General features: G+C 73.2%; 50 protein-coding genes, 2 tRNA genes and 2 pseudogenes. 44 read left to right on the top strand and 10 right to left on the bottom strand.

From position 1 onward, the window contains the following. Positions 1 to 11: 11 nt before the first annotated feature. Together rpmA and obgE are read left to right on the top strand one after the other, a co-directional pair. Positions 12 to 266, top strand: coding sequence for a 50S ribosomal protein L27 (gene rpmA, locus JNW98_RS02095; RefSeq protein ID WP_004950923.1), 255 nt, complete (start codon positions 12 to 14; stop codon positions 264 to 266). A 128-nt stretch (positions 267 to 394) separates the two neighbouring features. Further along, the gene (gene obgE / locus JNW98_RS02090) at positions 395 to 1,834 is read left to right on the top strand and encodes a GTPase ObgE (RefSeq protein ID WP_223766298.1); all 1,440 of its coding nucleotides are present in this window, start codon (positions 395 to 397) and stop codon (positions 1,832 to 1,834) included. A 199-nt stretch (positions 1,835 to 2,033) separates the two neighbouring features. On the opposite strand, the gene JNW98_RS02085 is transcribed toward obgE, so the two are convergent. Then, positions 2,034 to 4,082, bottom strand: coding sequence for a hypothetical protein (locus tag JNW98_RS02085; RefSeq protein WP_263420303.1), 2,049 nt, complete (start codon positions 4,080 to 4,082; stop codon positions 2,034 to 2,036). 355 nt (positions 4,083 to 4,437) lie between these two features. On the opposite strand from JNW98_RS02085, the gene proB reads away from it, so the two are divergent. From proB to JNW98_RS02060, 5 genes are all read left to right on the top strand, one after another. Continuing rightward, complete coding sequence (gene proB, locus JNW98_RS02080) at positions 4,438 to 5,562, top strand: glutamate 5-kinase (protein WP_223766306.1); 1,125 nt, start codon at positions 4,438 to 4,440, stop codon at positions 5,560 to 5,562. 246 nt (positions 5,563 to 5,808) lie between these two features. Beyond that, positions 5,809 to 6,309, top strand: coding sequence for a DUF8830 family protein (locus JNW98_RS02075; protein ID WP_223766296.1), 501 nt, complete (start codon positions 5,809 to 5,811; stop codon positions 6,307 to 6,309). A 90-nt stretch (positions 6,310 to 6,399) separates the two neighbouring features. After that, on the top strand, positions 6,400 to 7,695 hold the full coding sequence (locus tag JNW98_RS02070; RefSeq protein WP_223766295.1) for a glutamate-5-semialdehyde dehydrogenase: 1,296 nt from the start codon (positions 6,400 to 6,402) through the stop codon (positions 7,693 to 7,695). A gap of 123 nt (positions 7,696 to 7,818) precedes the next feature. Continuing rightward, a complete protein-coding gene (locus tag JNW98_RS02065) occupies positions 7,819 to 8,427 on the top strand; it encodes an SCO2584 family spore wall biosynthesis protein (protein WP_223766294.1) in 609 nt (202 codons plus the stop codon). 165 nt (positions 8,428 to 8,592) lie between these two features. Then, complete coding sequence (locus JNW98_RS02060; RefSeq protein WP_223766293.1) at positions 8,593 to 9,690, top strand: SCO2583 family membrane protein; 1,098 nt, start codon at positions 8,593 to 8,595, stop codon at positions 9,688 to 9,690. Positions 9,691 to 9,700: 10 nt separating this feature from the next. Here JNW98_RS02060 and JNW98_RS02055 read toward each other — a convergent pair whose 3' ends face one another. Then, the gene (locus tag JNW98_RS02055) at positions 9,701 to 10,861 is read right to left on the bottom strand and encodes a M48 family metallopeptidase (RefSeq protein WP_223766292.1); all 1,161 of its coding nucleotides are present in this window, start codon (positions 10,859 to 10,861) and stop codon (positions 9,701 to 9,703) included. A 92-nt stretch (positions 10,862 to 10,953) separates the two neighbouring features. On the opposite strand from JNW98_RS02055, the gene JNW98_RS02050 reads away from it, so the two are divergent. The 7 genes from JNW98_RS02050 (at position 10,954) to JNW98_RS02020 (ending at position 15,384) form a co-directional block, all read left to right on the top strand. Next, positions 10,954 to 11,133 (top strand): hypothetical protein, encoded by a 180-nt coding sequence (locus JNW98_RS02050; protein WP_223766291.1) that lies wholly within the window; start codon positions 10,954 to 10,956, stop codon positions 11,131 to 11,133. A 98-nt stretch (positions 11,134 to 11,231) separates the two neighbouring features. Beyond that, complete coding sequence (locus JNW98_RS02045) at positions 11,232 to 11,393, top strand: hypothetical protein (RefSeq protein WP_223766290.1); 162 nt, start codon at positions 11,232 to 11,234, stop codon at positions 11,391 to 11,393. 62 nt (positions 11,394 to 11,455) lie between these two features. After that, the gene (gene nadD / locus JNW98_RS02040) at positions 11,456 to 12,067 is read left to right on the top strand and encodes a nicotinate-nucleotide adenylyltransferase (RefSeq protein WP_223766289.1); all 612 of its coding nucleotides are present in this window, start codon (positions 11,456 to 11,458) and stop codon (positions 12,065 to 12,067) included. 78 nt (positions 12,068 to 12,145) lie between these two features. Next, positions 12,146 to 13,987: a LytR C-terminal domain-containing protein gene (locus JNW98_RS02035; protein ID WP_223766288.1), complete on the top strand. Its 1,842-nt coding sequence runs from the start codon at positions 12,146 to 12,148 to the stop codon at positions 13,985 to 13,987. Between the two features lie 95 nt (positions 13,988 to 14,082). Then, complete coding sequence (gene rsfS, locus JNW98_RS02030; RefSeq protein ID WP_223766287.1) at positions 14,083 to 14,523, top strand: ribosome silencing factor; 441 nt, start codon at positions 14,083 to 14,085, stop codon at positions 14,521 to 14,523. After that, entirely contained in the window at positions 14,520 to 15,176 is a 657-nt protein-coding gene (locus tag JNW98_RS02025; protein WP_223766305.1) for a histidine phosphatase family protein, read from the top strand. The genes rsfS and JNW98_RS02025 overlap by 4 nt, the downstream gene beginning before the upstream one ends. Positions 15,177 to 15,311: 135 nt before the next feature. Further along, positions 15,312 to 15,384 (top strand) — tRNA-Ala (locus JNW98_RS02020). Positions 15,385 to 15,493: 109 nt separating this feature from the next. Here JNW98_RS02020 and JNW98_RS02015 read toward each other — a convergent pair. Further along, a complete protein-coding gene (locus tag JNW98_RS02015) occupies positions 15,494 to 16,522 on the bottom strand; it encodes a helix-turn-helix transcriptional regulator (protein WP_223766304.1) in 1,029 nt (342 codons plus the stop codon). Between the two features lie 93 nt (positions 16,523 to 16,615). Between JNW98_RS02015 and JNW98_RS02010 the strand changes: the two genes are divergently transcribed. The 10 genes and pseudogenes from JNW98_RS02010 to JNW98_RS01965 form a co-directional block, all read left to right on the top strand. Further along, positions 16,616 to 18,106 (top strand): MFS transporter, encoded by a 1,491-nt coding sequence (locus tag JNW98_RS02010; protein WP_223766286.1) that lies wholly within the window; start codon positions 16,616 to 16,618, stop codon positions 18,104 to 18,106. A 68-nt stretch (positions 18,107 to 18,174) separates the two neighbouring features. Further along, a complete protein-coding gene (locus JNW98_RS02005) occupies positions 18,175 to 18,372 on the top strand; it encodes a hypothetical protein (RefSeq protein ID WP_223766285.1) in 198 nt (65 codons plus the stop codon). 4 nt (positions 18,373 to 18,376) lie between these two features. Beyond that, positions 18,377 to 18,610, top strand: a complete 234-nt coding sequence (locus JNW98_RS02000) for a hypothetical protein (protein WP_223766284.1) — start codon at positions 18,377 to 18,379, stop codon at positions 18,608 to 18,610. A gap of 191 nt (positions 18,611 to 18,801) precedes the next feature. Then, a tRNA-Ala gene (locus tag JNW98_RS01995) sits at positions 18,802 to 18,874 on the top strand. Positions 18,875 to 19,117: 243 nt separating this feature from the next. Next, on the top strand, positions 19,118 to 21,103 hold the full coding sequence (locus tag JNW98_RS01990) for a S53 family peptidase (protein ID WP_223766283.1): 1,986 nt from the start codon (positions 19,118 to 19,120) through the stop codon (positions 21,101 to 21,103). 301 nt (positions 21,104 to 21,404) lie between these two features. Then, positions 21,405 to 24,281 carry a leucine--tRNA ligase gene (gene leuS / locus JNW98_RS01985; protein ID WP_223766282.1) on the top strand — a complete coding sequence of 959 codons (2,877 nt, stop codon included), beginning with the start codon at positions 21,405 to 21,407 and terminating at the stop codon, positions 24,279 to 24,281. Positions 24,282 to 24,483: 202 nt separating this feature from the next. Beyond that, entirely contained in the window at positions 24,484 to 25,245 is a 762-nt protein-coding gene (locus tag JNW98_RS01980; RefSeq protein ID WP_223766281.1) for a hypothetical protein, read from the top strand. A 96-nt stretch (positions 25,246 to 25,341) separates the two neighbouring features. Further along, positions 25,342 to 26,187 (top strand): DegV family protein, encoded by an 846-nt coding sequence (locus JNW98_RS01975; protein WP_223766280.1) that lies wholly within the window; start codon positions 25,342 to 25,344, stop codon positions 26,185 to 26,187. 376 nt (positions 26,188 to 26,563) lie between these two features. Further along, positions 26,564 to 27,703 (top strand): ComEA family DNA-binding protein, encoded by a 1,140-nt coding sequence (locus JNW98_RS01970; protein WP_223766279.1) that lies wholly within the window; start codon positions 26,564 to 26,566, stop codon positions 27,701 to 27,703. 845 nt (positions 27,704 to 28,548) lie between these two features. After that, a pseudogene (locus JNW98_RS01965) lies at positions 28,549 to 30,774 on the top strand (ComEC/Rec2 family competence protein); the annotation flags it as partial. A 46-nt stretch (positions 30,775 to 30,820) separates the two neighbouring features. Here the strand turns inward: JNW98_RS01965 and JNW98_RS01960 are convergent. After that, on the bottom strand, positions 30,821 to 31,048 hold the full coding sequence (locus JNW98_RS01960) for a hypothetical protein (protein ID WP_223766303.1): 228 nt from the start codon (positions 31,046 to 31,048) through the stop codon (positions 30,821 to 30,823). 128 nt (positions 31,049 to 31,176) lie between these two features. On the opposite strand from JNW98_RS01960, the gene holA reads away from it, so the two are divergent. After that, complete coding sequence (gene holA, locus JNW98_RS01955) at positions 31,177 to 32,229, top strand: DNA polymerase III subunit delta (protein ID WP_308015447.1); 1,053 nt, start codon at positions 31,177 to 31,179, stop codon at positions 32,227 to 32,229. 231 nt (positions 32,230 to 32,460) lie between these two features. On the opposite strand, the gene rpsT is transcribed toward holA, so the two are convergent. Next, on the bottom strand, positions 32,461 to 32,727 hold the full coding sequence (rpsT, locus tag JNW98_RS01950; protein ID WP_223766278.1) for a 30S ribosomal protein S20: 267 nt from the start codon (positions 32,725 to 32,727) through the stop codon (positions 32,461 to 32,463). A gap of 204 nt (positions 32,728 to 32,931) precedes the next feature. On the opposite strand from rpsT, the gene lepA reads away from it, so the two are divergent. From lepA to JNW98_RS01930, 4 genes are all read left to right on the top strand, one after another. Further along, on the top strand, positions 32,932 to 34,797 hold the full coding sequence (gene lepA, locus JNW98_RS01945; RefSeq protein WP_223766277.1) for a translation elongation factor 4: 1,866 nt from the start codon (positions 32,932 to 32,934) through the stop codon (positions 34,795 to 34,797). Positions 34,798 to 35,059: 262 nt separating this feature from the next. Then, on the top strand, positions 35,060 to 36,949 hold the full coding sequence (locus JNW98_RS01940) for an AMP-dependent synthetase/ligase (RefSeq protein ID WP_223766276.1): 1,890 nt from the start codon (positions 35,060 to 35,062) through the stop codon (positions 36,947 to 36,949). A gap of 60 nt (positions 36,950 to 37,009) precedes the next feature. Further along, a complete protein-coding gene (hemW, locus tag JNW98_RS01935) occupies positions 37,010 to 38,242 on the top strand; it encodes a radical SAM family heme chaperone HemW (protein ID WP_223766275.1) in 1,233 nt (410 codons plus the stop codon). 83 nt (positions 38,243 to 38,325) lie between these two features. Then, entirely contained in the window at positions 38,326 to 38,910 is a 585-nt protein-coding gene (locus JNW98_RS01930) for a Uma2 family endonuclease (protein WP_372459140.1), read from the top strand. Here the strand turns inward: JNW98_RS01930 and JNW98_RS01925 are convergent. Further along, positions 38,907 to 39,737 carry a DUF3097 domain-containing protein gene (locus tag JNW98_RS01925; protein ID WP_223766274.1) on the bottom strand — a complete coding sequence of 277 codons (831 nt, stop codon included), beginning with the start codon at positions 39,735 to 39,737 and terminating at the stop codon, positions 38,907 to 38,909. The two genes, JNW98_RS01930 and JNW98_RS01925, sit on opposite strands and share 4 nt — an antisense overlap. Positions 39,738 to 39,770: 33 nt before the next feature. Beyond that, positions 39,771 to 40,523, bottom strand: a complete 753-nt coding sequence (locus JNW98_RS01920) for an MBL fold metallo-hydrolase (RefSeq protein WP_223766273.1) — start codon at positions 40,521 to 40,523, stop codon at positions 39,771 to 39,773. A 219-nt stretch (positions 40,524 to 40,742) separates the two neighbouring features. Between JNW98_RS01920 and hrcA the strand changes: the two genes are divergently transcribed. The 9 genes from hrcA (at position 40,743) to JNW98_RS01875 (ending at position 47,836) form a co-directional block, all read left to right on the top strand. Further along, positions 40,743 to 41,759, top strand: a complete 1,017-nt coding sequence (gene hrcA, locus JNW98_RS01915) for a heat-inducible transcriptional repressor HrcA (protein ID WP_223766272.1) — start codon at positions 40,743 to 40,745, stop codon at positions 41,757 to 41,759. Then, the gene (dnaJ, locus tag JNW98_RS01910) at positions 41,760 to 42,896 is read left to right on the top strand and encodes a molecular chaperone DnaJ (RefSeq protein ID WP_223766271.1); all 1,137 of its coding nucleotides are present in this window, start codon (positions 41,760 to 41,762) and stop codon (positions 42,894 to 42,896) included. 117 nt (positions 42,897 to 43,013) lie between these two features. Next, positions 43,014 to 44,126 (top strand): nitronate monooxygenase, encoded by a 1,113-nt coding sequence (locus JNW98_RS01905; RefSeq protein WP_223766270.1) that lies wholly within the window; start codon positions 43,014 to 43,016, stop codon positions 44,124 to 44,126. Continuing rightward, positions 44,123 to 44,872, top strand: coding sequence for a 16S rRNA (uracil(1498)-N(3))-methyltransferase (locus tag JNW98_RS01900; protein ID WP_223766269.1), 750 nt, complete (start codon positions 44,123 to 44,125; stop codon positions 44,870 to 44,872). The genes JNW98_RS01905 and JNW98_RS01900 overlap by 4 nt, the downstream gene beginning before the upstream one ends. Then, positions 44,863 to 45,381 (top strand): hypothetical protein, encoded by a 519-nt coding sequence (locus tag JNW98_RS01895; protein ID WP_223766268.1) that lies wholly within the window; start codon positions 44,863 to 44,865, stop codon positions 45,379 to 45,381. Before JNW98_RS01900 ends, JNW98_RS01895 begins: the two co-directional genes overlap by 10 nt. Positions 45,382 to 45,384: 3 nt before the next feature. After that, positions 45,385 to 45,600: a bacteriocin immunity protein gene (locus JNW98_RS01890; protein WP_223766267.1), complete on the top strand. Its 216-nt coding sequence runs from the start codon at positions 45,385 to 45,387 to the stop codon at positions 45,598 to 45,600. Positions 45,601 to 45,868: 268 nt separating this feature from the next. Then, a complete protein-coding gene (locus tag JNW98_RS01885) occupies positions 45,869 to 46,462 on the top strand; it encodes an NAD(P)H-dependent oxidoreductase (RefSeq protein ID WP_223766266.1) in 594 nt (197 codons plus the stop codon). A gap of 79 nt (positions 46,463 to 46,541) precedes the next feature. After that, positions 46,542 to 46,901, top strand: coding sequence for a histidine triad nucleotide-binding protein (locus JNW98_RS01880; protein WP_223766265.1), 360 nt, complete (start codon positions 46,542 to 46,544; stop codon positions 46,899 to 46,901). Between the two features lie 23 nt (positions 46,902 to 46,924). Beyond that, positions 46,925 to 47,836 (top strand): ribonuclease Z, encoded by a 912-nt coding sequence (locus tag JNW98_RS01875; RefSeq protein WP_223766264.1) that lies wholly within the window; start codon positions 46,925 to 46,927, stop codon positions 47,834 to 47,836. A 9-nt stretch (positions 47,837 to 47,845) separates the two neighbouring features. Here JNW98_RS01875 and JNW98_RS01870 read toward each other — a convergent pair whose 3' ends face one another. Both JNW98_RS01870 and JNW98_RS01865 read right to left on the bottom strand, forming a co-directional pair. Beyond that, positions 47,846 to 48,607, bottom strand: coding sequence for an HAD family acid phosphatase (locus JNW98_RS01870; protein ID WP_223766300.1), 762 nt, complete (start codon positions 48,605 to 48,607; stop codon positions 47,846 to 47,848). Between the two features lie 209 nt (positions 48,608 to 48,816). Beyond that, a complete protein-coding gene (locus JNW98_RS01865) occupies positions 48,817 to 50,139 on the bottom strand; it encodes a 6-phospho-beta-glucosidase (RefSeq protein ID WP_223766263.1) in 1,323 nt (440 codons plus the stop codon). Between the two features lie 203 nt (positions 50,140 to 50,342). Between JNW98_RS01865 and JNW98_RS01860 the strand changes: the two genes are divergently transcribed. The 5 genes from JNW98_RS01860 to JNW98_RS01840 all read left to right on the top strand — a co-directional run bounded on the left by JNW98_RS01860 (position 50,343) and on the right by JNW98_RS01840 (position 54,935). After that, positions 50,343 to 51,446, top strand: coding sequence for a PfkB family carbohydrate kinase (locus JNW98_RS01860; RefSeq protein WP_223766262.1), 1,104 nt, complete (start codon positions 50,343 to 50,345; stop codon positions 51,444 to 51,446). A gap of 145 nt (positions 51,447 to 51,591) precedes the next feature. Then, the gene (locus tag JNW98_RS01855) at positions 51,592 to 52,599 is read left to right on the top strand and encodes a PhoH family protein (RefSeq protein WP_223766261.1); all 1,008 of its coding nucleotides are present in this window, start codon (positions 51,592 to 51,594) and stop codon (positions 52,597 to 52,599) included. Positions 52,600 to 52,612: 13 nt separating this feature from the next. Further along, on the top strand, positions 52,613 to 53,110 hold the full coding sequence (gene ybeY / locus JNW98_RS01850; protein WP_223766260.1) for an rRNA maturation RNase YbeY: 498 nt from the start codon (positions 52,613 to 52,615) through the stop codon (positions 53,108 to 53,110). Next, on the top strand, positions 53,107 to 54,402 hold the full coding sequence (locus tag JNW98_RS01845) for a hemolysin family protein (protein WP_223766259.1): 1,296 nt from the start codon (positions 53,107 to 53,109) through the stop codon (positions 54,400 to 54,402). Before ybeY ends, JNW98_RS01845 begins: the two co-directional genes overlap by 4 nt. 122 nt (positions 54,403 to 54,524) lie before the next feature. Beyond that, a complete protein-coding gene (locus JNW98_RS01840; RefSeq protein WP_223766258.1) occupies positions 54,525 to 54,935 on the top strand; it encodes an SRPBCC family protein in 411 nt (136 codons plus the stop codon). A gap of 102 nt (positions 54,936 to 55,037) precedes the next feature. Here the strand turns inward: JNW98_RS01840 and JNW98_RS01835 are convergent, their stop codons facing one another. Beyond that, on the bottom strand, positions 55,038 to 56,468 hold the full coding sequence (locus JNW98_RS01835; RefSeq protein ID WP_223766257.1) for an MFS transporter: 1,431 nt from the start codon (positions 56,466 to 56,468) through the stop codon (positions 55,038 to 55,040). Between the two features lie 95 nt (positions 56,469 to 56,563). On the opposite strand from JNW98_RS01835, the pseudogene JNW98_RS01830 reads away from it, so the two are divergent. Next, positions 56,564 to 57,446 (top strand): annotated as a pseudogene (locus JNW98_RS01830) (helix-turn-helix transcriptional regulator). Positions 57,447 to 57,494 lie beyond the last annotated feature (48 nt).

The raw sequence follows: 57,494 nt of genomic DNA, 5'->3' as shown, positions 1-57,494 counted from the left end.
ACTGAGGAGACATGGCACACAAGAAGGGCGCATCGTCCACCCGGAACGGTCGCGACTCCAACGCTCAGCGGCTCGGCGTCAAGCGCTTCGGCGGTCAGGTCGTCAGCGCCGGTGAGATCCTGGTCCGCCAGCGCGGCACCCACTTCCACCCGGGTGCCGGTGTCGGTCGCGGTGGCGACGACACGCTGTTCGCGCTGAACGCCGGTGCGGTGCAGTTCGGCACCCACCGTGGCCGCAAGGTCGTCAACATCGTTCCGGTCGCCTGATCTCCCGATCACGGCTTCCGTAGAGCGATACAGCGAGGGCGGACCTCCCTTCCCCTGCGGGGAAGCGGGTCCGCCCTCGCTGCGTTACAACAGACAAACCCCCACCTACGTATCGGAGGCAACCCGCTATGACCACCTTCGTGGACCGCGTCGAGCTGCATGTCGCCGCGGGTAACGGAGGCCATGGCTGCGCCTCCGTGCACCGTGAGAAGTTCAAGCCGCTCGGCGGCCCGGACGGCGGCAACGGCGGTCGCGGCGGCGACGTGATCCTGGTCGTCGACCAGTCCGTCACCACCCTCCTGGACTACCACCACAGCCCGCACCGCAAGGCCACCAACGGCAAGCCGGGCGAGGGCGGCAACCGCTCCGGCAAGGACGGTCAGGACCTGGTCCTGCCGGTGCCGGACGGCACCGTCGTGCTCGACAAGCGCGGGAACGTCCTCGCGGACCTCGTCGGCCAGGGCACCACCTACATCGCCGCCCAGGGCGGCCGCGGCGGCCTCGGCAACGCCGCGCTGGCCTCGGCCCGCCGCAAGGCGCCCGGCTTCGCGCTGCTCGGCGTGCCCGGCGACGTCCAGGACATCGTCCTGGAGCTGAAGACCGTCGCCGACGTGGCGCTCGTCGGCTACCCGAGCGCCGGCAAGTCCTCGCTGATCTCGGTGCTCTCCGCCGCGAAGCCCAAGATCGCCGACTACCCGTTCACCACGCTCGTCCCGAACCTCGGCGTCGTGACGGCCGGCTCGACCGTCTACACCATCGCCGACGTCCCCGGCCTGATCCCCGGCGCCAGCCAGGGCAAGGGGCTCGGCCTGGAGTTCCTGCGGCACGTCGAGCGCTGCTCCGTGCTGGTGCACGTGCTGGACACGGCGACGCTGGAGTCCGAGCGCGACCCGCTGAGCGACCTCGACGTGATCGAGGAGGAGCTCAAGGAGTACGGCGGGCTGGAGAACCGGCCGCGGATCGTCGTCCTCAACAAGGTCGACATCCCCGACGGCCAGGACCTCGCCGACATGATCCGGCCCGACCTGGAGGCCCGCGGCCTGCGCGTCTTCGAGGTGTCGGCCGTCTCCCGGCAGGGCCTGAAGGAGCTCTCCTTCGCCCTCGCCGGCATCGTCGCCGAGGCGCGCGCCGCCAAGCCGAAGGAGGAGGCGACCCGTATCGTCATCCGGCCCAAGGCCGTGGACGACGCGGGCTTCACCGTCACGCTGGAGGACGACGGCATCTACCGGGTGCGCGGTGAGAAGCCGGAGCGCTGGGTGCGGCAGACCGACTTCAACAACGACGAGGCCGTCGGCTACCTGGCCGACCGCCTCAACCGCCTCGGTGTCGAGGACGAGCTGATGAAGGCCGGGGCCCGCGCGGGCGACGGCGTCGCCATCGGGGCCGAGGAGGACGCGGTCGTCTTCGACTGGGAGCCGACGATGGCCGCCGGTGCGGAGATGCTCGGTCGGCGTGGTGAGGACCACCGGCTCGAGGCGCCGCGGCCCGCGGCGCAGCGGCGCCGGGATCGGCAGGCCGAGCGGGACGAGGCGGAGCAGGAGTATCAGGGGTTCGATCCGTTCGCGTAACGGTCCGGTGATCGGGCGGGTGCCCGGGGTTTTTCGCCCCGGACCCGCCCTTTCTCCGTTTCTGCGGGGAGTGCCCCGCGCCCCCTGAAACCGCGCTCCGCGCGGACAAGGGGTCTGGAGCGCAGCCCCCAGGAAACGGCGAAAGGGCGGGACCGGGGCATCACACCCCAGTCCCGCCCTCACGTACGTGAGAACCGCGTCAGCGGCCCTGTGCCGGGCTGAACCAGTCGTTCCCGCCCCCAGGGGCGGGAGCCGCCTCCTCGCCCGGGAGAAGGGCGCCGGCGCCCTCCCGCTGGCCGGGAATCTCGGACGCGGCCGCACGGGCGGCGACGCGCGCCGCGCGCTCGTCGGCCTCGTGGGCCAGGTCCAGGGCCGCCTGGTTGAAGCGGACGAGGGACGGCGGGTCGGACGGGCCGAGGAGCTGGACCTTGAGCTGGGCGCGGGCCTCGGCGAGGCGGTCCAGGCGCGGGTCGCGGACCGCGGCGAGCAGCGCGTGGACGCCGGAGCCGTCGGGCGTCAGGATGGTGGCCGCGGTGACGGTCGGGAAGTTCGCGAGGAACTCCTCCTCGCTCATCCCGCTGGTGTTGGCCACCGCGTACGGCTTCTCGCTGATCAGGTAGTCGGAGACGACGCTGGAGACGTCGCTGATCAGCACGTCGGCCTGGTTGAAGCAGCTGAACAGCGCCGGCCGCGGGCCGGTGACGATCTGGTGCTCCCACTCGGGCAGCGAGGCCCAGTACGCCGCCTCCCAGGCGGCCGTGGCGGCCTCGACCGCCGCGGACCGGCCCGGCTCGGGGGCGGTCTGGACGAGCATCCGCTCGGCCTCGTCCACGCTGGGGCGGAAGGTGCTGGTGGTGAGCGCCTGGAGCTCGGCGGTCATCCGCTCCAGCTCGGCGGCGGCCTCCGGGCCGGGGCGCGGGCCCTCGCGGCGCTCGTTGGCCTCGCGGATCATGTCCTTGATGCGGCGGTTCGCCTCACCCGCGCGCGGGTCGACGGAGCCGGTCATCGGGTGCGGCTTGTAGAGCAGCCGGACGGCGGGGTCGGCGAGCAGCTCGCGGACGATGTTCTCGCCGGCCAGCATGACCGAGGTGTTGCCCGGGTTGCCGTCCCAGCCCTCCCAGGTGGGGGCGTACAGGACGGTGGTGAACGGGCGGGTCGGTGCGCCCGCGTACGGCCGGATCGGGGCCAGCTGCGGACGGCCGACCTCGACGACGTCCCGGTCGTCGACGCCGATGTCGGCGAGCTGGTAGCGCTCGCGCGCGGCCGGACCGGCGACCCAGATCTCGTCGTACGCCTTGGAGTACGGGTTGCAGCTGGAGAGCTTGTCGCTCTCGCCGTGGTTGATGAAGGCGTGCTTGATCGACGGCATGCGCAGGACCTGCGAGGTCTTGCCGGAGTTCGACGGGTGCAGCAGCACCTTCAGGGTCGACTGCTCCAGGGCCATCAGGTGGTGGACCTTGGGGATGCAGACGATCGGGATGTCCGTGGCGTCGATCTTCTTCACCATGAAGCGCTCGCGCAGCACGATGATCGGCTTGCCGTCGAGCTGGGCGAGCGTGGAGAGCCACATGTTCGCCTGGTAGGCGGAGCTGGTGCCGCCGGAGAAGTACATGCCGACGGTCGGGCGGTACTCGGCCAGCCAGCGGTCGAGCCACTCTATGGCCTGCTCGTCGGTGGCGATCCGCTTGGCCGGGCGCAGCCAGCTCGCCAGGTACAGCAGTCCGCCGGCGGCCAGGACCAGGGCCAGGCCGACACCGGCCATGGCGCCGGCGGCCTTGCCGGTGCCCACGGTGACCAGCAGGCCGACCGTCGCCGGGACGGCGAAGCGGACCAGCCGGCGGCCGTGCTGGCGGGCCAGGATGCGCGGCGGGGCGGCGGTCAGGTGCAGACCCGACGCGTCGATGTTGCGCGTCACGAACGGCAGGGTGCGCGAGCGGCGGACCAGGATCGCGACGGCCTGGCAGCCGAGGTGGGCCGCGTAGAAGAGGACGACGCCGACGAAGACCGGCGCGTAGTCGCGCAGCGAGCCGTCGTCGTGCAGCCGCAGCAGCCCCAGCATGATCACCATGTCGCGCAGCAGCTGCCGCACCATGACGTCGAACCGGACCTTGCCGAGCAGGGCGAGCAGACCGGGGTCGCGGTGCTGCAGATAGAGATCGAGCGCGAGGCCCGCCGCCGAGGTGGCGATCAAGAGCGGCACGTTGGGCAGCAGCGCGCCCACGAGCTGGAGTACGAAAGACACCAGCATCGTGAGTAGCGCCGCGGCCTGTACGGCTCGGCGGGGGACTGTTCCGGCAGGCACTGGGCGGGCTCCTGGCAGGAGAACTGAAGGATCGGGATGGACCGGGTCGGACACGTCATGGGACAACGGTCGGGACAACGGCCGCAACCGACCGTATGACGGCCGCTGGGCCAGGAGCAATCTTCGGTCACGGCAACCGTCACAAAATAGGGTCGAACGACCACAATCGTCAGGCGGTAGATTGGCCGCTTCCGGCAGGAGACGGCAGGGCCGGCGGGCGAGAGCAGAGGTGCGGAGCACAGTGCGGGCAGGGACGGCGGACGGGACGGCGAGCGGTACGGAGACCGGGACGGACGGAGGGATCCGGCCGGAGGTCACCGGCGCCCGCAGGATCGTGGTCAAGGTGGGCTCGTCCTCTCTCACCACCGCGGGAGGGGGACTGGACGCCGACCGGGTTGACGCGCTCGTCGACGTCCTGGCCCGGATTCTGGGCGACACCGCGGCCGGCAAGGAGATCGTCCTCGTCTCGTCCGGTGCCATCGCGGCCGGCCTGGCGCCGCTGGGCCTCGACCGGCGGCCGAAGGACCTGGCCCGCCAGCAGGCCGCCGCCAGCGTCGGCCAGGGGCTGCTGGTCGCCCGCTACACCGCGTCCTTCGCCCGCTACGGCCGCCGCGTCGGGCAGGTCCTGCTGACCACCGACGACACCAGCCGGCGCGCGCACTACCGCAACGCCCGCCGGACGCTGGACCAGCTGCTGGCCATGGGCGCGGTCCCGGTCGTCAACGAGAACGACACGGTGGCCACGGACGAGATCCGGTTCGGCGACAACGACCGGCTCGCCGCGCTCGTCGCCCACCTCGTCCGCGCCGACCTGCTCGTCCTCCTCTCGGACGTGGACGGCCTCTACGACGGCGACCCCAGCACCCCGGGCACCTCGCGGATCGCCGAGGTCACCGGCCCCGCCGACCTCGAAGGCGTCTCCATCGGCAGCGCCGGCAAGGCCGGCGTCGGCACCGGCGGCATGGTGACCAAGGTCGAGGCCGCCCGGATCGCCGCCGCCGCGGGCATCCCGGTCGTCCTCACCTCCGCCAGCCGCGCCGCCGACGCCCTCCTCGGCCGGCCCACCGGCACCCTCTTCCACCGCACCGGCCGCCGCTCCGCCGACCGGCTGCTCTGGCTGGCGCACGCCTCCACCCCGCGCGGCGCGCTCACGCTCGACGACGGCGCGGTGCGCGCGGTCGTCCAGGGCACCGGGTCGCTGCTGCCGGCGGGCATCGCGGCCGTCGAGGGCGAGTTCAGCGCGGGCGACCCGGTCGAGCTGCGGGACGGCGCGGGCCGCGCGGTGGCCCGCGGGCTGGTCGCGTACGACGCGGGGGAGATCCCGCAGCTCCTCGGCCGCTCCACCCGGGACCTGGCCCGCGAGCTCGGGCCCGAGTACGAGCGCGAGGTCGTGCACCGGGACGATCTGGTCGTCCTCCACTCCTGACCGATGGGGGTGGGACCGGAGGCGGCGGGAAAAGGTACGGCATCCGGGCGCGGGCCGAGGCCCGTCCCGAGGTAAGTCCAGCCTTTCTTCCGGCCTTTCCGGAAAACCACCCCGCGGCCGTCCCCGGGCTGGTCAACTTTTAAGGCCGGGTCCGGGCCCGGACGGGGAAACCGGCACGCGGGAGAACCAGCACGACACGGCTCCGCCGCAGACGCGCACGGGGCCGGCCAGACAGGGAGGCCGCCGGTGAGACGAGGGCGCCCAGGGGCCCCGCCCCGAGGCGGGGGATCGGTCTCCCGCATCCCGCGGGCCGCGGGGGAGGAGCCCGTCCTGACCAGCGTCGGGGCGCACGGCACGGGGGAGGACGCCGGCACGGGCCGATCGGACGGCTCCGGCGGCCCCGGCGGGTCCCGGCTGTGGCACGTCACCCTCAGCGTCTCGGGGGCCGAGGCGCCGCTCGGCGAGGTCCGGCGGGCGCTGGAGCAGCTCGCCCACGACCACCCCTTCCTCCTCACCAGCCGCTACGCCAACGACCACGCCGAGATCCGGTACTGGGAGGAGGCCCGCGACCTGCACGACGCGGCCGCCGTCGCCCTGCGGCTCTGGGGCGAGCACCGCTCGACGGCCCGGCTGCCGCCGTGGGAGATCGTCGGTCTGGAGGTCATCGACCGCGAGACGTACCACCAGCGGGTGGCGGAGGGCTGCGGCCCGCTGCCGGCCGCGCCGGTGGGGGTGCACCCGTTCTGAGCGGTGGCGGGCCCGGGGCGTCCCGCGGCTCCGTCCGAGGGGTGAGCGGTCCGCGCACGACCGGCCCGGCCGCAACTAAGCTGCGTCCCCATGAGCAGCGACACCCCCACCTCCAGCGACCTCCCCGAGTCCCCCGTGCTCCGCGCCGCGGCCCGCGCCCGTACCGCCGCCGCCGAGCTCGCGCCGCTGCCACGCGCGGCCAAGGACGCGGCGCTGCTCGCCGTCGCCGACGCGCTGGAGGCGCGGACCGCCGACATCGTGGCCGCCAACGCCGAGGACGTCGCCCGGGCGCGCGCCGCCGGCACCGCCGAGGGCGTCGTCGACCGGCTGACGCTCACCCCCGAGCGGGTCCTGGCCATCGCCGCGGACGTGCGCAGCGTGGCGGGCCTGCCCGACCCGGTCGGCGAGGTGGTGCGCGGCTCCACCCTGCCCAACGGCATCGACCTGCGGCAGGTCCGGGTGCCGCTCGGCGTCGTCGGGATCGTCTACGAGGCGCGGCCGAACGTGACGGTGGACGCCGCCGCGCTCTGCCTGAAGTCCGGCAACGCGGTCCTGCTGCGCGGGTCCTCCTCGGCGTACGCGTCGAACACCGCCCTGGTGTCCGTCGTCCGCGACGCGGTGGCGGGCGCGGGGCTGCCGGCGGACGCCGTGCAGCTGGTGCCGGGGGAGAGCCGGGAGTCCGTGAAGGAGCTGATGCGCGCCCGCGGCCTGGTCGACGTGCTGATCCCGCGCGGCGGCGCCTCGCTGATCCGGACCGTCGTCGAGGAGTCCACGATCCCGGTGATCGAGACGGGCACCGGCAACTGCCACGTGTACGTGGACGCCGACGCCGACCTCGACACGGCGGTCCGGGTGCTCGTCAACTCCAAGGCGCACCGCGTCAGCGTCTGCAACGCCGCCGAGACCCTCCTCGTCCACCGGGACATCGCCGAGCGCCTGCTGCCCGCCGCGCTGGACGCCCTGGCGGAGGCCGGCGTGACGGTGCACGCCGACGAGCGGGTGCGGGCGCTGGCCGGCGGGACGAAGGCGACCGTGGTGCCCGCCACGGAGGAGGACTGGGCGACCGAGTACCTCTCCTACGACATCGCGGCCGCGGTGGTGGACTCGCTGGACGACGCCGTGCGGCACATCCGGCGGTGGTCCTCCGGACACACGGAGGCGATCGTCACCACCTCGCAGCAGGCGGCCCGCCGGTTCACCCAACTGGTGGACTCCACGACGGTCGCGGTGAACGCGTCGACGCGGTTCACCGACGGCGGCCAGTTCGGCTTCGGCGCGGAGATCGGGATCTCCACCCAGAAGCTGCACGCGCGCGGACCGATGGGGCTGCCCGAGCTGACCTCGACCAAGTACATCGTCACGGGCGACGGGCACATCAGGGGCTGACCTGCGGCGGGGCGGTACGGGGTAGGGCTGTGGGGTCGGAGGCGGCCCCCGCGCCGCCCCCCCGGTGGCCCTAATTCCCGTACCGCCCGCGCGGATTGACCGCTTCGGGTCTACGCTGGGGGCGTGCCGGACGACGTGGGGGGCAAGCCGTTCCCGGACGGCGAGGAGCCCGACAACCACCGCTGCGGAGGCGAGGACGAGTTCGCCGCGGTGGTCTTCGACGAGGAGTTCGTGCGGGCCGCCGTGGTGCACGAGCCCAGCGCGGCCGAGCGCGTGCTCGCCGCCCGGGCCCGCTCGGGCGGCGGACCGGGCGAGGACGACGGGTACGAGGGGTACGACGCGTACGAGCGGCGCACCGACGGCCGCACCCGCCGCCGTACGGGCGGGCCGGGCGCCTGGCGGACGCTCACCCACGACCTGGACCCGGACGACGCCTACGGGCCCTACGGCCGCTACGGCGGCCGGCGGCGGCCCTACCGGGGGCGGCCGCGCTGGTACCGGCCGGTGGCCTGGGTGCTCTGCGTGCTGCTGGGCATCGGCGCGGTGGCCCTGGCGTTCGCGGCGGTCTACCGCGGGGCGTCCTCCGGCGAGCGCCGCGATCCCGCGCCGCCGCCCACCACGACCGGCGTGGACGCGCCGCCGCGGCAGGGGGCCCTGCCGCACGCCGCGCCGCCCGACGGCGCGGCGGATCCGGGCGTTCCGGTGGCCTCGGCGGCTCCCCGGCGCGGCTGATGGCGGGCGTGCGCCCGTCACCCTCCGTGATCATGGCCGAGGTGACCTGCGGCGATCTTCCGGCCTCGCGAGGCGTGGGCCGGGGCGGCGGCCGTGAGGGCCTTCGCCGGAAGTTGTCGTGTACCAGCGCGTTTACGGACCGGCCCGGCGACCTACCCTTGAGGTATGGAAGGGCCTGGAGACCCGCCTGAGGGGACGCCCGAGGGTGCCCCGGGAGGTGGTGACGAAGAGTACCGGTCGGTCGTCTTCGACGAATCGTTCGTCCGGGCTGCCCGTCTCCAGGAGTCCTCGGCCCGGGAGCGGCTGGGCGACCACGCCCCCGCCGTGCGCACCCGGCACGCCTGGGCCCGGCTCGGCGCCTCCCGCCAGCTGCTGCTCCTCGTCCTGCTGATCGCCCTGGCCTTCGGCACGGCCGTGTACATGGGCCTGCGCCACCCCTACAAGGAGCCCCGGCCGCCGTCCGCCGAGCCGCTGCAGACCACCGTGATACCGCTCGCCCCGCGCGGGACGGTGCCCGGCGGGCCCGCGGACCGGCTCTTCGCCGGCAGCCCGGCCCAGCGGTTCGGGGAGGGCGCGGACGGCGTCACGCTGCCCGACGCGCGGCGCACCCAGAACTTCTCCGAGGGGCTGGTGATGGCCGCCCTCGCGACCGCCAAGGAGTACACGGTCAGGTCCGCGCTGGACCGGGCGGTGCTGGGCGGCGGCGACGGACGGGCCGTGCGCGTGCTGCTCGCGCCCTCGCAGCTGGACCAGTACGACCGCAGCTTCGAGCACCCCGCGGCCGACGGGCAGCACGCGATCACCGGCTGGCTGGTCCGCTTCGACCCCGCCCAGGTGGCCCTGGACGACGCTCCCGTCCGGGTCGAGGGCGCCTTCTCCCTCACGGAGGTCTCCCCGGCCGCGCTGGAGGTCTCCGCCGACCACACCTTCGTCTACGCGGTCCGTCCGGCGGCGGTGAAGGACGGGAAGGCGGACGCGTCCCTGTTCACCGTCCGCCGGATCCTCCGCTTCCGCTTCGACCGCGACGATCTCCAGGACCACCACCTCCAGGTGCTGCAGAGCACCGTCCAGGCGGGCCCGGAGTCCTGCGGCGCGGACGACGCGGCGTACCTGCGGCCCCTGCTCGCCGGCCGGACGGCGGACAACAGCCGGCAGCCGGCCACCGACCCGTACGCGACGGGCCGGCCGGCGGGCGGGCTCTGCGGCGTGCTGGCGCCGGGTCCCATGGTCCCGGCGGGCGGACCGGCCCCGCCGGGGCGCTGAGCCGCCGCCGTCAGCCCTTCGGTCCCCCGTCGCGCGGCTCGTCCCGAGGCTCGTCCCGGGGCTCGTCCCGCGGGCCGTCCGCCGGCGGACCGTCCTTCGGCCGGCCGGCGCCGGAGCGCCCGGTGAAGGTGTCCCGCAGCCGGCTGCCCAGGTCGTTGGCCCCGCCCGCGATGTCCCGCACCAGTCCCATCAGCGGGTCCTTGCTGTTCCGCACGGACTCCGCGTAGTGGCTGGCCGACTCGCGGAAGGAGTCGGACACGGAGGCGTCCTTGTCCTCCGCGCGCCGCGGGTAGTGCCCGTCCATCAGGCGCTGGAAGTCCCGGCTCTCCGCCCAGCGCTTGAGCTCGGCCGCCCGCACGGTGGCGAACGGGTGGCTGCGCGGCAGCACGTTCATGATCTTCAGGACGGAGTCCCGGAGGTCGCCGCCCGCCTCGTACTCCGCGGCCTGGGCGAGGAAGGCGTCCACGTTCATCTCGTGCAGGTGGTTGCCGCCCGCCAGCTTCATCAGGCCGCGCAGCGACGCCTGGAGGTCCTGGCCCACCAGCAGCCCGGCCCGGTCCGCCGACAGCTCCGACTTGCGGAACCACTCGCGCAGCGCCGTCACGATCGCCGTGACCGCTATGCCGCCCAGCGGGATCCAGGCGATCTTCACCGCGAAGTTCGTCAGGAAGAGCAGGATCGTCCGGTAGACCGAGTGGCCCGACAGCGCGTGGCCCACCTCGTGGCCCACGACCGCCCGCATCTCCTCCTCGTCCAGCAGCTCGACCAGGCCCGTCGTCACCACGATGACCGGCTCGTCCAGGCCGACGCACATGGCGTTGGGCTGCGGGTCCTGCGTGACGTACATCGGCGGGACCTTGGGCAGGTCCAGGATGGAGCAGGCGTCCAGGAGCATCGTGTGCAGGTGCGGGAACTGCCGGTCGCTCACCCGCACCGAGTCGGACAGGAACAGCAGCCGCAGGCTGCGCTCCGGCAACAGGCCGCTCAGGGCCTTGAAGACGGTGTCGAAACCGCTCAGCTTGCGCAGCGCGACCAGGGCGGAGCGGTCCGCGGGGTGCTCGTACGCCCGCGAGGAGATGTCCGGAAAGCGCCTGCGGCCGCGGCCCGGCACCCGGTCCTCCCCGTCCCCCTCCGCGCGGCCGGAGCCGTTCGCGGCGTTGCTGTCACTCATGGCGACCCCCTCAACTGGGCTCGATCGTGGCCCGTCCCCCGGCTGACGGACCCCACCCTAGGCGCTGCCGCCGACAGGGCTACCGTGGAGGCATGTCCGCACTCCAGGGTTTCACCCACCTCGCGGCGTCCCCGGCGTTCACCGGGCCGCTGGCCGTCTCCGCCCACGACACGGGCCCCGGGCCGGTGCTGCGCACGGTCGTCATCGTCGCCCTGATCGGCGTGCCGCTCACCGCGTGGCTACTGCTCCGCGGGTACCGCAACAAGGGCTGACCGCCCGACAGGCGGAGTCGGCGTGAGCGCGGCGACCGCCTCCGCATACGATGTGGCGGAAGTCTCCCAACGATCGCCTCCGAGAGGTCCTGCCGACCATGTCCCTCACCTCAGCCCACTCGGCCCTGGTCACGTTCGCGTCCGAGAGCGAGCACGTCGACACCCACGAGAGCCTCAGCCCCTACGTCACCGGCGGGGCCGCGCTCTTCATCCTGCTGCTCCTGCTCTACGTGACCACCCGCTTCAACCGGGACCGCTGACCGGCCGGGGAGCGCCTCCCCGCGGGGCCGGCGCGTCGCCGTGCCCAGTAGGGTCTGCACGCATGGAAGAGCAGACAGAGCCCGCGAAGCGGCGGCTCGGCGTCATGGGCGGGACGTTCGATCCCGTCCACCACGGCCACCTGGTCGCCGCGAGTGAGGTCGCCTCGCAGTTCCATCTGGACGAGGTGGTGTTCGTCCCGACCGGCGAGCCCTGGCAGAAGAGCCACAAGGCGGTGTCCCCGGCCGAGGACCGCTACCTGATGACGGTCATCGCCACGGCGTCCAACCCGCAGTTCTCGGTGAGCAGGATCGACATCGACCGCGGGGGACCGACGTACACCGTCGACACGCTCCGGGACCTGCGCGCCCTCAACGACGACGCGGACCTGTTCTTCATCACCGGCGCGGACGCGCTCGCGCAGATCCTCACCTGGCACAACACGGACGAGTTGTTCTCGCTCGCCCACTTCATCGGCGTCACCCGCCCCGGGCACATACTGGCCAACCCGGGGCTGCCGGACGACCGGGTCTCGTTCGTCGAGGTCCCGGCCCTCGCGATCTCCTCGTCCGACTGCCGCGCGCGCGTGGCCGAGGGCGAGCCCGTCTGGTATCTGGTGCCCGACGGTGTCGTGCGCTACATCGCCAAGCGCAAGCTGTACCGTCACGACGGCTGACATCCGGCCGACCGGCTCCAGCGCCATCGAGGGGCACCGTTGAACGACCGCCAGGACCCGTACGCGCACGATCCCCACGTGCCCGATCCCCACGCCCGGGATCCGTACGGGCAGCAGCCTCAGGTGTACGGCTACGACGCCTACGGCAGCCCGGTCCACAGCCCCGACGACCCGCGGATGGCGTACGACGCCTACGGCCGGCCGCTCGCGGGGCTCGACGCCTCGGCGCAGGGGCAGGTGAGCGGGCAGGACTACTGGCAGGGGGCCGGGCAGGGGTACGGCGGGTACGGCGGCTATGACCCGTACGCCGTTGGCGGGCAGGGTGTCGGTGTACAGGGCGTCGGTGGGCAAGGCATCGGCATGCAGGGTGTCGGTGGGCAAGGCGTCGGCATGCAGGGCGTCGGCGGGCAGGGCGGGTGCCAGCAGGCGCAGGAGTACCCCTCGTACCAGGAGCAGCATCAGCAGCAGGGGTACGTGCAAGTACAGCCCCAGCCGCAGCCCCCGTCTCCGTCCTCTGACCGGAACGCCGGGCAGGAGCGCCCCCAGGAGCGGGTCCCCCGGCAGGCGCACCGCGCCGCCGGACGCCCGGAGACCCCCGGCGGCTCCCCCGGCGGCGCGGAGGGCGCGGCTCCGGCTGGAGTGGTCCCCGAGCCGCGGCAGGCGCCCGACGACGACCCGGCGTACCACACAGAGCAGTTCTCCTTCGTCGAGGCGCCGGACGAGGACGCCGAGGACGTCATCGACTGGCTGAAGTTCAGCGAGAGCCGCACCGAGCGCCGGGACGAGCGCAGGCGGCGCGGCCGCAACCGCTACGTCGCGCTCGCCGTGGCGTTCGTGCTGGTCCTGGGCGGGGTGCTCGGCTACCTCTTCCTGTCGGGCGGCGACGGGGACGGGGGCACCGCGGCCGGCACCGGGCAGAAGCGCGACGTCATCGTCGTCCACCTGCGGCAGACCAGGGGCGGCGGGAGCTCGACGGCCCTGCTCGTCGACAACGCGACGACGAAGAAGGCCACCGCCGTCCTGCTGCCCAACTCGCTCGCCGTCGCCAAGGAGGGCGGCGGGGCCACGACCCTCGGCAAGTCCGTGCAGGAGGCGGGCACCGGGGGCACCCGCGACGCCCTCAACACCCTGCTCGGCTCGCGCATCAAGGGCAGCTGGCGGCTGGACACCCCGTACCTGGAGAACCTCGTCCAGCTGGTCGGCGGCGTGACGGTGGACGTGGACGCCGACGTGCCCGGCGCCAAGCCGGGCGACGACCCGCTGGTGCGCCGGGGCGGCGGCCAGAGCCTCAACGGACAGGCGGCCGTCGCCTACGCCACCCACCGGGTCCCGGGCGAGGCCCCGGAGCGGCAGCTCGGCCGGTTCGGGCAGGTCATGCAGGCCGTCCTGAAGAAGATGTCCACCGACCCCAAGGCCGCGACGACCACGGTCGAGGCGCTGGCGCAGATCCCCGACCCGTCGCTCTCCGTTCCGCAGCTCGGCGCCTCCCTGGCCCAGCTGGCGGCGCGCGCCAAGGCGGGCGCGTACCGCACCACCGTGCTGCCCGTCCGGCAGGACGGCACCCTCGGCGGCGAGGAGGCGGACGGCGTGGTCAAGGAGGTGCTCGGCGGTGCCGTGGGCAGCGCGGGCGCCGGGACGACCCCGCGGGTCAGCGTGAAGAACGCCACAGGCGGCACGGCCGGCGCCGGCGCGGCCCGGGTCGCCCTCGTCAACGGCGGCTACACCTACCTCGACGCCGGCACGGCCGCCGCGGCGGGCGCCTCCGCCGTCTACTACGCGGACGACAGGCGGGCGGCGGACGCCAAGGAGGTCGCCAAGACGCTGGGGCTGCCGGCGGGGGCGGTACGGAAGGGGAGCGGCTCGGACGTCGCGGCCAACGCGGACGTGACCGTGGTGCTGGGGAGGAACTATAAGGGCTGACGCCGGCGCGGAGAGCGGCGGAAAAGCCCGGGAGGGGCCGTGGCGGGTCGTGAGACCCTTGAGGGCGAACCCACTCTCTACCGAAAGCATGGCCAGTGACCGCCACGGACCGCTCCGAGAAGCTCATCCAGGCCGCCGCGCAGGCTGCCGCCGACAAGCTCGCGCACGACATCGTCGCGTATGACGTCAGCGACGTGCTGTCGATCACCGACGCCTTCCTGCTGGCCTCGGCCCCCAACGACCGCCAGGTCAAGTCGATCGTCGACGAGATCGAGGAGCGACTGCTCAAGGAGCTGGGCGCCAAGCCGGTCCGGCGCGAGGGCGACCGCGACGCGCGCTGGGTGCTGCTCGACTACGTGGACATCGTCGTGCATGTCCAGCACAGCGAGGAGCGCGTCTTCTACGCCCTGGAGCGGCTGTGGAAGGACTGCCCGGAGATGGAGCTGCCCGCCGACGCGGTGGCCACCCGGGGCAAGGCCGACGAGCACGCCCGTGCCCAGGAGGCCGCCGACGGGCGGGACGGTGAGCTGAGCTGAACGGCAGCAGGGGAGGCGGCCGGGGCCGCCGCATCGTCCTGTGGCGGCACGGCCAGACGGCCTGGAACGTGGAGCGCCGCTTCCAGGGCACCACGGACATCGAGCTGACGGAGACCGGCGTCGCCCAGGCGCGCCGGGCGGCCCGGCTGCTGGCGGCGATGAAGCCGGACGCCGTCGTCGCCTCCGACCTCCGGCGGGCCGCCGACACCGCCGCCGAGCTGGCGGCGCTCACCGGCCTGGAGGTCACCCACGACCCCGGGCTGCGCGAGACGTACGCCGGGGCCTGGCAGGGCCTTACGCACGAGGAGATCATCGAGCGGCACGGCGAGCAGTACGCGGCGTGGAAGCGCGGGGAGCCCGTGCGGCGCGGCGGCGGTGAGCTGGAGACCGAGGTCGCCGAGCGGGCGGCTCCCGTCGTCCTGGCCCACGCCGACCGGCTGCCCGACGGCGGCACACTCGTCGTCGTCAGCCACGGCGGCACCATCCGCACCACCATCGGGCGGCTGCTCGGGCTGGAGTCCGGCTCCTGGGAGGCGCTGGGCGGGCTCACCAACTGCTGCTGGTCCGTCCTGGGCGAGGGCGCGCGCGGCTGGCGGCTGCTGGAGCACAACGCGGGCACCCTGCCGGAGCCCGTCCTCGGCGACGACGACTGAGCCTTCCCGGAGGGCCGTCTCCGGGGGTGCGGGCCCGCCACCGGGCCCGATTTCCCATTCGGGCAGGTGGCAGGCTAAAGTTCTTCTTGTTCGCGGGGAACGCGGGGGAAAGCCTCCGGGGAAACCGAGAACAGCGGGGCTATAGCTCAGTTGGTAGAGCGCCTGCATGGCATGCAGGAGGTCAGGAGTTCAATTCTCCTTAGCTCCACAGAAAAGGGATCCCGTCCGGTCGGAATGACCGGGCGGGGTCTTCGCTTTTGCCGGCGGGTGCCGGACGGGGAAGGCCGGCCGGACGGCCGGGTCCCGCCCGCCCCCGGTCAGTCCGCGGAGGAAGGCGGACGCGCCGCCGACCGCCGAGGCCCCGCGGCGTTGTCCCTCACTCGCCGGCACCAGTCGGCCCAGGTCCAGGGGACCCGCTGCGGCTCCTTCTCCGCCAGCCGCTCCCGTACCTCCGACAGCCTCATCCCGTGCTCCGGGCAGCCGACCAGCGGGTCCTCCAGAGCGGCCAGCGTGGTCAGGAGGCGGCCGGTCTCCTCGTCGTCGGGGGTGTAGACGACGACGCGCGTCTCGGGGCTGTCGGCCAGTGCGAGCGAGGTGGAGACCAGCCGCAGCTCGCCCACCGAGGCGTGCCACATGACCTTGGTGCGGCGGCCCGGCGGGATGACGTCCCCGGCCTCCCACAGCCGCCGGAACTCCTCGCTGGACGTGATGAGCAGGTGCAGGAACTCCTCCCACGCCGGATCGCCGACGTGCCGTCCGTAGGCCCCGCGGAACGTGGCCACCAGCAATGGCAGTTCCTCCTCCCGGTCGACGAACGGGCTGCAGCACTCGGGCCGGGCGAAGAGCTGCCAGAGGGCGTTGGCCTTCCAGTCCGCCGTCAGGTACACCAGCGGGAAGAGAGCGCGGTAGGAGGCGTTCGTGGCCAGCACGTCGTAGCGGGCGTTGTAGACGACGGCCGGGTTCGGGCCGAGGGCCTCGACGATCGCCAGCACCGCCGGGTCGACCGCGTCCGCGTCGGCCACCCGCCGCGGCGAGTACGGGACTTCGGCCAGCTGGTAGAGGTGCTCGCGCTCGTTCTCGTCCAGGCGCAGCGTCCGGGCGATGGCGTCCAGCACCTGCACGCTGGCGTTGATCGGGCGGCCCTGCTCCAGCCAGGTGTACCAGGTGATGCCGACTCCGGAGAGCTGCGCCACCTCCTCGCGCCGGAGGCCGGGGGTGCGCCGGCGCAGGCCCTCGGGGATGCCCACGTCGGTCGGTCTCACCCTGGCCCGCCGACCGCGCAGGAAGGCGGCCAGCTCCGTTCGCCTGCGTCCGTTCAGCGTCGCCATCGTCGTCACGTCCCCCATGGTCATCCCGGCGCGGGGATGCCGCCAGGTGCTGCTGGTAATAGGTGAGAGGGGCTCTCGCCACCCGTACCCGGTCGGACACAGCCTGTGGGCATGTCCACGATCCCGTCCCCCCGGACGACATCCGTTCCCGGTCCCAGTGAAGCGGGCCCCACTGACAACGGCCCCGGCCCGGGCCGCTCCGGCAGATCCGCGCGGCCGGGCTGGTTGCTGCTGATCGTGCTGGTCGGCCAGTTCATGGCGATCCTCGACTCGTTCGTGGTCAACGTCGCCACCGCGACCATCCGGAGCGAACTGCACGCGTCCGGTTCCGGGCTGCAACTGATCGTGGCCGGCTACACGATCAGCTACGCGGTCCTGCTGATCACCGGCGCCCGGCTCGGTGCCCGCCACGGCCACCGGCGGGTCTTCCTCGCCGGACTCGCCCTGTTCACCCTGGCCTCGCTGCTCTGCGGGCTGGCCGACGGCGCCGGCGGGCTGATCGCCTTCCGCTTCGTCCAGGGCGCCGGTGCGGCCGTGATGCTGCCGCAGGTGCTGAGCCTGATCCAGCGCACCTACGACGGTCCCGCGCGGGCGCGGGCGCTCGGTCTCTTCTCGGCCGTGATCGCCTCCGGCGCCGCGATCGGGATGATCGTCGGCGGGCTGCTGATCGACGCGGACCTGTTCGGCTGGACCTGGCGGCCGGTCTTCCTGGTCAACGTGCCGATCGGGCTGCTGCTCCTCCTCTTGGGCATCCGGTTGATGCCCCGCGACGAGCCGCGCGCCGGGGAGCGCGCGCGGGGGCTCGACCTGCCGGGCCTGGTGCTCCTCGCGGCGGCGGTCATGTGCTTCACGGTGCCGATGGTGCTGGGCGAGGAGCAGGACTGGCCGCTGTGGACCTGGCTGTCGTTCGCGCTCTGCGCCCTGCTCGCGGCGGTCTTCGCCGGGTACGAGGCGCGGCTGGCCCGCCGCGGCGGGGCGCCGCTGATCGCCCCCGTGGTGCTGCGGGCGCCCGGGGTGCCGCGGGCGGTGGCGCGGCTCGGGCTCACCATGGCGATGAACGCCGGCGTCCTCCTGTCGCTCTCCCTGCACCTGCAGAGCGGGCTGGGCTTCGGGCCGCTGCGCACCGGGCTGACCTTCCTGCCCACGGCGGTGGCCTTCGGCGCCGTCGGCCTCAACTGGCGGAGGCTTCCCGAGCGTTGGCACGGCGCCCTGCCCACGGTCGGCCTGTTGCTGGCGGCGGTCTCCTTCGCGGGCACCGGGCTCGTCCTGCGGGACGGCGGTGACGGCGGGGCCGGCGGCCTGTGGCTGTACGCGGTGCTGCTGGGCGGTGGGGGCGGGCTCGGCCTCGCCTTCAGCCCGACGCTCGGCCGTACGCTGGCCGGGGTGCGGCCGGAGCACGCGGCGGACGCCAGCGGGCTGCTGACCACGACGAGCCAGCTCGGTCTGCTCACCGGGGTGGCCGTGTACGGCGCCGTCTACCTCGCCGAGGCGGGGGGCGGGGCTGGGGCCTCCTCGGCGCACGGGGTGTGGATCACCTCGCTGGCCCTGGCGGGGACGGCGGTGGCCGCGGTGGGGACGGCCTTCCCGCACCGGGGGCGCTGACCTGGCGCCCGTCCCGTGGCAGAATCGGACGGCCGGGCGCGGACGGGGTGAAGGGGAGGGAAACTGACATGCCGGTGTGCGTGTTCGCGACGACCGACGCCCTTCCTGGTCTTCCCGGATCTCCCGGCCTTCCCGAATCTCCCGGTCTTCCCGGAGTGACCGCCCTCCAGTGCCCGGCTTGTGGATCCGCCCAGGTGGCCCAGGTGCTCGGCGACAACGGCGGTGTTTCGTACGTCTGCACGGCCTGCGGCCACAGCTGGAGCTGAGTGAATGGGTGCACACAGCCGGAAATGCGACTGGTGCGGCAGCGGGACGCCCATCGTTCGCGACATGGAACCGGTCAACGCCGACTACCAGTACTGGTGTGTCGAATGCGCGCGGGCGCTGATCATAAAAGGCGACCCCATCGAGACCTACCGCGAACTGGAGGGTGAACCGATCTACGGGCGGCTGCTCGACGAGCACTGCGCTCTGAAGCGGTTCTATTCGTTCGCTACCGCGTAAGGGCTCGATGTGATCGCCTGAGAGTCCGACGCGGCTGCGGGAAGATCGGAACCGGCGGGCAAATCGGGCGAAACCGGTCACCGGAACCACCGATTTGGCAGATGGCAGGGGGGTCCGTGTAATGTAGTCGATGTCGCCAGGGGGAACCGGCCGGAAACGGCGGGAAAGCCCGGGTGACGACAACAGAACAAGGGGCTATAGCTCAGTTGGTAGAGCGCCTGCATGGCATGCAGGAGGTCAGGAGTTCAATTCTCCTTAGCTCCACAGGAGATGAGCGGGTCGTCCGAAAGGGCGGCCCGCTTTTCGTTGTGTGCCCACCCCGTCGTGATCGTGCGCTTCTCGCATGCCGCTTCTTGCATGTCCATGACCGTTCCTTGCCCGCTTGTTGGCGAACGCATGTCCCCTGCATGAACCGTTCGCCGAAAGAGTGACGTTCCGTGCGCGCGCCGCTTCCGACGCGGCCGTCACGCACGACCACACGCGACTCATCGCATCGCAGGGGGTTTTATGAGATCTCGCCGTTCTCGCCGGGCCCGCCGTTCCGGAGCACGCGCGGCCCTGGCCCTGGCCGCCGCGCTGCCCCTGGTGGCCGGGGCGCTGGCGCTCGGCGCGCCCGCCGCCGGTGCCGACAGCGGACCGCCCGCCCGTCAGTCCCTGGCCGGCACCAAGCCCGCCTGGGCCACGGCCGCGGCCGACCGGGGCACCACACCGGCGAAGAAGGCCGTCACCGCCCGCGTCTACCTCGCCGGCCGGGACGCCAAGGGGCTCGCCGCCTACGCCCGGGCCGTCTCCGACCCCCGGTCCGCCGCCTACGGCAAGTACCTGACGGCCCGCCAGGCGAAGGATCGTTTCGGCCCGACCAAGGGGCAGATAACCGAGGTCACCGGATGGCTGAAGTCCGCGGGCCTCAAGGTGACCGGCACCAACGAGCACTACGTCACCGTCACCGGTGACGCGGCGGCGGTGCGGAAGGCGTTCGGCACCTCGCTGCACGACTACGCCAAGGACGGCCGGACGTACCACGCGCCGTCCTCGACCGCCTCCGTCCCCGCCTCCCTGCACGGCGCGGTCCTCACCGTCGTCGGCCTCGACGACGCCCCGCGGCGCGCCCACCGGGACGAGACGCTGCCCGGACCGAGCGCCGCCTTCGCCAACTCCGGTCCGTTCTCGACGTACTACGGCTCGAACGTGAACAAGAGCCTGCCGTCGGCCTACGGCGGCCACGCCCCGTACGCGATCAAGGGCTACACCGGCAAGCAACTGCGGGCCGCGTACGGCGCCAAGAGCTTCACCGGCAAGGGCGTCACGGTCGCGATCACCGACGCGTACGCCTCGCCGACGATCGCCAAGGACATCGAGACGTACGCGAAGCGCAACGGCGACAAGCCGTACCGCAAGGGCCAGTTCTCCCAGGTGCTGCCCGCCGACTGGAAGCACGGCTCGCCCGAGGAGTGCGACGCGGCCGGCTGGTACGGCGAGGAGACCCTCGACATCGAGGCCGTGCACGCGGTGGCCCCCGAGTCGGACATCGTCTACGTGGCCGGCGCCTCCTGCCAGGACGACGACCTGATCGACTCGCTGCACAAGATCGTCGACAACCGGCTGGCCGACATCGTCTCCAACTCCTGGAGCGACATCGAGACCCACGAGACGCCGGACATCGCCGCCGCCTACGACCACGTCTTCCAGCAGGGCGCCGTGGAGGGCATCGGCTTCTACTTCTCGTCCGGCGACGACGGCGACAACAGCCACAAGCACGGCGAGAAGACGGTCGACACCCCGGCCAACTCGCCGTGGGTGACCTCTGTGGGCGGCACCTCGCTGGCCGTCGGCAAGGGCGACCGCTATCTGTGGGAGACCGGCTGGGGCACTCACAAGGCGCCGCTGTCGAAGGACGGGCGGACCTGGAGCGGCTTCCCGGGTGAGTTCACCGGCGGGGCCGGCGGCGGCACCAGCAAGCTCTTCGAGCAGCCCTTCTACCAGCGCGGCGTGGTCCCCGACGCGCTCGCCAAGGCGGGCGGCGCGGCCAAGCCGATGCGCGTCGGGCCGGACATCGCGGCGGTCGCCGACTCGACCACCGGCTTCCTGGTCGGCCAGACGCAGACCTTCCCGGACAAGTCCGTGAAGTACGGCGAGTACCGCATCGGCGGCACCTCGCTCGCCGCCCCGGTGATCGCCGGCGTGCAGGCGCTCGCCCAGCAGGCCCGGCACGGCGTGCCGATCGGCTTCGCCAACCCGGGCATCTACGACCGCTACGGCACCGCCGCGTACCACGACGTCACCGACCACCCGCTGGGCCGGGGCCGGGGCATCGGCAACGTCCGCGTCGACTTCGTCAACGGCGTCGACGCCAAGGGCGGCACCACCGTGTCGCTGCGGAGCATGGGCGACGACGGGTCACTCTCGGCGACGGTCGGCTACGACGACGTGACCGGCGTGGGCTCGCCGGGGCGCGACTACGTCACGTCGTACGTGCCGGGGCACCGGCGCTAGGGGGAGGCCGGGCGCCGTCGCCTCGGCGGGAGCGCCCGGCCGCTTGACGGCCGCCGAGGCCCGCCGCACCGGCCTCCGGGCTCTGTGCGGGCCTCGGGGCCCCTGCGGTAACCTGACTCCATGCGTGCCGTACGCCTCCTGCTTAGCGAGCCGCGCTGATCAATCCCGACCGATAAGGGTCGGCATCGGCGCGGCGTCCCCTCCTGTGCGAGGGGATTTTTCGTTTCCGGATCCGGTGGAGGATCCGGGGACCGTAGCGCGACCGCAGGCAGAGACGACGATCGATGGAGCTTTGAGGACGATGAGCGAGACCACTACCGCCGCCGAGGTGGCTGCCCCGCACCGCTACACGGCCGCGCTGGCCGCCGACATCGAGGCACGCTGGCAGGACTTCTGGGACGCGAACGGGACGTACGAGGCGCCCAACCCGGACGGCGAGCTGGCCGGGGACGCCGAGGTCGTGGCGCGCCCCCGCAAGTTCATCATGGACATGTTCCCGTACCCGTCGGGCGCGGGCCTGCACGTCGGTCACCCGCTGGGCTACATCGCCACCGACGTCACCGCCCGGTACCACCGGATGACCGGCCACAACGTCCTGCACACCCTGGGCTTCGACGCCTTCGGCCTGCCCGCCGAGCAGTACGCGGTGCAGACCGGCACCCACCCGCGGGTGTCGACCGAGGCCAACATGGAGAACATGAAGGCGCAGCTGCGCCGGCTGGGCCTGGGCCACGACAAGCGGCGGTCGTTCGCGACGATCGACCCCGAGTACTACAAGTGGACGCAGTGGATCTTCCTGCAGATCTTCAACTCGTGGTTCGACGAGGACGCGAAGAAGGCCCGGCCGATCGCGGAGCTGGTGGCGCAGTTCGAGAGCGGGGAGCGCGCGCTGACGGACGGGCGCTCGTGGAGTGAGCTGAGCGCCGCCGAGCGCGCCGACGTTCTGGGCGAGTACCGCCTGGCGTACGCCTCCGACGCGCCCGTCAACTGGTGCCCGGGCCTGGGCACCGTGCTGGCCAACGAGGAGGTCACCGCCGACGGCCGCTCCGAGCGCGGCAACTTCCCCGTCTTCAAGTCCAAGCTGCGCCAGTGGAACATGCGGATCACCGCCTACGGCGACCGGCTGCTGGACGACCTGGACGCGCTGGACTGGCCCGAGGCCATCAAGCTGCAGCAGCGGAACTGGATCGGCCGCAGCGAGGGCGCCCACGTCGACTTCGCGATCGACGGCCGCCCGGGGGCGAAGGCCACCGTCTTCACCACCCGCCACGACACCCTGTTCGGCGCCACCTACCTGGTGCTGGCCCCCGAGCACCCGCTGGTCACCGAGGACTCCGTCGTTCCGGCGAGCTGGCCCGAGGGCACCCACGCGGACTGGACCGGCGGGCACGCCACCCCGGCCGAGGCCGTCGCCGCGTACCGCAAGGAGGCCGCCGCCAAGTCGGACGTCGAGCGGCAGGCCGACGCCAAGGAGAAGACCGGCGTCTTCACCGGTGCGTACGCGGTCAACCCGGCGACCGGCGACCGGATCCCGGTCTTCGTCGCCGACTACGTCCTGATGGGCTACGGCACCGGCGCCATCATGGCCGTCCCCGCGCACGACAGCCGCGACTTCGCGTTCGCCCGCGCCTTCGACCTGCCGATGCGCTGCGTCGTGCGGCCGTCGGACGACCGGGGCACCGACCCGGCGGAGTGGGCGGACTCGTTCGACTCCAAGGAAGCCGAGATCATCAACTCGGCCGGTCCCGAGATCTCCCTGGACGGGCTGGTCGTCCCCGAGGCCAAGACCCGCATGGCCGCCTGGCTGACCGAGCGCGGCATCGGCGAGGGCACCGTCAACTTCCGGCTGCGCGACTGGCTGTTCAGCCGCCAGCGCTACTGGGGCGAGCCCTTCCCGATCGTCTACGACGAGGACGGCGTCGCCCACGCGCTGCCCGAGTCGATGCTGCCGCTGGAGCTGCCCGAGGTCGAGGACTACGCGCCGCGCACCTTCGAGCCGGACGACGCGGACACCGAGCCGGAGACCCCGCTGTCCCGCAACGCCGACTGGGTCAACGTCGAACTGGACCTGGGCGACGGCGTCAAGCGCTACCGCCGCGAGACCAACACCATGCCCAACTGGGCCGGTTCCTGCTGGTACGAGCTGCGCTACCTGGACCCGCACAACAGCGAGCGGCTGGTCTCGCCCGAGGCCGAGCGCTACTGGATGGGCCCGCGCGAGGACAAGCCGCACGGCGGCGTCGACCTGTACGTCGGCGGCGCGGAGCACGCGGTGCTGCACCTGCTGTACGCGCGCTTCTGGTCCAAGGTGCTGTTCGACCTGGGGCACGTCTCCTCGGCCGAGCCGTTCCACAAGCTGTACAACCAGGGCATGATCCAGGCGTACGTCTACCGCGACGCGCGCGGCATCGCGGTGCCCGCCGCCGAGGTCGAGGAGCGCGACGGCGCGTACTGGTACCAGGGCGAGAAGGTCTCCCGGCTGCTGGGCAAGATGGGCAAGTCCCTCAAGAACGCCGTCACGCCGGACGAGATCTGCTCCGAGTACGGCGCCGACACCCTGCGCCTGTACGAGATGGCGATGGGCCCCCTGGACGTCTCCCGCCCCTGGGACACCCGCGCCGTCATCGGCCAGTACCGGCTGCTGCAGCGCCTGTGGCGGAACGTGGTCGACGAGAACACCGGCGAGGTCACCGTCGTCGACGCCGAGCCGGACGAGGCGACGCTGCGCGTCCTGCACAAGACGATCGACGGTGTCGGCCAGGACATGGCCAACCTGCGTTTCAACACCGCCATCGCCAAGATCACCGAGCTGAACAACCACGTCACGAAGCTGGCCGAGGTGCCGCGTTCGGTGGCGGAGCGGCTGGTGCTGCTGGTGGCGCCGCTGGCCCCGCACATCGCCGAGGAGCTGTGGCGCCGGCTGGGCCGCGACGGTTCGGTGGTGCACCAGGACTTCCCGGTCGCCGACCCGGCCTACCTGGTCGACGAGGCCGTGATCTGCGTCGTGCAGATCAAGGGCAAGGTCAAGGCGCGGCTGGAGGTCGCCCCGTCCATCTCCGAGGAGGAGCTGGAGCGGGTGGCGCTGGCCGACCCGGCCGTGGTCGCGGCGCTGGGCGGGGCGGGGGTCCGCAAGGTCATCGTGCGGGCGCCGAAGCTGGTGAACATCGTTCCGGCGTAGCCGCTCGGCCCCGGTGTGGGTCTTGTCAGGGGTTTCCCCTACGGGCAGGTTGGGGGTTCCACGGGAACCCACGGCCTGCCCGTGCCGTTTACCGTGGAGAGGTGCCTCAAGAACCCGTGAACCGGCCGGGGGACGCCGCCGGGCGGCCCGTCCGCCGGCCTGCCGACCGGTCGTCCGTACCCGAGCCCGCCGAGGAGCGCCCATGGAAGCCGCGGCCGTGATCATCGCCCTGATCTTCGCGGTCCTCGTCGCCCTCGCCGTGGTCGCGACGGTCCGCACCGTGAAGGCCGTCAAGCGCGGCGTGGACCGGACGGTGACCCAGGCCCGGCGCACGGTGGAGGACACCCGCCTCAAGGCCCGGCAGTACACCGTGCCGGGCGCCGCGGGCGAGGTGGCCCAGCTGCGCCTCTCCCTGCGGACGACCATGCGGGCCACGCAGGAGGCGCTCCGCCTGCGCGCGCCCGACGACCCGTCGCTCTCCGAGTCCCTCGCCCTCTTCGAGCGCCTGAGCGCCCACGGCCACGAGCTGGACGACGACCTCCGGCGGCTGGAGACCGAGCCCAGCCGGAGCCGGGTCGACGCCGCCCTCCCCGAGATGCGCGAGCGCACCGAGCGCATCCGCGAGGCGGCGGACTCGCTGCGCTGGGCCGCCCAGGACCGCGCGCGCCGGTTCTCGGACGACGATCTGGCGGACCTCAGCGAGCAGATCCGCATGGAGGCGGGGGCGCTGCGGCATTGGGCGCCGGTGGACGCCGAGGAGGCTGAGGGGGCCGCCGGTACGGCGGTGGGGGCGGTGCCGCCGGACGCGCCTTCGGCCCCGGTTTCGGCCTCGGCCCCCTCTTCGGCCCCGTCTTCGGACCCCGAGCCCGAGCGGCCGGCGATAGCGGGACGGGACAGGTGGCGGAAGGACGCCCGCCCCTGGGAGAAGTGGCAGAAGAACGGACACCCCGAGAGCACGAGCTGACCCCGGGCCGACCCGAGGACCGCCTCCGCGATCCGAAACGATCACCATTCCGGCCCGGGCTGCTTGCCCCGCCGTCGTACGGGTAACCTCCGGTTCATGTCCCGCCATGTCGCGATCGTCACCGATTCCACGGCCTACCTGCCCCAGCGGGCGATGGAGCGGCACGGCATCACGTCCGTGCCGCTGACGGTGGTCCTGGGCGACACGGCCCTCGAAGAGGGCACCGAGATCTCCGCCCGCTCGGTCGCCCACGCCCTGCAGAAACGCCGGCCGGTGACGACGTCCCGGCCCACTCCCGAGGTCTTCGCGGCGGCCTACCGGGCGGCGGCCGAATCCGGCGCCGAGGGTGTGGTCTCCCTCCACCTGTCCGCCGAGATCTCCGGCACCTACGACGCCGCGCTGCTCGCGGCGCGGGAGGCACCCGTCCCCGTCCGGGTCGTCGACACCGGCATGGTGGCGATGGCCCTCGGCTTCTGCGCCCTGGCCGCCGCCGACACGGCCGCGGCCGGCGGCACACTCGACGAGGCGGTGGCCGCCGCCGAGAAGCGGGCGGCGGGCACGGCCGCCTTCTTCTACGTCGACACCCTCGACTACCTGCGCCGAGGAGGCCGCATCGGCACGGCCCAGGCCCTGCTCGGCTCCGCGCTGGCCGTCAAGCCCCTGCTCCAGCTCGTCGACGGCCGCATCGACCTACGAGAAAAGGTCCGCACAGCCTCCCGGGCCGTGGCCCGCCTGGAGGAAATCGCCCTCACCCACGCCGGCTCCACCCCCGTGGACATCGCCGTCCACCACCTGGCCGCCCCGGACCGGGCCGATCAGCTGGCGGAGCGTCTTCGCGAACGGGTGCCGGGGTTGGGGGAGTTGCATGTGAGCGAGGTGGGGGCGGTGATCGGGGCGCATACGGGGCCGGGGTTGCTGGGGGTGGTGGTGTCGGCGCGGTAGGGGGTGGTCGGTCCCGCAGTTGTGATGGCGGTGGTCCGGGGAGGCTATGCGGCGGCCGGGTGGCGGCTTGCGGAGGGCTGGGCGCAGCCGTGCTTTGACGAAACGCGCAGTTGCACGACAGGGCGCCGGGGGCGCCCTTCAGCCCGTCCGGCGTTTGAGGACGAAGCGGCGCAGCCGCTGATCGGGGGCACGGGGGCGGAGCCCCCGAAGAAACGGTGAAAGGGCGGGGCTGGGGCAACCTCCCTCACCCACCACCTACCGCAACCATCACCACCACCCACCGATCGAGTGACGAAGTTATCCACAACGCCGGCTCTGTCCACGGGATTTACTCAAGATCAGCAAGCCGCACCGCACCCCCCTACCGTCAACTCCCATGACCACGACGGCAGCATTCGAAGCAGCCACACCCCACCCGGAAGCCGCCCCCGCCCCCGCCCCCGCCCCCGCCCCCGCCCCCGCCCCCGCCCCCGCCCCCGCCCCCGCTCCCACCCCCGACACCGCCCTCCGCGACCGCGCCTCCGCGCTGATGAACGCCGCACCACCCACCCACCCCACAGCACCAAGACCCGCCCGAGACCGCTCCCCCCGCCCCGACCGCCCGCCGGGCCGCCCGTCCCGCCGCCCTCGCGGAAGCTGCCGAGCAGGATCCGGCCCGGGCCGCGGCACGCACACCGGAACGACGGAACGGCCGCGGACGGAGACGAACCGCACCACCCTCCCCAACCCCCGCCCGGCGGAGGCGAACCCCGCCCCCCTCCCATGCACCACCCGCTGGCGCCTCGCACTCCAGGAACGACTGCCCCTCTGGTTCCAACTCCGCTGCGGCATCGAAACCAGAACCCTCGCCGCCCTCGCACTCGTCCTCGTCGCCGCCGGCCTCTTCGCCGCCTTCCACTTCTGGACGGGAAGACCACGAACCGTCCCGGCCCCCGTCCGCGAGACCCCCGTGGCGGCGCCCCTGCCGTCAGCCCGCTCCCGGCCGGGCGCACCGCCACCCGCCCCAGCGGCAGCCGTACCGGCCACACCGGCCGGCGCGGCGGCCCCGAGCACCGGGGGAGTGGTGGTCGACGTCTCGGGCAAGGTACGGCACCCCGGCATCCAGCGACTGCCCCTCGGCTCCCGCGTCGTGGACGCGCTGGAAGCGGCGGGCGGCGCGAGCCCCGGCGTCGACATGGCCGGGCTCAACCGCGCCCGCGTCCTCGCGGACGGCGAGCAGATCGTCGTCGGAGCACCCCCGGGCACCGGCCCGACGCCCCCCAATCCACCGCCCACCGCCCCCGGTTCGAGCCCGACGGGCACCGGCCTCCGAACAGGCGCGAACGGCCCACTGAGCCTCAACGCGGCAACGGTGGACCAACTGGACGCGCTACCGGGCGTGGGCCCGGTCCTGGCCCAGCACATCGTCGACTACCGCACCGAGCACGGCGGCTTCCGCTCGGTGTCCGACCTCCGCCAGGTCAACGGCATCGGAGCCCGCCGCTTCAGCGACCTCCGCCCCTTGGTGCAGCCATGAGGAGAACCCGCCGACTCCCCGGAACGGACCCGCCGACCCCACCACCGCCCCGGCCCGAGCCCCCGCCCCCCGACTCCACCGTCCCCGCCGATCCCGCCGACCTCCGGCTGATGGTGCCGGCACTCGCCACCTGGGCCGGAGCCGCCGCCGCTCTGACGGCGGACGCGACCACGGTCACCGCGCTGTGCGCGGCAGCCCTGCTCCTCGCCGCCGTGGCCGCCGCCATCGCGGTGAAATACAGAAGAGAAACCACCCCTCCCTCTCACCCCACCGGCAGACCCCACCCGAAGACCGCACACCCGGGCCGGCCGACCGCCACACCCGCCTTCCGCCCACAGCCCGACGGACCGGGGCGGCGGACGGAACCGGCCCACCACGGCGAGCACGCGCACGTCGACGGATCGACGCCGCCCGACGGCTCGACGTGCCGGAACGGGACTTCACACCTTCCCTCAGCGACACACCTGAAAGGGGCCGCCCCTGAAGCCCACCCGACGCACCCCGCTCGCCTGACGGCCGAGGGCGGAACAGCACCCGCTGACCGACTCGCGCCTCCTTGCCGGGCGGTCACCACCGAGGGTCCGGCGCGCGCACCCAGACCCCTGCGCCCAAGAGGGAGCAGGTACCCGCACAGGAGCACGCCCCCTGAAGAGGGCACGCGCCCGCGCGGGACCGGACGCCTCGACGGCAGCGCGAGCCTCGATGCCGAGGCGAGCCCCAACAGCACCGCGCGCCCGGACGACGCGGCACGTCACCTCCTTCCCGCGCGACCGCGGACGCGGCACCGGCCGCGCCACGCCGCGCACCGATGGGTCGCCGCCGTCGCCGCGGCCACCGCCGCCGCGCTGCTCTGCGGTGCCGTCGGCGCCGTGGCCGGCGCGCTGCGGGCCGCGGACGGTCGGCGGGGGCCGGTGCCGGGGCTGGCGGCGGAGTACGCGGAGGCGACGCTGGACGTCACGGTGACCAAGGACCCCCGGCCGGTCCGGCCGCGCGTGCGCGGAGCGGCGCGGGCCACCCCGGCCGTCACCGTCGAGGGGGAGGCGACCAGGGTGGTGGTCACCCGGCGGGGCACCGCGACGGCGACCGCAGTCCGGACGCCCGTCCTGCTCCTCGCCCCGCCGGACTGGCTGAGCGTCCTGCCGTCCACCCGCCTCCGGGTGACCGGGCGCCTGGCGCCGCCCACGTTCGACGGCGACCGGATCGCGGCCGTCGTCCGCGTCCGGCCCGGGCCGCCGCGGGTGACCGGCCGGCCGACCGGGGTCCAGGAAGCCGCCGCACGGCTCCGCGCGGGCCTGCGCGAGGCCACCGACGGGCTCGCACCGGACGCGCGGGCCCTGCTGCCGGGCCTGGTCGTCGGGGACACGTCCCGCATCACGCCCGACCTCGACGACGCGTTCCACGCCACGGACCTCACTCATTTGCTGGCCGTTTCAGGAAGCAACCTGACGATCTTGCTCGCTCTCCTGATCGGCCCCGCGCACCTCGCGGCGCGGGCCGAACGCCGGGGGCTGGCAGGGCGGCTGGGCATCCCCCTGCGGGTGACGGCGGTGGCGGGCGGGCTGCTCGTGCTGGGGTTCGTCGTGGTGTGCCGGCCGGAGCCGAGCGTGCTCCGGGCCGCCGCCTGCGGCCTGGTCGCCCTGCTCGCCCTCGCCACGGGCCGCCGCCGCGCCCTGCTGCCCGCCCTCGCGGCGGCGATCCTGGTGCTGGTCCTGTACGACCCCTGGCTGGCGCGGAGTTACGGGTTCCTGCTGTCCGTCCTGGCGACGGGCGCCCTGCTGACGGTCGCCCCGCGCTGGAGCGCGGCGCTGCGCCGGCGCGGGGTGCCGGCCAGGTTCGCGGAAGCCCTCGCGGCGACCGCCGCGGCCCAGGCGGCCTGCGCGCCGGTGATCGTGCTGCTGTCGTCCCGGGTGAGTCTGGTCGGCATCCCCTGCAACCTGCTCGCCGAGCTCGCGGTCGCCCCGGCCACGGTTCTGGGCTTCGCGGCCCTGGCCACCGCTCCGTTCGCCCCTCCCGTGGCACACGCCCTCGCCTGGCTCGCGGGGTGGCCCGCCTCCTGGACCGCCGCCGTCGCCCGGACCGGAGCCGCTCTCCCCGGCGCCGAGTCGGCCTGGCCGGGCGGCCGGCCAGGCGCGGCGCTGATGGCCGCGGCGCTCCTCGCGGCCGGGTACGCGGTCCGCCGGTCCGCCCGGAACCCCGGACGGCACACGCCCCGGCGCAGGCGCCGAAGGCGGTGGTGCGGCGCGCTCTGCGCGCTCCTCCTCGTCGTGGCGATCCTGCGGCCGGCCCCGCTGACCCGGGTCGTCACCGGCTGGCCGCCGCCCGGCTGGCGGTTCGCGGCCTGTGACGTCGGGCAGGGCGACGCCCTGGTGCTCGCGGCGGGCGACGGCGCGGCCGTCGTCGTGGACGCCGGGCCCGAGCCGCGGGCCGTCGACCGCTGCCTGCGCGCGCTGGGGGTACGGACCGTGCCGCTCCTCCTGCTGACGCACTACCACGCCGACCACGTGGACGGGCTGTCCGGCGTGCTGCGCGGCCGGACGGTGGGGACGATCGAGAGCACGCCGTTCGAGGAGCCGCCGGGGCAGGCCGCGTTCGTCCGCCGCGAGGCGCGCCGCGCGGGCGTCCCGGTCGTCGCGGCGGCGCCCGGCGAGCGCGGCCGTCTCGGCCCGCTGTCCTGGGAGGTGCTGTGGCCGCCGCCCCCGGGCGAGGCGGCCGAGGCGGAGAGCGGTCCCAACGACGCCAGCGTCACCCTGCTCGTCCACGCGGCGGAGCTGACCCTCCTGCTCCTCGGCGACCTCGAGCCACCCGCCCAGCACGCCCTCCTGGAACGGCATCCCGAGCTGCCCCCGGTGGACGTGCTGAAGGTCGCCCACCACGGCTCGGCCCACCAGGACGCCGAGTTGACGCACCGGGTGCGGCCCCGGCTGGCCGTCGTCTCCGCGGGGGCGGACAACCCCTACGGGCATCCCGCGCCGCGGACGCTCACCGCTCTGCGGGCGGAGGGCGCCGTGGTGCTGCGGACGGACCGCGACGGGCCGGTGGCGGTGACGGGCCGGGCCGAAGCCGTCCTGGCCGGCCCGGAGCCGGGGGACCGGCCCCCGGAGCGGGGGAGCGGACGGTTCAGTCCGCCTCGACCCAGCCCTCGTACTCCTCGGCGAGCGCGCGCAGCGCGGCGGGGTCCAGGACGCCGTCCGGGTCCTCCAGCACGACCAGCCACTGCGCGTCCTCCGCGTCGTCCTCTCCGGCCAGCGCCTCGCGGACGATCTGCGGCAGGCCGTCCACCGGGAGTTCGGCGGCGGCCCGCTCGGCCGCCTCCTCGGCGGCCTCCCGGTCCGGGAGTACCAGCAGGAAGCGGGACGGATGGTCGACAGGGGAAGAAGGACGGTCGACAGAGGAAGGGGGAACGCTGCTCACCCGATCATTGTGCGCGATACCCGCACCACCGCGGACGCGATGCCCGCACCACCGCGGACGCGATGCCCGCACCACCGCGGAGGGGAGTGTCCGACCCGCGTGGGATGCTGGACGCGATGGCCAGGAACACCGCGGGCAAAGCCGCGAACGACGACCTGCTCGCCCCCGTCACGCTCGCCGTGGGGCAGGAAGAGCTCCTCCTCGACCGCGCGGTGCAGGAGGTGGTGGCCGCGGCCCGCGCCGCCGACGCGGACACCGACGTCCGCGACCTCGCGCCGGACGCGCTCCAGCCCGGCACCCTCGCCGAGCTGACCAGCCCGTCGCTGTTCGCGGAGCGCAAGGTGGTGATCGTGCGCAACGCCCAGGACCTCTCGGCGGACACGATCAAGGACGTCAAGGGCTACCTGGGCGCCCCCGCAGAGGAGATCACCCTCGTCCTGCTGCACGCCGGCGGTGCGAAGGGCAAGGGACTGCTCGACGCCGCCCGGAAGGCGGGGGCCCGCGAGGTCGCCTGCCCCAAGATGACCAAGCCGGCCGACCGGCTGGCGTTCGTCCGCCAGGAGTTCCGGTCCACGCGCCGGTCCGTGACGCCGGAGGCCTGCCAGGCGCTCGTCGACGCCATCGGCAGCGACCTGCGCGAGCTGGCCAGCGCCTGCGCCCAGCTCGTCGCCGACGTCGAGGGCACCATCGACGAGGCGGTCGTCGCCCGCTACTACACCGGCCGGGCCGAGGCGTCCAGCTTCACCGTCGCCGACCGGGCCGTGGAGGGCCGGGCCGCCGAGGCCCTGGAGGCGCTGCGCTGGGCCATGGCCACCGGCGTCGCCCCGGTGCTGATCACCAGCGCCCTCGCCCAGGGTGTGCGGTCCATCGGCAAGCTCGCCTCGGCGCCGCGCGGCGCCCGCCCGGGCGACCTGGCCCGTGAGCTCGGCATGCCGCCGTGGAAGATCGACCGGGTGCGGCAGCAGATGCGCGGCTGGTCCGCGGACGGCGTCGCGGCCGCGCTGCGCGCCGTCGCCGAGGCGGACGCCGGGGTCAAGGGCGGCGGCGACGATCCGGAGTACGCCCTGGAGAAGGCCGTGGTCGCGGTGGCCCGAGCGGCCCGCAGCCGTTCCTGAGGCGTACCGGGAGCCTACGGCGGACCCCCGGGTACCCGGGTACGCCGAAGGCCCCGGTCCGTCCTGGGGAAGGACGGAACCGGGGCCTTTGGTTTCGTTCAGGCGAGCCGTCAGGCTCATGCCGCGCCCGCGTGGCGAACGACCGAGCGCGGCGGGGTGCCGTTCCGGAGCGGTAGAGGGGCCGCTGGTTCCGGTACCGGCAGGGGCCGGGGCTCACGCCCCGGAGAGGCTTCAGGCCTGGAGGGCGGCAACCTGCTTGGCCAGCGCCGACTTCTTGTTGGCGGCGGCGTTCTTGTGCAGGACACCCTTGCTGGCGGCCTTGTCGAGCTTCTTGCCGGCCAGCGCGACGGCGGCGGTGGCCTTGGCGGCGTCACCGGCGACGATGGCCTCGCGGGCCTGGCGGACAGCGGTCTTGACCGAGGACTTGACGGCCTTGTTGCGGAGGCGCGCCTTCTCGTTGGTCTTGTTCCGCTTGATCTGGGACTTGATGTTCGCCACGAAAGAGCCTTTTCAGGTTCGTTGGATTTCGAAGTGCGCTCCGCGCGTGAGAGGGGCGCGAAGCACAGTGGACCAGGCTACCAGCCCGCCCCGGGCCGTCCCAAACCGGACGGCGGCCGCCGCTCATGGGACGATGGAGGGGTCGTATACCCGACTCCCGCCGAGACTGGCGTGCAAACGCCGAAGTCACCGAATGGATCCTGCGTGCCCGCGACCCCTACCAACGTGCCCGAGCCGAGCCGTACCGACCCGGCTCTGATCCGTAACTTCTGCATCATCGCGCACATCGACCACGGCAAGTCGACGCTCGCCGACCGGATGCTTCAGCTGACCGGCGTGGTCGACTCGCGGCAGATGCGCGCGCAGTACCTCGACCGGATGGACATCGAGCGCGAGCGCGGCATCACGATCAAGTCGCAGGCGGTCCGTCTCCCCTGGGCGCCCTCCGAGGACGAGTCGAAGACGACGCACATCCTCAACATGATCGACACCCCGGGTCACGTCGACTTCACCTACGAGGTCTCCCGCTCCCTCGCCGCGTGCGAAGGCTGCATCCTCCTGGTGGACGCCGCCCAGGGCATCGAGGCCCAGACCCTCGCCAACCTCTACCTGGCGATGGAGAACGACCTCACGATCATCCCGGTCCTCAACAAGATCGACCTGCCGGCCGCACAGCCCGAGAAGTTCGCCGCCGAGCTGGCCAACCTCGTCGGCTGCGACCCGTCCGACGTCCTCAAGGTCTCCGCCAAGACCGGCGTCGGCGTGCCCGAGCTGCTGGACCGCGTCGTCCGCGACGTCCCGGCCCCGGTCGGCGTCAAGGACGCCCCGGCCCGCGCGATGATCTTCGACTCGGTCTACGACGCCTACCGGGGCGTGGTGACCTACGTGAAGGTCGTCGACGGCACGCTGCGCAAGCGCGAGCGGATCAAGATGATGTCGACCGGCGCCCAGCACGAGCTGCTGGAGATCGGCACCAACTCGCCGGAGATGCTCCCGGCCGACGGCCTGTCCGTCGGTGAGGTGGGCTACCTGATCACCGGTGTGAAGGACGTCCGCCAGTCGAAGGTCGGCGACACGATCACCCAGTACCAGAACGGGGCCACCCAGGCGCTGGGCGGGTACAAGGATCCCAAGCCGATGGTGTTCTCCGGCCTCTACCCGCTGGACGGCTCGGACTACCCGGAGCTGCGCGAGGCCCTCGACAAGCTCCAGCTCAACGACGCCGCGCTGGTCTACGAGCCGGAGACCTCGGCCGCCCTCGGCTTCGGCTTCCGCGTCGGCTTCCTGGGCCTGCTGCACCTGGAGGTCATCCGTGAGCGCCTGGAGCGCGAGTTCGGTCTCGACCTGATCGCCACCGCGCCGAACGTGGTCTACAACGTCCTCATGGAGGACGGGACCGAGCACGAGGTGACCAACCCGAGCGAGTTCCCGACCGGCAAGATCTCCGAGGTGCACGAGCCGGTCGTCCGGGCCACCATCCTGGCGCCCAGCGAGTTCATCGGCGCGATCATGGAGCTCTGCCAGACCCGCCGCGGTGTCCTGCTGGGCATGGACTACCTCTCCGAGGACCGCGTCGAGATCCGCTACACGCTGCCCCTCGCCGAGGTCGTCTTCGACTTCTTCGACCAGCTCAAGTCCAAGACCCGCGGCTACGCCTCGCTGGACTACGAGCCCACCGGCGAGCAGATCTCCGACCTCGTCAAGGTCGACATCCTGCTGCACGGCGACAAGGTCGACGCGTTCTCCGCGATCACGCACAAGGACAAGGCGTACGCCTACGGCGTCCGGCTCGTCGCCAAGCTGCGCGAGCTCATCCCGCGGCAGAACTTCGAGGTGCCGATCCAGGCCGCGATCGGCTCCCGCGTCATCGCCCGTGAGACCGTCCGCGCCATCCGCAAGGACGTGCTCGCGAAGTGCTACGGCGGTGACATCTCCCGTAAGCGGAAGCTCCTGGAGAAGCAGAAGGAGGGCAAGAAGCGCATGAAGATGGTCGGCAGTGTGGAAGTTCCGCAGGACGCCTTCATCGCGGTGCTCTCCTCCGACGAGAGCGGCGAGAAGGGCAAGAAGTAGCGGTCCGGCCCTCTCGCGCGCCGTCGGCGCACGGACGCCCGCTCCCGTCAGGGGGCGGGCGTTCTGTTCCGCTCCACAAAGGCCCCGCTGCCGCCGATGGCCATCCCGACCGGTACGTGTATGGCGCACCGGTCACTTTCGGTCACAGCTTCAACAAGCCTTTCCGGGCCTCTTACATGACGGCCCCGGCGCCTCTAGTCTGATCACTGCTTGAAGGTTACTCGCGAGTCACCCAGCAACGAGGCGGGCCCCGGAGGATGCCGTGACCGACACCAGGACTTTGCTCGAGAACCGGCCGCCCTCCGTGGCGACGCTCTTCCTCGAACGCGTCGCCGCCACTCCCGACGCCGAGGCCTACCGGCATCCCGTGGCGCCCCCCTCCGGCCGCGGCCCGTCCGCCTGGGCCTCGCTCACCTGGAAGCAGGCGGCGGACCGGGTCTTCGCGATCTCCGCCGGGCTGATCGACCTCGGCGTCGCCCCCGAGGAACGGGTCGCCCTCGCCTCCAACACCCGCGTCGAGTGGATCCTCGCCGACCTGGGCATCCTCTGCTCCGGCGCCGCCACCACCCCGCTCTACCCGAGCACCAACGCCGAGGAGTCGGCGTTCATGCTCGCCGACTCCGAGAGCAAGGTGCTCATCGCGGAGGACGCCGCCCAGCTCGCCAAGGCCCGCGCGCAGCGCGACGGCCTCCCCGGCCTGGCCCACGTCGTGGTGATCGACGAGGCGGACGCGGTGGCCGCCGAGGGGGACCCGGACGGCTGGGTGCTCTCCCTCGCCGAGCTCGAACGCCGCGGCGCCGCCCGGCTGAAGGAGACGCCGGACCTGGTCCGCGACCGGGTCGCCGCGATCCGCTCCGAGCAGCTCGCCACCCTCATCTACACCTCCGGCACCACCGGCCGCCCCAAGGGCGTCCGCCTGCGCCAGGACAGCTGGTCGTACATGGCCCGCGCCATCGAGGCCACCGGTCTGGTCCGCCCCGACGACGTCCAGTACCTCTGGCTCCCGCTCGCCCACGTCTTCGGCAAGGTGCTCACGGCCGGGCACATCGGCATCGGCCACGTCACGGCCGTCGACGGCCGGGCCGACAAGATCATCGAGAACCTGCCGGTCGTCCGGCCGACCTACATGGCGGCCGTGCCCCGCGTCTTCGAGAAGGTCTACAACGGTGTCGTCGCCAAGGCCCGGGAGGGCGGCGGGGCCAAGTACAAGATCTTCCAGTGGGCCGCCGACGTGGCCCGCGAGTACGCCAAGACCTCCCAGGACAACTACCGCCGCACCGGCAGCCGCTCCGTCCCCTTCGCCCTCGCCGCCCGCCACAAGGCCGCCGACGTCCTCGTCTACGCCAAGATCCGGGAGGCGTTCGGCGGCCGGCTGCGCGCCTGCATCTCCGGCGCGTCCGCCCTCGCCCCCGACATCGGCCTCTTCTTCTCCGGCGCCGGCATCCACATCCTGGAGGGCTACGGCCTCACCGAGACCAGCGCCGCCAACTTCGTCAACCCCGGCGAGGCGTACCGCACCGGCACCGTCGGCAAGCCGCTGCCCGGCACCGAGGTCCGGATAGCGGACGACGGCGAGGTCCTGCTGCGCGGCCCCGGGATCATGGAGGGCTACCACGGCCTGCCCGAGCGCACGGCGGAGGTCCTCGAACCGGACGGCTGGTTCCACACCGGCGACATCGGCGAGCTGTCGCCCGACGGCTTCCTGCGCATCACCGACCGCAAGAAGGACCTGATCAAGACCTCGGGCGGCAAGTACGTCGCCCCCGCCGAGGTCGAGGGCCGCTTCAAGGGCATCTGCCCGTTCGTCTCCAACATCCTCGTCCACGGCGCCGACCGGAACTACTGCACCGCCCTCATCGCCCTGGACGAGCCCTCCCTCCTCAAGTGGGCGGCCGACCACGGCCTCGGCGGCCGGACCTACGCCGAGGTGGTCGCCGCGCCGCAGACCGAGGAGATGGTCGGGGAGTACGTGCGGCGGCTCAACGAGGGCCTCCAGCGCTGGCAGACGATCAAGAAGTTCCGGCTGCTGCCGCGCGACCTGGACGTGGAGCACGGGGAGCTCACGCCCAGCCTCAAGCTCAAGCGGCCCGTCGTGGAGCGCGAGTACAAGAACCTGATCGAGGAGATGTACGAGGGCACCCGGGAGCGCTGACCAAGAGCGCTTCCCGGCGACGCGGTCCGGCGTCCGGCGGCCATGCCGGACAATGGACCCATGCCTTCCGTACTGCCCGATGGTGAGCCCATGCCCGAGGACGGGGCACTGCCCCGCCACGCCCTCGCGGACGCCGGGCAGCGGCCCCTCGGGTTCTACCTGCACGTCCCGTACTGCGCCACGCGCTGCGGCTACTGCGACTTCAATACCTACACCGCGAGCGAGCTGCGCGGCTCGGGCGGCGCCCTGGCCTCCCGCGACAACTACGCCGACACCGTCGCCGACGAGATCCGGCTCGCCCGGAAGGTGCTCGGCGACGACCCGCGCCCGGTCGAGACCGTCTTCGTCGGCGGCGGCACGCCCACCCTGCTGCCCGCCGCCGACCTGGGCCGGATGCTCGCCGCCATCCGCGACGAGTTCGGGCTCGCCCCCGGCGCCGAGGTCACCACGGAGGCCAACCCGGAGTCCGTCGACCCCCGCTACCTGGAAGAACTGCGCGCCGCCGGCTTCAACCGGGTCTCCTTCGGCATGCAGAGCGCCCGGCAGCACGTCCTGAAGATCCTCGACCGCACCCACACCCCCGGCCGCCCCGAGGCCTGCGTCGCCGAGGCCCGCGCCGCCGGCTTCGACCACGTCAACCTCGACCTGATCTACGGCACCCCCGGCGAGAGCGACGACGACTGGCGCGCCTCGCTGGACGCCGCCATCGCCGCCGGCCCGGACCACGTCTCGGCCTACGCCCTGATCGTCGAGGAGGGCACCCAGCTGGCCCGCCGCATCCGCCGCGGCGAGGTCCCCATGACCGACGACGACGTCCACGCCGACCGCTACCTGATCGCCGAGGACCGGCTCACCGCCGCCGGCTACCACTGGTACGAGGTCTCCAACTGGGCCACCACCGAGGCCGGCCGCTGCCGCCACAACGAGCTCTACTGGCGCGGCGCCGACTGGTGGGGCGCGGGCCCCGGCGCGCACTCCCACGTCGGCGGCGTGCGCTGGTGGAACGTCAAGCACCCCGGCGCCTACGCGCAGGCGCTCACCGAGGGCCGCTCCCCGGGCGCCGGCCGTGAGGTCCTGCCCGACGAGGACCGCCGCGTCGAGCGCATCCTGCTCGAACTCCGGCTGGTGGACGGCTGCCCGCTGTCCCTGCTGAAGCCCGCGGGCGCGCGGGCGGCGGAGAAGGCCCTGGCCGACGGCCTGCTCCAGCGCGCGCCGTACGAGGCCGGGCGCGCCGTGCTGACGCTGCGCGGGCGGCTGCTGGCGGACGCGGTGGTGCGGGACCTGGTGGACTGATTACCTGATCGGGTGAACTGACGCGTATTCCCCCCGCCTGCGCCTAGCCTCTCCCTAGGCTGTCGCCGAAACCAGGAGCGGCGATGCGGAGGACCACGGAGATGATGGCTGTGGACGAACGACTGATCGCGCTCATTGACGAGCACCCCGAGGTCTTCGAGGGGTACAAGATCGAGTTGTTGCGGGGGGACATCGTGATGATGGCGGGGCCCGACTGGGTTCACAACAAGATCGTCCTCTGGACACAGCGGCAGTTCTCGCTCGACCGGTGGGAACCGCTCCAGACCCAGGACATCGCCATCCCCGGCGAGGACAGCGAACCGCAGCCGGATCTGCTGGTGATGGAGCAAGGCGCGTTCGAGGGTCCCGGCCGGCTGGTTCCCGCCGCGGCCGCCACGCTGCTCGTGGAGGTCGTCTCCAAGACCAGCGCCCTCCGTGACTACCACCAGAAGCGCTCGATGTACGCGGCCGGCCGCGTCCCCGCCTACCTGATCATCGATCCGTTCGCCGCCAAGTGCGTGCTCTTGACCGAGCCCTTCGGCACCGGGGAACAGGCCGACTACCGGACGGAACGCACCAGCAAGTTCGGCGAACCCGTGCCGCTCGACCTGATGGACGTCACCCTGGACACGTCCGACTTCCGCACCCTCCCCGGCACCCCCCGCTAACTCCCCGCCGTCACGAAGTCGATCAGCTCCTCCACCCGCCCCAGCAACTCCGGCTCCAGGTCCTTGTACGACCGCACCCGCGACAGGATCCCCTGCCACGCCGCCCCCGTGTTCTCCGGCCAGCCGAGCGCCCGGCAGACTCCCGTCTTCCAGTCCTGCCCGCGCGGCACCCGCGGCCACGCCGGGATCCCCACGGACGACGGCTTCACGGCCTCCCACACGTCCACGTACGGATGCCCGACGACGAGGACGTGCTCGCCCGTCACCTCCGCCGCGATGCGGGACTCCTTCGAACCCGGTACCAGGTGGTCCACGAGGACGCCCAGCCGCGCGTCCGGTCCGGGGCCGAAGTCGCGGACGATCGAGGGGAGGTCGTCGACGCCCTCCAGGTACTCGACGACCACGCCCTCGATGCGCAGGTCGTCGCCCCAGACCCGCTCCACGAGCTCCGCGTCGTGCCGCCCCTCGACGTAGATGCGGCCGGCCCGCGCGACGCGCGCCCGGGCGCCGGGGACGGCGAGCGAGCCGGAGGCGGTACGGGCCGGGCCGGCCGGTGTGCGCGGCGCCGTGGAGGGACGGACGAGGGTGACGACGCGGCCCTCCAGCAGGAAGCCGCGCGGTTCCAGCGGGAAGACGCGGTGCTTGCCGAAGCGGTCCTCCAGGGTCACGGTCGGCCCCTGCGCGGTCTTCTCGCAGCGGACCACCGCCCCGCAGAAGCCGGTCGTGACCTCCTCCACCACCAGGTCCGGATCGGCCGGCACCTCCGGGACGGGGACGCTCCGCTTCCAGGGAGGGGTCAGGTCGGGGTCGTACTGTCTGCTGCGCACGCGCAGACCATAGGAAAAACCGGCCCTTTCGGCCTACGACACGCCGAAGCGGCGGGCCAGCGCGTTGCGTTGCTCACGGACAAACCGGGCGTCGACCGCCGCGCCGTGCCCCGGCACGTACACCGCGTCGTCGCCCCCGAGGGCGAGCAGCCGGTCCAGGGCCGCCGGCCAGGCGGCCGGCGTGGCGTCCCGGCCGGCCTGCGGCTCGCCGGACTCCTCGACCAGGTCGCCGCAGAAGACGACGTCCGGCGCCCCCTCGCCGCCCGGCACCAGGACGGCCAGGTCGTACCGGCTGTGGGCGGCCCCGAGGGAGACGAGTCCGGCCTCCCGCCCGCCGCCGAGGGACACGGTCAGCCCGTCGGCGACCTCGTGCCCCGGGGGCACGAGCTGGGCGGTGGCCTCGGCGGCCTCCCGCGCGTCCACCCCCTGCCGCACCGCGCTCCCGCGCAGCTCCTCGGCCCCCTCGGTCAGGCTGCGGGCGAGCCCGGCGGCCCCGTACACCGCGGCGCCCGGGAACGCGGCGGTGCCCAGGACGTGGTCGAAGTGGTCGTGGGTCAGTGCGATGTGCGTCACGGGCAGCCCGAACAGCTCGCGCACCTCGCGCTCGATCTCCGCCCCCTCGCCGAGCGTCGCCCCCGTGTCCACCACCAGGACGCCGGTCTCCCCGGCGACGGCCCCGGTCGTCGCGTCCCAGCCGGGCAGCCTGCGCCGGGCCACCCCCGGCGCGAGCCGTTCCCAGCGCGCCCCCGTGTGCTGCTCCTGGTGTTCCCCACCGTGGTTCGTCATGGAGGGAACCTAACCTCCGCGCGGTACGGTGACCCGTCCGGAGGCGTACGCGGGACGGGCACGGAGCGCGACTGCCTTGCCGTGGTCGTGGTGGGCCGCCGTACACTGACGTGTGGGGTTTGGCACTCGTGACCTTTGAGTGCCAGGCACGAGACCCGGGTAAGACCCCGGGTGGACCCCGCGAGACGGCTGGACCCGCTGGACTGGAGGTGTGCGCGGATGCTGAGCGAACGCAGGCTCAAGGTCTTGCGTGCCATCGTCCAGGACTACGTGGGCACGGAGGAGCCCGTCGGCTCCAAGGCCCTCACCGAGCGTCACCACCTCGGCGTGTCCCCGGCGACGGTGCGCAACGACATGGCGGTGCTGGAGGAGGAGGGCTTCATCGCCCAGCCCCACACCAGCGCCGGCCGGATCCCGACCGACAAGGGCTACCGCCTCTTCGTCGACCGGCTGGCGGGCGTCAAGCCGCTGTCCGGCGCCGAGCGGCGCGCCATCCAGAACTTCCTGGACGGCGCGGTCGACCTGGACGACGTGGTGGCCCGCACGGTGCGGCTGCTGGCGCAGCTGACCCGGCAGGTCGCGGTGGTGCAGTACCCGTCGCTGACCCGGTCGACCGTCCGGCACGTGGAGCTGCTGCCGCTCGCCCCCGCGCGGGTGATGCTGGTGCTGATCACGGACACCGGGCGGGTCGAGCAGCGCATGGTCGACTGCCCGGCCCCGGTCGGCGAGGTCGCGCTGGCGGACCTGCGGGCGCGGCTCAACAGCCGCGTCGTGGGCCGGCGGTTCACGGACGTGCCGCAGCTGGTGCAGGACCTCCCCGACTCCTTCGAGCAGGACGACCGCGGAACCGTTTCGACGGTCCTGGCCGTTCTCCTGGAGACCCTGGTGGAGGAGACCGAGGAGCGGCTGATGATCGGCGGCACCGCCAATCTCACCCGTTTCGGTCATGACTTCCCGCTGACGATCCGGCCCGTGCTGGAGGCGTTGGAGGAGCAGGTCGTCCTCCTCAAGCTGCTCGGCGAGGCCACGGACTCGGGCATGACGGTCCGCATCGGTCACGAGAACGCCCACGAGGGGCTGAACTCCACATCCGTCGTCGCCGTCGGCTACGGTTCGGGCGACGAAGCCGTCGCCAAACTCGGCGTGGTCGGACCGACCCGCATGGATTACCCCGGAACGATGGGAGCGGTACGCGCAGTGGCACGTTACGTCGGACAGATCCTGGCGGAGTCGTAAGTGGCCACGGACTACTACGCGGTCCTGGGCGTACGGCGCGATGCCTCGCAGGACGAGATCAAGAAGGCCTTCCGCCGCCTCGCCCGCGAGCTGCACCCGGACGTGAATCCGGACCCCAAGACGCAGGAGCGGTTCAAGGAGATCAACGCCGCTTACGAGGTGCTCTCGGACCCGCAGAAGAAGCAGGTCTACGACCTCGGCGGCGACCCGCTCTCCGCGTCGGGCGGCGGCGGTGGCGCCGGCGGCTTCGGTGCCGGGTTCGGCAACTTCTCCGACATCATGGACGCCTTCTTCGGCCAGGCGTCGCAGCGCGGACCGCGCTCGCGCACCCGCCGCGGCCAGGACGCCATGATCCGGCTGGAAGTCGACCTGGAGGAGGCGACGTTCGGCACGACCAAGGAGATCCAGGTCGACACCGCCGTCGTCTGCACCACGTGCAGCGGCGAGGGCGCGGCCCCCGGCACCTCCGCGCAGACCTGTGACATGTGCCGCGGCCGCGGCGAGGTCTCGCAGGTCACCCGCTCGTTCCTGGGCCAGGTCATGACCTCCCGTCCGTGCCCGCAGTGCCAGGGCTTCGGCACGGTCGTGCCGACCCCGTGCCCGGAGTGCGCCGGCGACGGCCGCGTCCGGTCCCGCCGCACGCTGACGGTCAAGATCCCCGCCGGTGTCGACAACGGCACCCGCATCCAGCTCGCGGGCGAGGGCGAGGTCGGCCCCGGCGGCGGCCCGGCCGGCGACCTCTACGTCGAGATCCACGAGAAGCAGCACGCGGTCTTCCAGCGGCGCGGCGACGACCTGCACTGCACGGTCACCATCCCGATGACCGCGGCGGCGCTGGGCACCAAGGTGCCGCTGGAGACGCTGGACGGTCTCGAGGAGATCGACATCCGGCCCGGCACCCAGTCCGGCCAGGCCATCCCGCTGCACCAGCGCGGCGTCACGCACCTGCGCGGCGGCGGGCGCGGCGATCTCATCGTGCACGTCGAGGTGATGACGCCCGGCAAGCTCGACGCCCAGCAGGAGGAGCTGCTCCGGCAGCTGGCCAAGATCCGTGGCGAGGAGCGCCCGATGGGCGAGTTCAAGCCGGGCCAGCAGGGGCTGTTCTCCCGGCTGAAGGACGCGTTCAACGGGCGGTAGCGGAAGAGTCCCGACGGAAGGGGCCGGATCCGGGGGCACCCGCGTGCGCCCGGGTTCGGCCTCAGCCCGTTCCGGCCTCCGTTCGGCCCGGCCCCGGGGGCGTGACACGATGTGGTCATGGCCTTTGAATCCGTTGCGGAATCCGCCGGGGACACCACGCTGACCGGCCTCTTCCGGCTCCCGATCGTGCAGGCCCCGATGGCGGGCGGCGGCTCCCGCCCGCCGCTCGCCGCGGCCGTCTCCGAGGCCGGCGGCCTCGGCTTCCTCGCCGCCGGCTACAAGACGCCGGCCGCGATGTACGAGGAGATCAAGCAACTCCGCGCCCGTACGGCCCGGCCCTTCGGCGTGAACCTCTTCATGCCGCAGCCGCCCGCCGCGGACCCCGCCGCCGTCGAGGTCTACGCCGAGCAGCTCGCGGGCGAGGCCACCTGGTACGACGCGCCCCTCGGCGACTGGGACCGCGCCACCGACGACGCGTACGGCGCCAAGCTCGCCATCCTGCTCGACGACCCGGTCCCGGTCGTCTCGTTCACCTTCGGCTGCCCGTCCGCCGAGGACCTCGCGGCCCTCGCCGCGGCCGGCACCGTCACGGCGGTGACCGTCACCTCCGTCGCCGAGGCCCGGACCGCGTGGGAGGCGGGCGCCGCCGCGCTCTGCGTCCAGGGCGTCGAGGCCGGCGGCCACCAGGGCACCCACCACGACGACCCCCGCCTCGACGGCACCGGCGCGGGGCTGCTCGCCCTGCTCACCGAGGTCCGGGAGGCGGTGCCGCTGCCGCTGGTCGCCGCCGGCGGGCTGATGCGCGGCGCCCAGATAGCGGCCGTGCTGGCGGCGGGCGCCTGTGCCGCGCAGCTCGGCACGGCCTTCCTCGCCTGCCCCGAGTCCGGCGCGAGCGAGCTGCACAAACGGGCGCTGACCGACCCGCTGTTCACCGGCACCGAGCTGACCCGCGCCTTCTCCGGACGCCCGGCGCGCGGGCTGGTGAACCGGTTCATCCGGGAGCACGGCCCCTACGCCCCCGCCGCCTACCCCCAGGTCCACTACCTGACGGCCGGCCTCCGCAAGGCCGCCGCCGCGGCGGGCGACCCCCAGGGCGTCAACCTGTGGGCGGGCCAGGGCCACCGGCTGGCCCGCGACCTCCCGGCCGCCCGCCTCGTCGAGGTCCTGACCACCGAACTCGACGCGGCCCGCGCGTCCTTGACAGCACCATCGCGAGGGAGCGACTCATGACAGCCCCGGTCTTCCTGGTCGAGGAGGACTCCCTGACGGGCGTCTTCCCCGGCACCGTCTTCCCCCTGGACGGCCCCGAGGGCCGGCACGCCGTCTCCGTCCGCCGGCTGCGCGTCGGCGAGGACATCGTCCTGACGGACGGCCGGGGCACGGGCGCGCACGGCACGGTGGCCGCCGTCAGCGGGAAGGACCACCTCGACGTCGCCGTCACCTCCGTCCGCTCCGAGCCCCTGCCGCAGCCGCGGATCACGGTCGTCCAGGCCCTCCCCAAGGGTGACCGCGGCGAACTCGCCGTCGAGACCATGACGGAGACCGGCGTCGACGCGGTCGTCCCCTGGGCCGCCTCGCGCTGCGTCACCCAGTGGAAGGGCGACCGCGGCCTGAAGTCCCTCGGCAAGTGGCGCGCGACGGCGCGGGAGGCGGGCAAGCAGTCCCGCCGCCTCCGCTTCCCGGACGTCGCCGACCTCATGACGACCCGCCAGGTCGCCGCCCTCCTAGCCGACGCCGCGTTCGCCGCCGTCCTCCACGAGGAGGGCAGCACCCCGCTGGCCACCGCCGACCTCCCGCCGGCCGGCGACATCGTCCTCGTCGTCGGCCCCGAGGGCGGCGTCTCCCCCGAGGAGCTCACCGCCTTCGAAGCGGCCGGCGCCCACCCCTACCGCCTCGGCCCCACCGTCCTCCGCACCTCCACGGCGGGCACGGCGGCGACGGCACTCCTCCTGGGCCGGACGGGGCGGTGGAGCTGAGGCCCGACGGGCGGGCCGGCGCGACGGCCGGTCGGTACGCGCCGGACGGCCACCCCGAGATCGGTCGCTGGATCGCCGACTGGTCGGGAACCCCCGATCACGTCGACTTCCTCGCGTACCACACCACCGCGGGACAGTGGCTGGCCTTCTCCCGTGTCGTCCGCCCCGAGTTCGTCCGGGCGCGGGGCTGCGTCATCTGGGAACGCGCCTACGAACCGGACGGGTTCGAGGAGTGGTTCCGGCACCTGGACGGGGACGTCGTGCGCGTCGAGGCGATGCTCAACAGGTTCGTGGCCGGCGACCATGTCACGGTGGACGACACGGCGGAGGGGAACGCCGTGCTCCGCGAGGTCGCCGACACGGTGGCGATGTGCTGGGAGGCGGCGCTCCGGACCGCCTGCCCCGGGCGGCGGTTCGACGTCCGCGTCCGTGACACGGACGACGGGCCGGTCGTGGGCTTCACGTCCGCCCCCGAACGAGGGCAGGACGGCGACGGGCCGAGGAGGTAGGAGATGGCCGCCATGGAACGGGACGGACTCGTCCGGCTGGTACGCCGGATCATGGACGGCGAGGGGGCCTCCGAAGCGGAACACGACGCCTTGGTCGCACAGCTCGAGCGCAGCGTGCTCCATCCCGCCGTCACCGACCTGATGTACCACCAACGGCCCGAGCTCTCCGCCGAACAGGTCGTCGACGCGGCGCTGGCCTACCGGCCCATCGCGCTGTGATCCGTCGGCCCCTGTGATCCATCGCGGCGCTCTGCCAAGATGATCTCCATGAGCCGGAGAGCGCCGTACGGCCGCTCGGCCCGGGGTACTTCGTACGGCCCGCCTCCGCGCTGTCCCCGGGCGGCCACGTGGTGCCGACTACGGGCCGCACGCGCCGAGGGCCTGCCGGGCCGCCTCGCCCGGTCGACCGGTTGACGGGCTCCGCCTCCGGCTCTCTTCGCCCGTGACCATGCGGCGCGGGAAGTGCCGCACCTCTGAAGGGATTTCCGTGCGCGTCGTCGCCCTCCTCGCCCATCCCCGTCCCGGCAGCTTCAATCACGCCCTCTTCGACGCCGTGACGGACGAGCTGCGTGCTCGCGGATGCGAGGTCCTCCCGCACGACCTCTGTGCGGAGGGGTTCGATCCGGTTCTGCGGGCCGACGAGACGGGCACGGTGGCGGGGGCCGGGGCGGCGGACGACGTGCTCGTGGCCCGGTACCGGGAGGAGCTGGCCGGGGCGGACGGGCTGGTGTTCGTCCATCCCAACTGGTGGGGGATGCCCCCGGCCGTGCTGGCCGGCTGGGTGCAGCGGGTGCTCGCGCCCGGCGTCGCCTACAAGCTGGAGCACGCGGACGGCGAACCCGAGGGGCTGCTCCGGGCCGGCCGGGCGCTCGTGCTCAACACGTCCGACACGCCGGAGGAGCGCGAGCGGGACGAGTTCGGGGATCCGCTGCAGCGGGTCTGGGCCGCTTGCGTGCTGCCCTACGTGGGTGTCACCGACGTACGGCGGAGGGTCTTCCGGACGGTCTCCGACGCCACGGCGGCGGAGCGCGAGGCATGGCTCGCGGAGGCACGGGAGGCGGCCGCCGCCCTCGTGGGCTGACGGTGGGCGGCTCCGGTGGTCGCCGGTCCCGCCCGGTACGATCCGAGAACGATCAGCCGACGAACCGGAGGAGCGCACGGTGGCGGGAGAAGCGCAGGCCGACTGCCTGTTCTGCAAGATCATTGCCAAGGAGGTGCCCGCGACCGTCGTCCGGGAGACCGAGACGACCGTGGCGTTCCGGGACATCAACCCCCAGGCGCCCACGCACGTCCTGGTGATCCCCAAGGTGCACTACCCCGACGCGGCGTCGCTCGCCGCCGCCGAGCCGCTGGTCGCCGCGGACATACTGCGGGAGGCGGGCGAGGTGGCCGCCGGGGACGATGTGGACGGTTCCGGGTACCGGATCGTCTTCAACACCGGGGCCGGCGCCGGGCAGACCGTGTTCCACGCGCACGCGCACGTGCTCGGGGGCCGTGGCCTCAACTGGCCGCCCGGCTAGAACCGCACAACGGGAGCTCCACCATGTCCGTCCGTGAACTCGTCGTCCTCGGCACCGCCAGCCAGGTGCCCACCCGGCACCGCAACCACAACGGCTACGTCCTGCTCTGGGACGGCGAGGGCCTGCTCTTCGACCCCGGGGAGGGCACGCAGCGCCAGATGGTCCGGGCCGGCGTGGCAGCCCACGACCTGAACCGGATCTGCGTCACCCACTTCCACGGCGACCACTCGCTCGGCCTCGCCGGCGTGATCCAGCGGATCAACCTGGACCAGGTGCCCCACCCGGTCACCGCGCACTACCCGGCGAGCGGCCGCCGCTTCTTCGAGCGGCTGCGCTACGCCACCGCCTACCGGGAGACGGTGGAGCTGGCCCAGGAGCCGGTGTCCGGCAAGGGCAGGGTGCTGGCCGAGACGGCGTCGTACACGCTGGAGGCGCGCCGGCTGTCGCACCCCGTCGAGTCGTACGGCTACCGGGTCGTGGAGCCGGACGGGCGGCGGATGCTGCCCGCGCTGCTGGCGGAGCACGGCATCACCGGCCCGGACGTGGGCCGGCTCCAGAAGGACGGCGTCCTCGGCGGGGTGACGCTGGCGGACGTCAGCGAGCCGCGGCGCGGCCAGCGGTTCGCGTTCGTGATGGACACCCGGCTCTGCGACGGGGTGTACGCCCTCGCGGAGGGCTGCGACATGCTCGTCATCGAGTCCACGTTCACGGACGAGGACGCGGCCCTGGCCGCCGACCACGGGCACCTCACGGCGGGTCAGGCGGCCCGGGTGGCGGCGGAGAGCGGGGTGCGGCACCTGGTGCTGACGCACTTCTCGCAGCGGTACGCGGACCCGGAGGTGTTCGAGCGGCAGGCCCGGGCGGCGGGCTTCGACGGGGAGCTCACCGTCGCCCGGGACCTCACGCGCGTTCCCGTTCCCAAGCGGGAACGGTGAACGGGTGCCTTACGGCAGGTAGTACATCGGGTTCGGCATCTTGAACTCGCGGCCCGAGGCGCCGCCCTTCAGGTCGCTGTACTGGTCGCCGAAGTTGGCGACGATCCGGTACCCCTGGGCCTCGATGTGCTTGCGGGTGCCGGACTTGTACTCGACCGTGGTGCAGGTGGCGCCGCACTTCAGGTAGGACGGCGGGTTCTTCTTGTCCTTCAGGAAGAAGTGCGCCCGGTCGGCCGCCGGCTTGTAGCCGACGTTCTTCAGGTTGCGCACGCTCCACGCGCGCTGGTGCTCGCCGCGGCCGGTCACGAAGAAGACCGTGATGCCCTTCGACTGCGCCCAGTTGACGAGCTTCGGCATGCCGAAGACGGCGGCCATGTCGGTCGACTTCAGGTACGCGTCCTGCGACTCGGGCGTGAAGTGGAAGCCCTGCTTCAGCTCGTAGTTGTAGGTCAGCAGGGTGGTGTCGTCCACGTCCAGGACGATGGCCGGCTTGGCGCCCTTCCGCGGGGCGTTCCGCACGACGCTCTCGAGGTGGGCCTTGGCCTTCTTCTCGATCTCGGCGACCTGCTTGGCGTAGCTGCTCTTCGGGGAGGCGTAGTGCTCGCCCTTCTTGTCGACGGTGTCGCCGTAGTACGCCTTGATCTTCTCCTCGACGAGGGTGAGGTTCGGGATCTCCTTGTCCGAGCGGGGCACCGAGCGGTCCGCGGTCGCCGCGCCGGAGGCGAACAGGCCGGCGCCGACGGCGACGGCGGCGGCACCGGCGACGGCCATGCGGACGCGCCGGGGGGAAGTCTTCAGCGAGGGCGACACGTGTGAACTCCTGGTGAACCTGTGATCGGGTGCAGCGTGAAGCTAGGGCCTACTCTGCACCCGGTCAATGAGGGATGGATCACCCTCGCCGAGGGCTCGCCGGAGGCCGGCGAGAAGATCACCGGAAGGGCCTCACCAAAGGCGTCACCCCTGGTGGAGCCCCCCGGCCCTCATGCCCCCGCCCGCTCCAGGATCCGCGCCGCCACCGCCGGCGAGTCCACCAGCGGATGCAGCGCCAGCGCCCGCAGCGCGGCGCCCCGGTCCCGGCTCACGGCCGCCTCGATCACCGCCCGCTCCACCGCCTTGAGCTGGAGCATCAACCCGAGCTGGTCCGCGCGCAACGGGGCGCACGGCAGCGGCCGCGCGCCCTTGGCACCCACCTCGCACACCGTCTCGACGATCGCCTCGCGGTCGATCTCCGGCACCGTCCCCATGTTGCGGACGTTGAGGATCAGCCGCGCCCGCTCGTCCCGCGCCACGGCCCGCATCAGCGCCAGCGCCACCCGCTCGTAACCGCCGCCCTCCAGGTCACAGGAGTCCCGCTGCCAGCCCCCGCTCGCCGCCCGGCTCGCCGCGCCGTACGTCTCCTCGCGCTCCAGCCGGGCGCGCTCCCACAGCTCGTACGCCCGCTCCGGCGCGCCCGCCGCCCGGGAGAAGAAGTCCCCCTGCTGGCGGTCGAGATACTCACCCCGGGTGTGCTCCGCGTCGCTCGTCGCCCGCAGCGTCTCCCGGCGGAAGTAGTAGTACTGGAGGTACTCGTTGGGCAGCGCCTCCAGCGCCCGGAGCCAGTCGGCGCCGAACAGCTTCCCCTCCTCGAAGGAGGCGAGCGCCTCCCCGTCGCCCAGCAGACCGGGCAGCAGGTCCCGGCCGTCCAGCGTCAACCGGCGCAGCCAGCCGAGGTGGTTGAGCCCCACGTAGTCGTACTCCACCCGGTCCGGATCGGCACCCGCCGCCCGCGCGGCGCGGCGCACCAGCCCCACGGGTGAGTCGCAGATGCCGATGACGCGGTCACCCAGGACGGCGGACATCGCCTCCGTCACCATGCCCGCCGGATTGGTGAAGTTGATGACCCACGCGTCCGGGGCCAGTTCGGCCACCCGCTGCGCGATGTCCAGGGCCACCGGAACCGTCCGCATCCCGTAGAGGACGCCGCCGGCGCCGACCGTCTCCTGCCCCAACACCCCCTCTCCCAGGGCGATCCGCTCGTCCCGCACCCGTCCCGCCGTCCCGCCCACGCGGATCGCCGAGAAGACGAAGTCCGTGCCGCGCAGGGCGTCGTCCAGGTCGTCGGCCACCCGGACGGACGGGGCGCCGGGCACCCCCTCCGCCTGCGCGGTGAGCACGGATCTGATCACCCGCGCCCGCATCGAATCCGTGTCGAACAGGACCAGTTCGGTCACGCGGCCGGGTGCGTCGCGCCGCGCGTCGTCAAGAAGGGCCCGGTGCACCAACGGCACCCGGAAGCCGCCACCGCCGAGAATCGTCAGCCTCATGGCCGGAACGTACCGCAGCATCGGGCACACTGTCCGGACCCGCACCCTCTGAGAGGAGCAGCGAGAGCATGACGATCTCTGCGGACCGTGCCTCCGCGGACCGTGCCCCCGCGGACGCCGCCGAGGGCACCGCCCCGCGCCGGCCGGGAAGCCGACCGGCAAGCCGACCGGCGAGCCGGCCGGGAAGAGCGCCGGTCACGGGCGTGTCCCTGGGATCCCGCGGCGGCCAGGCCCCGGTGCTCGACCCCCTCGCCGCCGTACGCGCGGAGGGCGGACCGGAGTTCGACGTCTACCTGACCGGCACCGTCTTCCTCGACATCATCTTCACCGGCCTCGACTCCGCCCCCGTGCGCGGCACCGAGTCCTGGGCCCGCGGGATGGGCTCCAGCCCCGGCGGCATCGCCAACATGGCCACCGCCCTGGCCCGGCTGGGCCTGCGCACCACCCTCGCCGCCGCCTTCGGCGACGACATGTACGGCGAGTACTGCTGGGAGGCGCTCTCCCGCGGCGAGGGCATCGACCTCGGCCCCTCCCGGACCGTCCCCGGCTGGCACTCCCCGGTGACCGTCTCCATGGCCTACGAGGGCGAGCGGACGATGGTCTCGCACGGCCACGAGGCGCCGCTCCCCGAGACGCCCGCCCCCCTGTGCCCGGTGCCCGCCAAGGCCGCCGTCGCCCTGCTCGTCCCCGGCCGCCGGGAGGAGTGGATCGCCAACGCCGCCCGCTCCGGCAGTCGCGTCTTCGCCGACGTCGGCTGGGACGACACGGGCCGCTGGGACCCGTCCGACCTCGCCGACCTGGAACACTGCGAGGCCTTCCTGCCCAACGCCGAGGAGGCCATGCGCTACACCCGCGCCGACTGCCCCCGGGCCGCCGCCCGCGCGCTCGCCGACCGGGTGCCGCTGGCCGTCGTCACCATGGGCGAGAAGGGCGCCTACGCCGCCGACGGGCGCACCGGCGAGACCGCCGAGGTCCCCGCCATCGTCGTCGAGGCCCTGGACCCCACCGGCGCCGGGGACGTCTTCGTCGCCGGCTTCGTCGCCGGCACCCTCGCCGACTGGCCGCTCGCCGACCGCCTCGCCTTCGCCTGCCTGACCTCGGCCCTCTCCGTCCAGGAATTCGGCGGCTCGCTCTCCGCCCCCGGCTGGGTGGAGGTCGCCGCCTGGTGGCAGCACGTCCGCGCCTACGACGACCAGTCCCGGGACACCCTCCGCCGCTACGCCTTCCTCGACGGGCTCCTGCCCGGCGCCGCCCGCCCCTGGCCGCTCCGCCGCGCCCAGCCGACGCTGGGGTTCCGGGGGGCGTGAGCCCGGGCCGGGTGGGGCGCAAAACCCCTCGGACCCGTCCGGCCTCCGGCGTACCCTTGACCGTACGGGGCGGCCGGCCGAGCGATCGACGGTCGCCGGACGCACGCACACGGAAAGAGGGATGAGCAGGCCCGAGTGCCGGCCCATGACTCAGACACCCACACGAGCGCAGGCACAAGCCCGTTTCACGGTCCCGGCCAAGCACCCCATGGTGACCGTTCTGGGCTCCGGCGACAGCCTCCTGCGCGTGATCGAGAACGCATTCCCGGCGACGGACATCCACGTACGGGGCAACGAGGTCAGCGCGACGGGGGACCAGCGGGAAGTGGCCCTCGTCCAGCGCCTGTTCGACGAGATGATGCTGGTGCTCCGGACCGGTGCGCCGATGACGGAGGACGCGGTGGAACGCTCGATCGCCATGCTGCGGGACGCCGAGGCCCAGCCCGAGACGCCCGCCGAGGTGCTCACCCAGAACATCCTCTCCAACCGCGGTCGCACCATCCGTCCCAAGACGCTCAACCAGAAGCGGTACGTGGACGCGATCGACAAGCACACCGTCGTCTTCGGCATCGGCCCCGCGGGCACCGGCAAGACCTACCTGGCCATGGCCAAGGCCGTCCAGGCCCTCCAGTCCAAGCAGGTCAACCGCATCATCCTGACCCGCCCCGCCGTCGAGGCCGGCGAACGCCTGGGCTTCCTCCCCGGCACCCTCTACGAGAAGATCGACCCGTACCTGCGCCCGCTCTACGACGCGCTGCACGACATGATCGACCCGGACTCCATCCCCCGGCTGATGGCGGCGGGCACGATCGAGGTCGCGCCGCTCGCATATATGCGGGGTAGAACGTTGAATGATGCATTCATCATTCTCGACGAGGCGCAGAACACCAGCCCCGAGCAGATGAAGATGTTCCTCACCCGGCTCGGGTTCGACTCCAAGATCGTGATCACGGGTGATGTCACCCAGGTCGACCTGCCCGGCGGCACCAAGAGCGGCCTGCGGCAGGTGCAGCAGATCCTGGACGGCGTCGATGACGTCCATTTCTCGCGTCTCACCAGCAATGACGTCGTCCGGCACAAGCTGGTCGGCCGTATCGTGGACGCGTACGAGAAGTACGACAACCGCGGCGACGACCGTGGCAACGGAAAGTAAAAAGCTGAGCACCATGGCGATCGACGTCAACAACGAATCCGGCACCGAGGTCGACGAGAAGGCGATCCTCGACGTCGCCCGCTACGCCCTCGCCCGGATGCGCATCCACCCGCTCTCCGAGCTCTCGGTCATCGTCGTCGACACCGAGGCTATGGAGCAGCTCCACATCCAGTGGATGGACCTGCCCGGGCCGACCGATGTCATGTCCTTCCCGATGGACGAGCTCCGTCCGCCGGCCAAGGACGACGACGAGCCCCCGCAGGGGCTCCTCGGTGACATCGTGCTCTGCCCGGAGGTCGCGCAGCAGCAGGGCGAGGCGGCCCCCACCGGGCACTCGATGGACGAGGAGCTCCAGCTCCTCACCGTGCACGGGGTGCTCCACCTCCTCGGCTACGACCACGAGGAACCCGACGAGAAGGCCGAGATGTTCGGCCTCCAGGCGGCGATCATCGACGGCTGGCGCGCCGAGCGCGGGATCGAAGGGCCCTCCCCGGCTCCGACGATCACGTGACCGGCCGGCTGATCGCCGCGGCGGTCCTCCTGCTCGTCGTCGCCTGGCTGGCCGCCTGCGCGGAGGCCGGCCTGGCCCGGACCACCCGGTTCCGGGCCGAGGAGGCGGTCCGGGCGGGCCGCCGCGGCAGCGCGAAGCTGATGGCCGTCGCCTCCGACCCCACCCGCTACCTCAACGTGGCGCTGCTGGTGCGGGTCGCCTGCGAGATGGCGGCCGGGGTGCTCACGACGTACGTGTGCCTCCGTGAGTTCGACGCCACCTGGGAGGCGCTGACCGTCGCCGTCGCGGTGATGGTCCTCGTCTCCTACGTGGCCGTCGGCGTCTCGCCGCGCACCATCGGCCGCCAGCACCCGCTGAACACCGCGACCGCCGCGGCGTACGTCCTGCTGCCGCTGGCCCGGATCATGGGTCCGGTGCCCCGGCTGCTGATCCTCATCGGCAACGCCCTCACCCCGGGCCGCGGCTTCCGCATGGGCCCCTTCGCCTCGGAGGCGGAGCTGCGGGCGATGGTCGACCTGGCCGAGAAGGAGTCGCTGATCGAGGACGACGAGCGGCGCATGGTCCACTCCGTCTTCGAACTCGGCGACACCCTCGTCCGTGAGGTGATGGTGCCGCGCACCGACCTCGTCGTCATAGAACGCGGCAAGACCATCCGGCAGGCGCTCACCCTGGCGCTGCGCTCCGGTTTCTCCCGGATACCGGTGACGGGCGAGAACGAGGACGACGTCGTCGGTGTGGTGTACCTGAAGGACCTGGTGCGGCGGACGCACATCAACCGCGAGGCCGAGTCCGAGCCGGTCTCGACGGCCATGCGGCCCGCGGTGTTCGTCCCCGACACCAAGAACGCCGGCGACCTGCTGCGCGAGATGCAGCAGCAGCGCAACCACTGCGCGGTCGTCATCGACGAGTACGGCGGCACGGCCGGCATCGTCACCATCGAGGACATCCTGGAGGAGATCGTCGGCGAGATCACCGACGAGTACGACCGGGAGCTGCCGCCCGTGGAGGAGCTGGGCGACGGCCGCTACCGGGTCACGGCCCGGCTGGACATCGGCGACCTCGGCGAGCTGTACGGCATCGAGGAGTTGGACGACGAGGACGTCGAGACGGTCGGCGGGCTGCTCGCCAAGGCGCTGGGGAGGGTGCCGATCGCGGGTGCGACGGCGGACGTGCCCCTTCCGGAGCACGGCGCCGATCCGTCGGTGACGGCGCTGCGGCTGACAGCGGAGGCGCCGGCGGGGCGGCGGAACCGGATCGTGACGGTGCTGGTGGAGCCGGTGCGGGCGGAGTAGCGGTTTCGGGGGCGCGGGGGCGCGGGGGCGCGGGCGCGCGGGGGCGTCGCCGGGCGGGCCGTCCGGGGGAATCCGGGGCGTCCCGCCGCATGGACGGGGGCGGGGCCGGTTACCCGCCCTCCATGAGCGAGTTCGAACGCACCCGCACCCTGCCCGCGCAGCCCGAGATGGTCTTCGACCAGGTCTGCGACCTCAACCGGCTCGACAGCTGGCTCCCCCGGGACCTGCACGTCCACCCCGACGATCCGCCGGCCGTCACCGTGCACGAGGACCGGACCGGCGAGGACGCCGACGCCCTCGTCCGCGCGCGCAAGGAACAGCTGCGGCTGGAGTGGGGGACTCGCGAGGACGGCCGGTACAGCGGCTGGCTCCAGGTCGCGGGCAACGGCAGCGGCACCAGCCAGGTCACCGTGCACCTCTCCTTCCACCAGGGCTCGCACCGGCCGGACGACGGGGTGGTGGAGGAGGCGCTGGACAAGAGCCTGGAGCGGCTGGAGGAGCAGGTGCGGCTGCGGGGGGAGGGGCCGGGGTGAGGCGGGCGCGCCTGCGGCGGGCGGTGCCCCGGTCCCGCCCCTTCGCCGATTCCTGGGGGCAAGCCCCCAGACCTCCCACAACCGCGCTCCGCGCGGTTGTCCTCAAACTCCCCCAGAGGGGGTACCCCCAGACGGGCTGACCCGTAGCCCCGCCGCCACCATCGCCGCCGCGACCCCCACCACCACAGCGTCAACCCCGAACGCCGTCCGCGTCCCCCACGCCGAAGCCGCCGCGCTGAGCAGCGGAATCCCGACCGTCGTGCCCAGCTGCTGGGCGCTGGTCACCAGGCCCGTCGCCAGACCCTGGGCGGCGGGCGGGAGGCCGGCCGTGGCGGTGACGCCGTAGGCGACCACGGCCCAGAGGTTGCCGACGACGCCGGCGGAGGCCGCCGCGAGCGCCCACCAGGCGGCGGCCGGCCCGGTGCCGAGCCACAGCAGCGGTGCCGTGCTGACGGTCTGCAGCAGCAGTCCGGCGACGAGCGCGCGATGGGCGCCGAGGCGGCCGATGACCCGCGAGGCGGTCAGCCCGGCGAAGGCGGCGAACAGGCCCTGCACGCCGAAGAGCAGGCCGGTGCGGAAGGCCGAGAGACCCAGTTCCTCCTGGAGGTAGAGGGTCAGCAGGAAGATCAGGGCGGTCATCGTCGAGACCGTCGCCAGCCCGCCCAGGTTCCCCCAGGCGACCGTCGGCCGGCGCAGCATCGGCAGCGGGACGAGCGGGTCGGCGACGCGGGACTCGACGACCGCGAAGGCGCCCAGCAGGGCCGCGGCGGCGACGAGCGCGACGATCACGTCGGCGCGGCCGAACCCGTTCTCGGCAGCCGTCGACAGACCGTAGACGAGGGCGAACAGCCCGCCGGTGACCGTCAGCGCGCCGGGCAGGTCGACCGGGCGGCGGGCGCCGGCCCGCGCTCCGGCGTCCTCCGGAGGCAGTGCGCCCGGCGCCACCGACAGGACCGCGGCGCCCGCGGCGGCGAGCAGGCCCATCGTGGACCGCCAGCCGAGGCCGTCCGTCAGCACTCCGCCGAGCACCATTCCGGTGGTGTAGCCGAGCGAGAGCAGGGTGCCGCTGATGCCGAGGGCGCGTTCGCGCTGCGGGCCCTCGGGGAAGGTGGTGGTCAGCAGGGCCATGCCGGTGGGGACGATCAGGGCCGCGCCGACGCCCTGGAGGGCCCGGCCGGCCAGGAACGAGGCGGGGTCCCAGGCGAGGGTGACCAGCACCGACGCCACGGTGAACACGGCCAGCCCCAGCAGGAACAGCCGGCGTCGGCCGTACCGGTCGGCGAGCCGGCCGGACAGCAGCAGGAGTCCGCCGGAGGGCAGGGCGAACGCGGTGACGGCCCACTGGAGGTCGGAGCGGCCCATGCCGAGGTCGTCGCCGAGCACGGGCAGCGCGACGTTGAGGATCGAGAAGTCGAGCGTGACGACGAACTGCGCGGTGCACAGCACCAGGAGCGTCAGCCGGGCCCGGGAGGAGAGGGCGGACGCGGTGGGCGGAGAGGTCGTGAGGACGTCGTCGGACGTGTCGTACGGCATGCCCCTACCGTCGGCCGCCCGGAATACCGCCGGGGAGAGCGTGTTTATGGTGGCAGTCGGACTACCAGCCGGGGTGGCAGAGCGAGGGGGGACCCGTGACCACCGCACCGCGCGCGGGCGGCGTACGGCCGCAGCGCCGTGACGAACTGCGCCGCTTCCTGATGAGCCGGCGGGCCCGGGTGAGCCCGGCGGAGGCGGGCCTGCCGGTCGGCGGCGTCCGCCGTACGCCGGGGCTGCGGCGCGAGGAGGTCGCCGTCCTCGCCGGGGTGGGGACCACCTGGTACCAGTGGCTGGAGCAGGGGCGGGACATCACCGTCTCGGCGCAGGTGCTCGACGGGGTCGCCCGGGTGCTGCGGCTGACGTCCGTCGAGCGGCGCCACCTCTACGTCCTGGCCGGGCTGAACCCGCCGCCGCCGGAGTCCGGGCAGCGGCCGGACGACCTGTGCCCGGGCCTCCGGCGGCTGATCGACGCTTGGCTGCCCTGGCCCGCGCACATCCTGGACCCCTGCTGGAACACCGTCGCCCACAACGCGTCGGCGGCGCTCGTCTGGGGCTTCCGGCCGGGCGAGCGCCGTAACTGGCTGGCCGACTTCTTCACCGACCCGGTCTGCCGGGCGGACGCCCGGTGGGAGGAGAACGCCCGCCGCCTCGTCGCCCAGTTCCGCGCCTCGCGGAGTGAGTGGCCCGGGTCGGCGGCGGGGGATGTGGCGGAGACGGTGGCCGGGTTGTGCGCGTTGAGCGGGGAGTTCGCGCGGTGGTGGGAGGCCGGGGACGTGAGTCCGGAGGGGCAGTTGGTGTACGAGATCGACCATCCGCGGGGTCGGCCGGCTGTGCTTCGAGAGCACGCCGCTGCGGGTTCCGTCGCGGCCGGATCTGACGATCGCGGTGCACAACCCCGTTCCCGGGACGGGGACGGCGGAGCGGGTGGAGGGGCTGCTGAAGAGCCCGTCTGGGGGTACCCCCTCTGGGGGAGTTTGAGGACAACCGCGCGGAGCGCGGTAACGGGGGGTGCGGGGGCCCTCCCCT

The organism is Streptomyces huiliensis, assembly GCF_020037025.1.
Lineage (GTDB): Bacteria > Actinomycetota > Actinomycetes > Streptomycetales > Streptomycetaceae > Streptomyces > Streptomyces huiliensis.
Note: the sequence above shows the minus strand (reverse complement) of the source record. Positions and strands in the feature narration are given on the sequence as shown.

Bases quoted from the DNA above. Each gene is read 5' to 3' on its own strand.
- JNW98_RS02055 (WP_223766292.1), bottom strand. From the start codon at position 10,861: ATGAGTGACAGCAACGCCGCGAACGGCTCCGGCCGCGCGGAGGGGGAC.
- JNW98_RS01970 (WP_223766279.1), top strand. From the start codon at position 26,564: ATGACCACGACGGCAGCATTCGAAGCAGCCACACCCCACCCGGAAGCC.
- holA (WP_308015447.1), top strand. From the start codon at position 31,177: ATGCCCGCACCACCGCGGAGGGGAGTGTCCGACCCGCGTGGGATGCTG.
- JNW98_RS01865 (WP_223766263.1), bottom strand. From the start codon at position 50,139: ATGAGGCTGACGATTCTCGGCGGTGGCGGCTTCCGGGTGCCGTTGGTG.
- JNW98_RS02060 (WP_223766293.1), top strand. From the start codon at position 8,593: ATGGAAGGGCCTGGAGACCCGCCTGAGGGGACGCCCGAGGGTGCCCCG.
- JNW98_RS02085 (WP_263420303.1), bottom strand. From the start codon at position 4,082: ATGCTGGTGTCTTTCGTACTCCAGCTCGTGGGCGCGCTGCTGCCCAAC.
- JNW98_RS01855 (WP_223766261.1), top strand. From the start codon at position 51,592: ATGACTCAGACACCCACACGAGCGCAGGCACAAGCCCGTTTCACGGTC.
- JNW98_RS02005 (WP_223766285.1), top strand. From the start codon at position 18,175: ATGCCGGTGTGCGTGTTCGCGACGACCGACGCCCTTCCTGGTCTTCCC.
- JNW98_RS01870 (WP_223766300.1), bottom strand. From the start codon at position 48,607: ATGGCCGTCGCCGGTGCCGCCGCCGTCGCCGTCGGCGCCGGCCTGTTC.
- JNW98_RS02045 (WP_223766290.1), top strand. From the start codon at position 11,232: ATGTCCCTCACCTCAGCCCACTCGGCCCTGGTCACGTTCGCGTCCGAG.
- JNW98_RS01875 (WP_223766264.1), top strand. From the start codon at position 46,925: ATGTCCGTCCGTGAACTCGTCGTCCTCGGCACCGCCAGCCAGGTGCCC.
- leuS (WP_223766282.1), top strand. From the start codon at position 21,405: ATGAGCGAGACCACTACCGCCGCCGAGGTGGCTGCCCCGCACCGCTAC.
- hrcA (WP_223766272.1), top strand. From the start codon at position 40,743: ATGCTGAGCGAACGCAGGCTCAAGGTCTTGCGTGCCATCGTCCAGGAC.
- JNW98_RS02010 (WP_223766286.1), top strand. From the start codon at position 16,616: ATGTCCACGATCCCGTCCCCCCGGACGACATCCGTTCCCGGTCCCAGT.
- JNW98_RS01930 (WP_372459140.1), top strand. From the start codon at position 38,326: ATGCGGAGGACCACGGAGATGATGGCTGTGGACGAACGACTGATCGCG.
- JNW98_RS01920 (WP_223766273.1), bottom strand. From the start codon at position 40,523: ATGACGAACCACGGTGGGGAACACCAGGAGCAGCACACGGGGGCGCGC.
- ybeY (WP_223766260.1), top strand. From the start codon at position 52,613: ATGGCGATCGACGTCAACAACGAATCCGGCACCGAGGTCGACGAGAAG.
- JNW98_RS02070 (WP_223766295.1), top strand. From the start codon at position 6,400: ATGAGCAGCGACACCCCCACCTCCAGCGACCTCCCCGAGTCCCCCGTG.
- JNW98_RS01835 (WP_223766257.1), bottom strand. From the start codon at position 56,468: ATGCCGTACGACACGTCCGACGACGTCCTCACGACCTCTCCGCCCACC.
- JNW98_RS01905 (WP_223766270.1), top strand. From the start codon at position 43,014: ATGGCCTTTGAATCCGTTGCGGAATCCGCCGGGGACACCACGCTGACC.
- JNW98_RS01990 (WP_223766283.1), top strand. From the start codon at position 19,118: ATGAGATCTCGCCGTTCTCGCCGGGCCCGCCGTTCCGGAGCACGCGCG.
- JNW98_RS01980 (WP_223766281.1), top strand. From the start codon at position 24,484: ATGGAAGCCGCGGCCGTGATCATCGCCCTGATCTTCGCGGTCCTCGTC.
- rpmA (WP_004950923.1), top strand. From the start codon at position 12: ATGGCACACAAGAAGGGCGCATCGTCCACCCGGAACGGTCGCGACTCC.
- JNW98_RS02050 (WP_223766291.1), top strand. From the start codon at position 10,954: ATGTCCGCACTCCAGGGTTTCACCCACCTCGCGGCGTCCCCGGCGTTC.
- JNW98_RS01890 (WP_223766267.1), top strand. From the start codon at position 45,385: ATGGCCGCCATGGAACGGGACGGACTCGTCCGGCTGGTACGCCGGATC.
- nadD (WP_223766289.1), top strand. From the start codon at position 11,456: ATGGAAGAGCAGACAGAGCCCGCGAAGCGGCGGCTCGGCGTCATGGGC.
- JNW98_RS01900 (WP_223766269.1), top strand. From the start codon at position 44,123: ATGACAGCCCCGGTCTTCCTGGTCGAGGAGGACTCCCTGACGGGCGTC.
- JNW98_RS02000 (WP_223766284.1), top strand. From the start codon at position 18,377: ATGGGTGCACACAGCCGGAAATGCGACTGGTGCGGCAGCGGGACGCCC.
- JNW98_RS01975 (WP_223766280.1), top strand. From the start codon at position 25,342: ATGTCCCGCCATGTCGCGATCGTCACCGATTCCACGGCCTACCTGCCC.
- JNW98_RS01840 (WP_223766258.1), top strand. From the start codon at position 54,525: ATGAGCGAGTTCGAACGCACCCGCACCCTGCCCGCGCAGCCCGAGATG.
- hemW (WP_223766275.1), top strand. From the start codon at position 37,010: ATGCCTTCCGTACTGCCCGATGGTGAGCCCATGCCCGAGGACGGGGCA.
- obgE (WP_223766298.1), top strand. From the start codon at position 395: ATGACCACCTTCGTGGACCGCGTCGAGCTGCATGTCGCCGCGGGTAAC.
- JNW98_RS02015 (WP_223766304.1), bottom strand. From the start codon at position 16,522: ATGGGGGACGTGACGACGATGGCGACGCTGAACGGACGCAGGCGAACG.